Genomic DNA, 54,860 nt, shown 5'->3' on the forward strand with positions numbered 1-54,860 from the left:
TGCGGCGAGGATTATCTGAACCGTATCTCGGGGCCCCTGATGGACAGGTTCGACCTGCGGATCGAAGTTCCGCCTGTGGGCTTCACCGATCTTGATCTGCCCCCATCCGGCGACAGCTCGGCGACAGTTGCCGCACGGGTTGAAAACGCCCGCGCCATACAGGCAGAACGGTTTCGGGGAATGCCGGACCTGCGGCAGAATTCCGACGCCGAAGGCAAGGTTCTGGAACAGATCGCAACACCCGATGCCGAGGGAAAAGCGGTTTTGCTGAAGGCAGCCGATCGGTTCGGCCTCTCTGCCCGTGCCTTTCACCGCATTCTGAGGGTGGCGCGGACGATCGCCGACCTGGACGGTTCAACCGACGTCCGCAGGCCACATGTTGCAGAGGCGCTGAGCTTTCGCATCAGCGCCCGGGTCATGGCTTAGACCTTGGCTTCAATCGCCTGCCAGATCTTTTCGGCGATATTCACGCCGTCGAACCGTTCCAGCTCCTGAATACCGGTGGGCGAGGTCACGTTGATCTCGGTGAGATAGTCGCCAATAATGTCGATCCCGACAAAAATCTGACCTTTCTCCTTCAACAGCGGTCCGATGGCGGCGCAGATCTCCAGATCACGCTCTGACAACCCGATCTTTTCCGGGCGTCCGCCCACATGCATGTTTGACCGCGTTTCGCCCGCGGCCGGCACCCGGTTGATGGCGCCAACCGGTTCACCATCCACCAGGATCACCCGCTTGTCGCCATTGCTGACATCCGGCAGGAATTTCTGCACGATCAGAGGCTCGCGCGAGAACCCCGTGAACAGCTCGTGCAGAGAGGTCAGGTTGCGGTCATTGGCATCCAATCGGAACACGCCCGCACCGCCATTGCCATAAAGCGGCTTGAGGATGATATCGCCGTGCTTTTCCTTGAACGCCTTGATCGTTTTTATGTCACGGGCAATCGTTGTCGGCGGCGTCAGGTCAGGGAAATCCAAAACCAGCAGTTTTTCAGGATAGTTCCGCACCCAGAACGGGTCGTTGACCACCAGCGTTTGCCCTTTCAGGCGGTCCAGCAGATGGGTGGACGTGATGTAATGCATGTCAAAGGGCGGATCCTGACGCAGCCAGACCACGTCGAAATCGGCCAGGTCAACTTCACGTTCAGGGCTCAGGGCCGCCGGATCGCCGGCGACCCGCTGCACTGTCATGTCATGGCCGCGCGCCGTGATACGACCTTCCTGATAGGCCAGCTGATCCGGCCCATAGAAAAACAACGAATGACCGCGTGCCTGCGCCTCTTCCGCCAGACGGAATGAGCTGTCGGCGTTGATGTCCACGGCCCCGATCGGGTCCATTTGAAAGGCGATTTTCATGGCGTGTCCCTCAGTTTCACGCAAGATACATGGCCCAGCAGGCCTGAGGGTTCAATGGGGCTTAGGCGTGGCCGAAGGCGTTTTCGATGATTTGAACCGCGCCGGTGCTATCTACAAGTGCCGCGTCAAAGCGGACATTGGTCAATTGCCCACCCGGTTCGTTTTCCAGAAACTGCGCGGCCGAGGCACAGATTCGGTCAATTTGTCTTTGGCTGATCCGGGCGGCAGCCTTTTCGAAACTGGAGCTTTTCTTGACCTCGATGAACACAAGCCCGTCGCCGTCCCGCGCAATCAGATCGATTTCACCACCGGCACCCCGCCACCGGCGATGCGCAATTGCAAACCCCCGGCGCTCGTAGTCCGAGGCGACCCGAAGCTCGGCCGACTGCCCCGCCTGATAGGAAACCGAGCCCTGAATTGCACGCCGCCCCATGTCATCCCTTTCCCAGTTTCAGAGCTTTCTGGTATATCGGACGCCGCGGCAGATCATACATTTCTGACACAAGATCCGCTGCGTCCCTGACCGAGTGGGTTTCCAAAGCTCGCTTCAAAGCCTCTTCTACGTCGGATTCGTTAACACTTTGCGAATGGCCGCGGTCCACCAGCAGAACCACTTCGCCCTTCACCGGGTTTGCCTGAATTTCTGCTGCCAAATCGGCCAGTCTTCCACGGCGGATTTCTTCGAATTTTTTCGTCAGTTCACGACACAAAGTCGCCTGACGGTCTGCCCCCAGGCAATCCGCAAGATCCGCAAGGCTGGCCGAGACGCGTTTCGGGGATTCATAGAACACCAAGGTGCCTGGTATGTTTTTCAACGCCTCGATCCGGGTCCGGCGTGCGCCGGATGCGTTGGGCAAGAAACCTGCGAAAAAGAACGAATCCGTTGGCAGGCCAGCCAGGGTCAGCGCCGTTATGGCGGCGGATGCCCCGGGCGCACAGGTCACCATATGCCCGGCTTCGGCTGCCTGCTTGCCCAGATCATATCCCGGATCAGCGATCAGTGGCATACCCGCCTCGGATGCATAGGCGACCGATTGCCCCTGTGCCAGGGCATCCATAAGCCTGCCACGCGCCCCGGCGCCGCTGTGATCATGGTAGGCCTGGATATGCCGACCCTCCAGGGGGATACCATGGATTTCCATCAACCGCCGCAGGCTCCGGGTGTCCTCTGCCGCTATCACATCGGCCGAGGCCAGAACATCAAGCGCCCTGAGCGTAATATCGCGCGCGGTTCCGATCGGAGTGGCAACAAAATACAGGCCCGCAGCCAATCTGATCTTTTGGAAATTCAAAGCTGGACCCTCACAGCGTGACGTTTATTATCGCGGCGCAACAGAACAGAAGCATTCACAGCCGCCGGATCAGGGAGTTTTCATTTAGATGTTTACCGTTTGCAAGCCCGTAAGCAAGCTGGCGAAAGCCGCCATTGCCCTGACGACCGCAGCGTTTCTGGCTGCATGTGAGCCCGGCGGTATTGGAGGCGGGCCTTCGATCAATACGTCGAATCCTGTTCCGGTTGCTTTGCTGGTTCCCCGCTCGGGCGACGCCGCGCTGGCGCAGAGCCTTGAGAATGCGGCCCGTATGGCGATGTCCGATCTGCCCAACGTCAAAATCGATCTGCGTGTTTACGATACCGCAGGAAACCCGACCACGGCGACGGCGGTGGCGCAGCAAGCCGTTGCCGAAGGCGCCAAGATCATCGTCGGCCCTGTCTACGCCCAGGCGGCAAACGCTGCCGGACTGGCCGTGCTGAACAAGAACGTGAATGTTCTTTCGTTCTCGAACAACACCAGCATTGCGGGTGGCAACGTATTCGTACTTGGACCGACCTTTGAAAACACCGCCAATCGGCTGGTCAATTACGCGGGTCGGCAAGGCAAAACCAACACGGTCATCGTGCACAGCAATGATGCCGCGGGGCAAGTGGGGCAAGCCGCCATCGCCAGTGCGCTGGCAAACAGCCGGGTCAACAACGCGGGAACGGTCGGATACGACCGGTCGCAACAGGGTGTCATCAACTCGGTTCCCACCATCAAGGCCACCGTTGATTCGACAGGGGCGGACTCGATTTTCATGACGGCAACGACAGCGGGTGCCTTGCCACTTTTCTCGCAATTGCTGCCTGAGGCAGGCGTTTCTCCGACGACGACACAATTCATCGGTCTGACCCGTTGGGATATCCCCCCGCAAACCCTGGAGCTGCCGGGCGTGCAAGGGGGCTGGTTCGCCCTGCCCGACCCGTCCAAGGCCCAAGCCTATCGTCAACGGTACAACGCAACTTATGGCGAAGCGCCTCATCCGATCAGCGGTCTGGCCTATGACGGAATAGCGGCGATTGGTGCTTTGGTCAGCCAGGGCAAATCCGATGCGCTGACCGCTGCGGCCCTGACGCAAAATGCCGGTTTCCAGGGTGTTGGCGGCATCTTCCGTCTGCGCCCGAACGGCACCAATGAACGCGGCCTTGCCGTAGCGACGATTCAGAATAAACAGGTGGTTGTGATTGACCCTGCCCCGCAAAGCTTCTCTGGTGCCGGTTTCTGAGCGATCGGGCGAGACCATGGCGCCGGATGGCGCATTGATTTGCCCTGCCGAAAACATCTTTGACAGCGTCAGCGTCAATGATGCGCTGGCCGAGGTGTTCGAGACCTGCTCTGACAACAGCAAAATGCGCTCTGAAACAGTGCGCATTCTGCGCGACGCTCAGAAAGCGGGTCGCAAAGCCATTGCCGATGCCTTCAGCGAGCGTCCGTTCGACGCGCGCGCGCTGACCCGTTCCTATACCTACCTGACGGACCAGCTGGTCGGAACTGCGATGCTGGTCTCCGGCACGCGCCTGCATCCGCTTGCTACGCCGACACAAGGTGAAAAGATCGCCGTACTGGCCGTTGGCGGGTACGGTCGCGGTGAAATGGCGCCGTTTTCGGATGTCGATCTGCTGTTTCTGACCCCCTATAAAATCACCGCCTGGGCCGAGAGCGTCATCGAATCGATGCTTTATATCCTTTGGGATCTCAGGCTTAAGGTCGGGCATTCCTCGCGCACGATCAAAGACTGTCTTCGGCTGGGCGCCGAGGATTTCACGATCCGCACGGCAATGCTTGAACAGCGTTATCTGGCGGGCGACAAGGCGCTGGCCGACGAGCTTGAGCGACGCCTGAAAACCGATCTGTTCAAGGGAACCGAGCGGGAATTCATCGAAGCCAAACTGAACGAACGAGATGAGCGGCACCTGAAACAGGGTGAACGCTACAAGGTCGAACCCAATGTGAAAGAGGGCAAAGGGGGGTTGCGCGACCTCCAATCCCTCTACTGGATCGCAAAGTACATCTATGGCGTTCAGGACGTGGCCGAGCTTGTGCCTTTGGGTCTGTTCACCCCGGAAGAATTCAAGACCTTCGTTCAGGCCGAAGAATTTCTTTGGGCCGTTCGTTCGCATCTGCATCTGGTGACGGGGCGCGCCACCGAGCAGCTAACCTTTGACATGCAGGTCGAGGTTGCCGCGCGCATGGGCTATGAGGATCACGCCGGTCGCCGGGCGGTCGAGGTGTTCATGCAACGCTATTTCCGCGAGGCCACGCGTGTGGGCGAGTTGACGCGGATTTTTCTGACGAAGCTTGAAGCGCTGCACGTGAAAGGCGCACCATTGCTGGAGCGTATTTTCCGCAGACGCCGGCGGATCAAAGCGGGATACCGGGTTGTGCACGGTCGTCTGGACGTAACGGACCCTGATAAATTTCTTTCGGACAAGGTAAACCTTCTGCGCCTGTTCGAAGAAGGCTTGCGAACAGGAATGCTGATCCATCCGGATGCCATGCGTCTGGTGGCGGCAAATCTGCATTTGATCGACGACGAAATGCGCAATGACAAAGAGGCGCGGCGCATCTTTCTGGACCTGATGCTGAAACACGGCAACCCAGAGCGTGCCTTGCGGCGGATGAACGAACTGGGTGTACTGTCCGCCTTCCTGCCCGAGTTCGAGCCCATCGTGGCCATGATGCAGTTCAACATGTACCACAGCTATACGGTGGACGAGCATACCATCCAGTGTATCGTGAACCTGGCCCAGATCGAACGCGGAGAGTTGATTGAATCGCTGCCTCTTGCCTCTTCGATTCTGAAAGGTGGGGTCAATCGCAAGGTGCTGTATGTCGCCCTGTTGCTGCATGATATCGCGAAGGGGCGACCCGAGGATCACTCGATCCTTGGCGCACAGATCGCGCGCAAGGTGGCGCCACGACTGGGCCTGAACAAGGCAGATTCGGAAACGGTCGAATGGCTGGTGCGCTATCACCTGCTCATGTCCGACATGGCACAGAAACGTGACGTTTCAGACCCCCGCACAGTGCGTGATTTCGCCAAGGCGGTTCAAACGGTCAAACGGCTGGATCTGTTGACCGTTCTGACCGTTTGCGACATTCGCGGCGTGGGACCGAACACCTGGAACAACTGGAAAGCCACGCTGTTGCGTGCCCTTCACGCCGAAACCAAGCGCGCGCTGGAAACCGGGATGGAGGACCTCAACCGCGCCAATCGCGGCGCCGAGGCAAAAAAGGCCCTGCGCACCGAACTGGCGGCTTGGTCCAAGGCCGACCTCAAGTCCGAGACCGGGCGCCACTACGACCCGTATTGGCAGGGTCTCAATCTGGCCACTCATGTCGAGTTTGCGAACATGCTGCGTGCGCTGGAACAAAGCGGCGACCCCGGCGCAATGGAAATCCGCCTGCAACCGGACGAGGATCGCGACGCAACCCGAGCCTGTTTTGCGATGGGCGATCACCCCGGTATCTTTGCCCGCATTGCCGGCGCGCTGGCCCTGGTCGGCGCGAATGTCGTGGATGCGCGCAGCTATACAACCAAAGACGGCTATGTCACCGATGCATTCTGGATTCAGGACGCCGAAGGGCACCCGTTTGAAGCCTCGCGCCTGCCACGCCTCACGCAGATGATCCACAAGACACTACGCGGCGAAGTGGTTGCGAAGGAGGCGTTGAAATCACGCGACAAGATCAAGAAACGCGAGCGTGCCTTCAACGTTCCAACGCATATCACCTTCGACAATGACGGCTCTGAAATATACACGATCATCGAAGTGGACACCCGCGACCGTCCGGGTCTGTTGTTCGATCTGACCCGGACCCTCGCCGCAGCGAATGTTTACATCGCAAATGCCGTGATCGCGACCTATGGCGAACAGGTGGTCGATACGTTTTACGTCAAGGATATGTTCGGCTTGAAATATCATTCGGAAAGCAAGCAACGTGGGCTCGAGAACAAGCTGCGCAAGGCGATCACCGAAGGCGCCGAGCGTGCGGCCTCATGAAGCAAATTCGATTGTTTTCAGGCCTGTTCACGGTCGGCTTTTGGACGCTGGCCAGTCGAATACTGGGGTTTCTGCGGGAAATTCTGCTGACAGCCTTCATCGGTCCCGGGCCGGTGATGGATGCTTTCGTTGCGGCCTTTCGCCTGCCGAACATGTTCCGCCGCTTTTTCGCCGAAGGCGCGTTTAACGCAGCCTTTGTGCCCATGTTCTCGAAACGGCTGGAAGCGGACGAGAACCCCCAGGGGTTCGCGCAGGATGCGTTCAATCTGCTGGCCGTGGCCGTTCTGGCGCTGGTCGGGCTGGCCATGGTTTTCATGCCGGGCCTGGTGTGGTTGACAGCCGAAGGGTTCCATGGGGATGAACGTTTCGATTTGGCCGTCGACTATGGCTATGTCGTGTTCCCGTATATCCTTTTCATGTCCTTGGCAGCGTTGTTTTCGGGGGTATTGAACGCCACCGGCAGGTTCGCAGCGGCCGCAGCGGCACCTGTTTTGCTGAACATCTTTGCCTGCACCGCGCTGATCGCCGGGGCAATCTCCGGCGGTGAGGTGATACGATGGCTGATCTGGGTCATTCCCGTCGCCGGCGTCGCACAGCTGGTGCTGGTCTGGGTGGCGACCGAGCGTGCCGGTATCCGCATCCGCCCCGGCCTGCCCCACCTGACGCCCGAGATGCGCCGGATGGTCCGCATCGCGGTTCCGGCCGCCTTGGCCATGGGGGTTACGCAGGTCAATCTGGTGGTCGGACAACTGGTTGCGTCAAAGACCGAAAAGGCCGTGAGTTGGCTGTTTGCCGCAGATCGCCTGTACCAACTGCCTTTGGGCGTCGTCGGAATCGCCATTGGCATTGTCCTGCTGCCCGACCTGTCCCGCCGCCTGCGCGCCGACGACAAGGAAGGGGCCCGCAACGCGTTTTCCCGCGCCGGGGAATTTATGCTGCTGTTGACACTGCCCTCGACCGCGGCGTTCCTGATCATCCCGAACCCGCTGGTTTCGGTGCTGTTCGAACGGGGACAGTTCAGCCCCGAGGATACCGCTGCGACAGCGCTGGCGGTCGCGATCTATGGCATCGGTCTGCCTGCATTCATGCTGCAAAAACTGCTGCAACCACTTTTCTTCGCACGCGAGGATACGCGTTCCCCGTTCCGCTATGCGGTGGTCGCAATGGTCGTGAACGCGGCACTGGCGTTTGGCCTTTTCCCGCTGGTGGGTTGGATCGCCCCTGCAATTGCCGCGTCAACTGCCGGCTGGGCCATGGTTGTTCTTCTGGCGATCGGCGCACGTCGCATGGGCGAAGAAGCGCGTTTCGATGACCGTTTCAGGGCACGTGCAGGCAGGATCGTTCTGTCCTCGGTCGGCATGGGCGCGGTTTTGTTTGCGTTGACCCACTTCTTAGGTTGGACGTTGGACATTCCCGGCTGGCGCTATCTTGCGCTTTTGGGCCTGATCGTGGTCGCCGCCGTCTCGTATTTCTGTCTTGGTCATATCCTGGGAGCGTTCAAATTGTCAGAGTTCAAACGCGCCTTGCGGCGTTCCTGATCAATCGCGGCGGATGCGCCCGACGATCCGGGCCCAGGCCCCCGGCGCCACCAGAAATGATAGGCCAAAGCCGGTGGCAAACCCGCCCAGATCGGCGACCCATTCCGCGTTTCCGCCGAAGATCAGACCAAACAGGAACTGAATGCCCATCAGAACGGCGATCAGTTGGAACGCCCTTGCCTGATTTGCCCCCACAAGTGACAGTTTGCGCCACAACAACCACGTGAAGGCTCCGATCAGGCCATAAACAGGTGGAAACCCTCCGATCAGGGGATAGCGCGGGTCCAGCAAAACGGCATAACTCAACGCGCCGCCAATCCCCGAGACGACGAAGATCAGCAGCATGGGGACACCACCAAAAACCTCACCAACCATTTTTCCCATCGCCAGAACGAAGACACAGACAAAAATCGCCTGTGTGAAATTGGCGGATACAAAGGGATAAGTCACGAACCGGACCAGATGTTCGAACGGCCAACGCCCGTTTAGCACCATCCAATCGAAAATATCCGCCGAGAAGGCATAGTGCTGTATCGCGTCCAGACGCCAGCCCACGGCCGCCGGCCCTCCGATCAGGCCGCGCGATCCCAGCGTGAACGCCAGTTCGACGCCGATGATGAACAGAACCAGCGCCACCACAACGGGCGGCAACGGGTTAACGGCGGGAGTGTAATGCTCACTGCTCATTGGGCTGGCCTTTCGCGGCTGTTGACGTCCCTTTGCCTCATGGGTAAGCGACGGGGGCTGATTTTTCCAGACAGGAGTTCCCTTTGATGACCGAGACCCAGTTCACGCCGCGCGTGTTTTCCGGCATCCAGCCTTCTGGCGGGCTGACCCTGGGCAACTATCTGGGCGCGATGAAGCGCTTTGTGGATATGCAGGGTGCAGATTTTCAAACCATCTATTGCATGGTCGACCTGCATGCGATCACCACTTGGCAGGACCCCGCGGCACTGACCCACAATACGCGTGAGCTGTGCGCGGGCTTCATTGCAGCTGGCATCGATCCGGAACAATCCATCCTGTTCAACCAAAGCCAGGTGCCGGAACATGCGCAGCTTGGCTGGGTCTTCAACTGCGTCGCCCGCATGGGCTGGATGCAGCGGATGACCCAGTGGAAAGACAAGGCGGGCAAAAACCAGCAGAATGCCTCGTTGGGCCTGTTTGCCTACCCATCCTTGATGGCTGCGGACATCCTGATCTATCACGCAACCCATGTGCCGGTCGGGGAAGACCAGAAACAGCATCTTGAGCTGACCCGCGACATCGCCATCAAGTTCAACAATGATTTCGGCGTCGGTTTCTTCCCCATCACCGAGCCGGTGATCGAAGGTGCGGCCACACGGGTCATGAGCCTGAGGGACGGATCCAAGAAGATGTCGAAATCCGACCCTTCTGATATGAGCCGGATCAACCTGACGGATGACGCCGAAGCGATTGCCAAGAAAATCCGCAAAGCCAAGACCGACCCCGATGCGTTGCCGTCAGAAGCCGAAGGGCTGGAGGACCGCCCCGAGGCGCGTAACCTGGTCAATATCTACGCGGCCCTGAACGACCAAAGCGTCGAGCAGGTTCTGGCCGAGGTCGGCGGCAGGCAGTTCGGTGAATTCAAACCGATGCTGGCCGATCTGGCAGTGGCGAAACTGGCTCCGATCTCGACCGAAATGTCACGTCTGATGGGGGATCAGGCCGAGATTGACCGGATACTGGCCCGCGGTGCCGAGCGCGCGCGTGAAATCGCTGCTCCGATCCTGCAAAAGACCTACGAAATCGTTGGCATGGTCGGCGCTGCATCACGCTGATTGCGCTGGACCTTCGCCTGACGCCCTCCTAGGGTTTGCCTGAATCAAAGGAGGGCGTCATGGCAACCGGCACGAACATCCGGACCTATTTTCAAGGCCAATGGCATGAGGGGGACGCACCCATCATGCGCGCGGCGGATCATGGCGCTTGGCTGGGATCTTCGGTCTTTGACGGCGCGCGGTATTTTGACGGCGTGGCCCCGGATCTGGAGGCCCATTGCGCGCGGGTGAACCGGTCAGCCGAAGCCTTGATGCTGACGCCGACCATGACGACGGAACAGATGGTCGAGTTGGTACGCGAAGGGTTGCAGGCCTACAGCCCGGACACGGCCGTCTACATTCGCCCGATGTACTGGGGGATCGACGGTGACAGCACGGCAATAGTCCCGCTGGAAAACAGCACCGGTTTTGCCATCTGCCTGGAAGAAATCCCAATGGCCCCCGAAACCGCGTCGGCCACTCTGTCGACCACGCGCTTCCGCCGCCCGGTTCTGGAAAGCGCGGTCGTAAACGCCAAGGCGGGGTGCCTATACCCCAATAACGCCCGCATGCTGCAAGAGGCGCGTTCGAAAGGCTTTTCCAACGCTTTGGTGGCCGATGCGATGGGGCATGTGGCGGAAACGGCGACGGCTAACATCTTCATGGTGAAGGATGGCGAAGTCTTTACTCCGATCCCGAACGGAACCTTCCTGGCAGGCATTACCCGAGCACGGCATATCAAAAACCTGCGCGCGGATGGTGTGAAGGTCCACGAAACGGTTCTGAGCTTCGAGGATTTCCACGAGGCCGACGAGGTCTTCATGTCCGGCAACATGAGCAAGGTCACACCGGTAACAGCGCTGGAGGACACGCAGTTTCAGGTGGGCCCTGTTGCTCGCCGTGCCCGCGCGCTCTATTGGGATTGGGCTGCGGGTGAACGCTAGTTCAATGCCCCAGGCATGCCCGAGTTGCCAGCGCGCGATCAGTCGGGCATGATCCCGGAAACCTAAAGAGGATACCCATGCGTAAGTTCCTAGTCGTTCTGGATGACAGCCGCGAATGCCTGAACGCGATGCGGTTTGCCGCGATGCGGGCAGCCCATACCGGAGGTGGTGTGACTGTCCTTTCCGTCATCCCGCCTGACGAGTTCAATCACTGGATCGGTGTGGCCGAAACCATGCGTGAAGAAGCCCGCGAACGTATCCACGCGCATTTCGAAGTGTTTGCCAAATGGATGCGGGACAAGCAGAACGTGGAACCTGAACTGGCCATTCGCGAAGGCGATCCCGTGCCAGAGATCATCGAACATGTTCAGTCCGATCCCGAGATTGGTGTTCTTGTTCTTGGGGCGGGGACCGACAAGAAAGGTCCTGGTCCGTTGGTGACTCAACTGACAAAGAACTCGGGTAGCCTGCCGATTCCGATCACGATTGTTCCCGGTGATCTGAGCAAAGAGAAACTGGAAGAAATAACCTGAGGAGCGGCGATGGCGAAGACGATACAGTTCTGGTTCGAATTCGCCTCGACCTATTCCTACCTCAGCGCGATGCGAATCGAAGCGGCCGCGCAAGACAAAGGCGTGGCCATTGAATGGCACCCGTTCCTGTTGGGTCCGATTTTCGCGGAACAGGGATGGCGCACCTCACCTTTCAACCTGTATCCGGCCAAAGGCCGGTACATGTGGCGCGATATGGAACGTCTGTGCAAGGCGCGCGGGCTTCCTTTTGCAAAGCCTGATCCGTTTCCGCAGAATTCGCTCAGGGCAGCGCGTCTGGTTCTGGCCATCGAGGATCATCGGGAACGGGCGGCGTTTGTTCGGGCCGTCTTCAGCGCCGAATTCGGCGCCGGACAGAATATCTCGGAGGACAGCGTACTGGCCTCCTGCCTCGACAAAGCAGGGCTGCGCAGCAGCGTGATGAACCGCGCAGGGGACACGGACATAAAACAGGCCCTGTTTGAACAATCTGCCCACGCCAAGGCGCTTGGTCTGTTTGGTGCACCAAGTTTTCTGGCCGGGAAAGAGTTGTTCTGGGGTGATGATCGTCTGGATGACGCGCTCGAACACGCCGCCACAATTTAGAATCGTTCCAAATCTTGACTTCCCGTGCGCCCGCGCGCATATCAGAAGCATATCAGACGGAGCGCCCTCATGTTCATCCAGACCGAATCCACCCCTAATCCGGCCACGTTGAAATTCCTGCCCGGCCAAACGGTGCTGGAAGCTGGAACAGCGGATTTCCCAACTGCGGAAGCGGGCGAAAAATCGCCTCTGGCCAAACGCATTTTTGCGGTCAACGGTGTGACTGGCGTGTTTTTCGGCAATGATTTTGTCACCGTCACCAAATCGGACGACGTACAGTGGGATCACATCAAACCCGCCATTCTTGGCGCAGTGATGGAGCATTATCAATCCGGCCAACCTGTTATGGGCGCAGATTCCGCCGGGGCCTCGGGCCATGCCGAGCACTCTGGTGAGGACGCTGATATCGTCAACCAGATCAAGGATTTGCTGGACAGCCGCGTGCGCCCTGCCGTGGCTCAGGATGGGGGCGACATCACGTTCCACGGGTTTGATCGCGGCGTGGTCTATCTGCACATGCAGGGGGCGTGCGCGGGTTGCCCGTCTTCGACATTGACCCTGAAGATGGGTATCGAAAACCTTCTGCGCCATTACATTCCGGAAGTGACCGAGGTTCGCCCTGTTGCCGTCTAACCCGACGATTCTGGCGTTTGACACATCGGCCGCGCATTGCGCGGCCGCTTTGTTGCGCGAAGGCAAAATCGTGACGTCCCGTGCCGAAGCGATGTCACGCGGACAGGCCGAACGATTGTTTCCGCTGTTGGAAGACGTTCTGGCAGAAACCGGATGTGATTGGGCCGGTTTGGACGCGATCGGCGTTGGGATAGGGCCCGGTAACTTCACCGGCATCCGTATTTCGGTCTCGGCCGCGCGGGGTCTTGCACTTGGGCTTCAGATCCCTGCGGTCGGGGTTTCCGGCTTCGATGCCCTGCGTGAGCTGGCGGAAGACGGGCAGATACCGGCAATCCCTGCCCCGCGCGACCAGGTTTATGTGAAAACGCCCGGTGCCGACCCGTGTCTCTTGCCCCGGGCTAAAGCGGAACTTGGCGGGCCGTTGTTTTCCTGCTCTGACCCTGCCTTGCTGGCACAATGCATCGCCCGGCTGGCCGCGCAGCGCTGGGATCTTACCAGCTTGCCGCCGGCACCTTTGTACGTCAGGCCTGCCGACGCAGCTCCGTCCCGCGATACCCCCCCTGTGCTGCTGAACGAATGACACCGCACGAAATGGCATCGACCCATGCCGCTGCGTTTTCGCAATCGCGCGGCTGGACAGAAGGTGAATTCGCCGCTCTTCTCGAAAACCGCTTTACTCATGCCGTCGGAGATTCCCGGTGCTTTGCACTGTTTCAGGTGATTGCGGACGAAGCCGAGTTGCTGACAATTGCGACCCACCCTTCGTTTCAACGGCGGGGCCTGGCACTTCGACTCATGCAGGAATGGCAGGATCAGGCGATCGTTTTGCAGGCAACGCGTGCCTTTCTGGATGTTGCGGCCGACAACATTGCGGCCATCTCCCTGTACAATCGATGTGGATATCGGCAGTGCGGGCTGCGCAAGGCGTATTATGCACGCGAAACGGGCCAAAAAATTGATGCACTTGTAATGGAATGCCGCCTGCCCCTACGGCAATCGCCCGTTTTTTAGACCATTTGGTCAGAATTCAGTTGACCATGGTGGTTGCAAACCCCCTTAATACCCGCCATCACAACAGTTATGCTCGCTAAAAGTGGGTGAACGGGGCTAATCTGACCCTGTGCCAACAAAATAAAATTGGGAGACTGAAATGACCCTGATGAAATCCTTGATGGGTGCTGCCGCTGCGGTCGCAATGTCAGCCGGAGCGGTTCTGGCCGAGCCGGCGGTGATCTTTGACCTGGGCGGCAAGTTCGACAAGTCCTTCAACGAGGCCGCCTATAACGGCGCGCAGCGCTGGGCGAATGAAACCGGCGGCAAGTATCTGGAAATCGAAATTCAGGCAGAACCGCAGCGCGAACAGGCCCTGCGCCGTTTTGCGGAATCCGGTGCAAATCCGATCATCACCATGGGGTTCGGAATCGCTGACGCCCTGGCCGCTGTTGCAAGTGACTACCCCGACACCAAATTCGTCGCTGTTGACGTGACTTGGCTGGACGCTCCAAACATCCGCCAGATTGGCTTTGCCGAGCACGAAGGGTCCTACCTGGTCGGCATGATGGCCGCCATGGCGTCGGAATCCGGCACTGTGGGCTTTATCGGAGGCATGGACATCCCGTTGATTCGCCATTTCGGTTGCGGCTATGCCCAGGGCGCGAAGGCCGTGAACCCAGACATCAATGTTGTTGCCAACATGACAGGAACAACGCCTGCTGCCTGGAACGATCCGGTAAAAGGTTCGGAGCTTACAAAAGCACAGATCAGCCAGGGCGCTGATGTGATTTACGCTGCGGCCGGCGGAACCGGCGTAGGCGTTCTGCAAACTGCGGCTGACGAAGACATCCTGTCGATTGGTGTGGACAGCAACCAGAATCACCTTCACCCAGGCAAAGTGCTGACTTCGATGCTGAAGCGTGTGGACGTCGCTGTTTATGAAGCGATGAAAGCAGGCGAAAACGTCGAAACCGGCGTTTTCACCATGGGTCTGGCCGAAGATGGGGTCGGCGTTGCCATGGATGAAAACAACAAAGAGCTTGTTTCGGTTCGCATGAGCGACGCCGTCGACGAAGCCCGCAAGGCGATCATCAACGGCGACATCAATGTTGTAAGCTATTACGAGAACGACAGCTGCCCGGCACTGCAGTTCTGATTACGCGCGGGGCGGGAGAGTGCCTTCCGCCTCGCCACCCACTTCGCCATCCGAGCGGACAGCCGGATGGCTTTCTCGGCAGTTGAGGGCAAGACATGACCGTCCCAGCCATTGAGCTCAAAGGGATATCCAAGGCCTTTGGGCCAGTTCAGGCCAACAAAGACATCTCGATCAGCGTTGCACCCGGTACGATCCATGGGATCATCGGTGAAAACGGCGCAGGCAAATCCACGTTGATGAGCATTCTCTTCGGCTTTTACAAAGCCGACAAAGGTGAGATCTGGATCAATGGGACAAAGACCGACATCCCGGACAGCCAGGCGGCCATCGCCTCGGGCATCGGGATGGTGTTCCAGCATTTCAAGCTGGTGGAAAATTTCACCGTTCTGGAAAACATCGTGCTGGGTGCCGAGGATGGCGGGTTGCTGGCGCCATCACTGGCAAAAGCCCGCAAAGAGCTGAAAGAGCTCGAGGAAGAATACGAACTGTTCGTCGATCCCGACAAGCGCATCGACGAGATTGGCGTGGGGATGCAGCAGCGGGTCGAAATCCTGAAGGCGCTGTACCGCAAGGCCGAAATTCTGATTCTGGACGAACCGACCGGCGTGTTGACCCCCGCCGAAGCCGATCAGCTGTTCCGCATTCTCGACCGACTGCGGTCCGAGGGCAAAACAGTCATCGTGATCACCCACAAACTGCGCGAGATCATGGAAAATACCGACACGGTATCGGTTATGCGGCGCGGGCAAATGACGGCCACGGTCAAAACATCCGAGACCAGCCCCGAGGAGCTGGCCGAACTGATGGTCGGCCGCAAGGTTCTGCTGCAAGTCGACAAAGTGCCCGCGACGCCCGGCAAACCCATTCTCGAGATCGAAAATCTCAGCGTTTTTGATTCGGCAGGCGTTGAACGGGTCAAAAATATCGACCTGACCGTGCGCGCAGGTGAGATCGTCGGCATCGCCGGCGTGGCCGGCAATGGTCAATCCGAACTGCTGGAAGTTCTTGGTGGAATGCGTCCCGGACAGGGCACAATCAAGCTGAACGGCGAACCGCTGGCACTGAGTGGGGCCGGATCAGATGGTCAGGCCCGCCGCGCGCAACATATCGCCCACGTGCCCGAAGACCGGCAGCGCGAAGGCCTGATCATGGACTTCCACGCCTGGGAAAACGTGGCCTTCGGGTATCACCGCGACCCGGCCTATAAACGCGGTATCTTCATGGACAACGCGGCGTTGCGCGCCGATACCGAAGCCAAGATCGGGAAATTCGACGTCCGCCCGCCCAATCCCTGGTTGGCAGCGAAGAGCTTCTCGGGCGGGAACCAGCAGAAAATCGTTGTCGCCCGCGAGATTGAACGCAACCCTGACCTGCTGCTGGTCGGGCAACCCACGCGGGGCGTGGACATCGGCGCCATCGAGTTCATTCACAAACAGATTGTCGCGCTGCGTGATCAGGGCAAGGCAATCCTGCTGGTATCGGTCGAACTGGAAGAAATCTTCTCGCTCTCGGACCGGATCGCGGTGATGTTTGACGGACATATCATGGGAGAACGCCTGCCCCATGAGACAGATGAAAAAGAACTGGGCCTTCTGATGGCCGGTGTTGCGGGAGAGGCCGCGTAACATGGAAAAAATGCCTAAATGGGCCGATGTCGTTCTGATCCCGCTGATCAGTCTGATACTGGCCGCAATCCTTTCGGCGCTGGTCATCCTCGCCATCGGCGAAAACCCTGTCGAAGCCGTCAAACTGATGGTCACTGGTGCGCTGGGGTCGACCTATGGCTGGGGCTATACGCTCTATTACGCGACAAACTTCATGTTTACCGGTCTTGCGGTGGCCGTCGCCTTCCATGCCCGTATGTTCAACATCGGGGGCGAAGGTCAGGCAATGCTGGGCGGGCTGGGCGTGGCCATGGTCTGTCTTTATGTCGACTGGCCGCATTGGAGCATTGCCTTGCTTGCCGCCTGTGCAGCATCGATGCTGTTCGGAGCGCTTTGGGCGGCCATTCCGGCCTATCTTCAGGCTAAGCGCGGCAGCCATATCGTGATCACCACGATCATGTTCAACTTCATCGCAGCTGCTTTCCTGAATTACATGCTGGTCAATGTCATGCGCCCCCAAGGGTCGCAGGACCCGGCCACCGCGCGGTTCTCTGAAAGCGTGCATCTGCCCTCCTTCCAGGAAATGTTCTCGACCGCAGAGAACGTTGTTTTCCGCGGCGCCCCGGCGAACATCACCTTTTTCATCGCATTGCTTGCCTGCGTCGTAGTCTGGGCACTGATCTGGCGCACGCGCCTGGGTTATGAAATCCGGGCTTACGGCCATTCTGAGACCGGCGCTGTCTATGCCGGTATTTCACCTGTGCGCATCACGATTGTCGCGATGCTGATTTCCGGCGGGCTGGCGGGGCTGATGGCCATCAATAACGTCATGGGCGAAGCCGAGCGACTTGTTATGAACTCGACCGAAGGCGCGGGCTTCATTGGCATCGCCGTGGCCCTGATGGGGCGTTCACATCCGTTCGGTGTGTTTCTGGCCGCGCTCTTGTTCGGATTTCTGTATCAGGGTGGCGCCGAGCTTGCGCTCTGGGCTTCAATTCCGCGGGAACTGATCGTGGTCATTCAGGCATTGGTCATCCTGTTCACTGGCGCATTGGACAACATGGTGCGCATGCCGCTTGAAAAACTGTTCCTGGGTATGCGGAAGAGGGCTGAGTGATGGAATTTTTCGTAACCCTCATTCAGGTTCTGGATTCGACAATTCGCCTGTCCACCCCACTGCTGCTTGCCTGTCTGGCCGGTCTGTTTTCGGAACGGGCCGGGATCTTCGACATCGGTCTCGAAGGCAAGATGTTGATGTCGGCATTCTTTTCGGCTGCAATCGCAGCTGTCACAGGGTCGGTTTGGCTGGGCCTGCTGGCTGGTATCGCATCCTCTTTGTTGCTGTCGGGCCTGCACGGGCTGGCGTCGATCACTTTCCGGGGCAACCAATTGATATCGGGCGTGGCCATCAACTTTCTGGCCTCGGGCCTGACCGTCCTGGTCGCGCAAAGCTGGTTTCAGCAAGGTGGGCGGACACCATCCCTGTTTGGCGGGGGCCGGTTCGAACCGATCAACTTCCCATTCGCCGAGTCCATCAGCGGTGTGCCGATTATCGGTCCCATCTATTCCGAACTGCTCTCGGGCCACTCGATCCTGGTTTATGTCGCGTTCCTGATGGTTCCGACCACCTGGTGGATTTTGTATCGCACCCGGTTCGGTCTGCGCCTGCGGGCGGTGGGTGAGAACCCGGCCGCAGTGGACACCGCCGGTGTCTCGGTGGTTGGCCTGCGGTTCGCCGCGGTCGCCATCTGTGGTGTGCTGTGCGGCATTGCAGGCGCCTATCTGGCTACGGCCTTGCAGGCAGGGTTTGTCAAGGAAATGACCGCCGGTCGTGGCTTTATCGCCTTGGCCGCGCTGATCTTTGCCAAGTGGCGCCCGTGGCATGCCATGTGGGCCTGCTTGCTGTTCGGCCTGCTGCAAGCGATCGCGCTGCGGTTCCAAAATATCGACCTGGGTGGCGTCGTGATTCCCGTGCAGGTGATGGACGCCCTGCCCTATATCCTGACGGTGGTGATTCTTGCCGGGTTCGTCGGCAAAGCCATCCCACCTCGGGCGGGCGGAGAACCCTACGTCAAAGAGCGCTGATAAGGCCAGTTCCGAACTGAGTTTCGGTCCTGTTCGCTGCGGAGCGGCATGCAGAGTTGATTTTGCATGCCGCAACCGTTCTAAGAGGGTATGCACGTATACCTTCCCATAGCAGAAGTTTCTGTCAGCCCATTCCTGCTTTTGGGGATCGGCGGGGCTGTCGGCATTCTGTCCGGTATGTTCGGGGTCGGAGGCGGGTTTCTGATCACCCCGTTGCTGTTCATTATCGGCATACCCCCGGCGGTTGCTGTAGCGACATCAGCAAATCAGGTTGTTGCCTCGTCCATTTCGGGCTTGCTGGCCCATCTCAGACGCAAAACCGTGGACCTGAAAATGGGAAGCGTTCTGCTGGCCGGAGGGCTGTTTGGTGCGGCCCTTGGAATGGTGGTTTTCAATTTCCTGAAGCATCTCGGGCAGGTCGATCTGGCGGTACAGCTTTGCTATGTCGTGTTTTTGGGCGCCATCGGAACCCTGATGTTTATCGAAAGCCTTGCGGCCATCCGAAAGGCCAGCCAGTCAGGCAATGGCGCTGCCCCCAAACGACGTCAGCGAACCTGGGTTCACGCCCTGCCGTTCAAGAAGCGGTTCCCGGCATCTGGACTTTACATCTCGGTCATACCTCCGGCGCTGGTCGGTTTCGGCGTTGGTGTTTTGTCGGCGATCATGGGAGTCGGCGGTGGGTTCATCATGGTTCCCGCAATGATCTATGTCCTTGGCATCCCGACAAAGGTGGTTATCGGGACATCCCTGTTCCAGATCATTTTCGTTGCCGGGTTCACAACGATGATACATGCGTCGACCAACTACAGTGTCGATGTTGTCCTCGCCCTGTTCCTGTTGCTGGGCGGTGTTTTGGGTGCGCAATTGGGAACGCAGATTGGTGCACGTCTGAAAGCCGAACAGTTGCGTATCCTTTTGGCACTTCTTGTCATGGGCGTCGCCGGAAAAATCGGGTTCGACCTTTTTTTACCGCCAGAAGAGATCTTTTCTTTGGCGGAACCCGGGGGAGTTTGATGTTGTTTGACCCACGGCACACGACAATTACCACCCTTGAATTCTCAACCCATAACAGGCAAGCCACGGCCATACGCAAAGTAACGGTACCATGCACATTTACCTGCCCATCGCCGAAGTCTCAGTAAACGCTTTCCTCTTGTTGGGGTTGGGCGGCATGGTCGGCATCCTGTCCGGCATGTTCGGTGTCGGTGGCGGCTTTTTGATGACCCCGCTGCTGTTCTTCATCGGTATTCCGCCGGCGGTGGCTGTTGCTACCGAAGCCAATCAGATCGTCGCATCATCCTTTTCCGGAGTTCTGGCACATTTCCGACGAAAGACCGTGGACCTCAAAATGGGAACGGTATTGCTGATTGGCGGGCTTGTCGGGGCCGCTTTGGGCGTGGTTGTCTTCAACTATCTCAAAAGCCTGGGTCAGGTCGATCTGCTGGTGACACTCTGTTACGTTGTTTTTCTTGGCGTCATTGGCAGCCTGATGTTTGTCGAAAGCCTGAGAGCCCTGCGTAAAGCCAAGAAGGGCGGCGCGGCCCCTGCCAAGCGCCGGCAGCGGGGCTGGGTCCATGCCATGCCCTTCAAAATGCGTTTCCGCACCTCGGGCCTGTATATCTCGGTCATCCCGCCGGCTTTGGTCGGTCTGTGCGTTGGGGTTTTGTCCGCAATCATGGGCGTTGGCGGCGGCTTCATCATGGTTCCTGCCATGATCTATTTGCTGGGTATGCCGACCAAGGTCGTTGTCGGCACGTCGCTGTTCCAGATCATCTTTGTGACAGCCTTCACCACGATGCTGCACGCCACCACCAACTATACGGTTGATGTTGTTCTGGCGGTCTTGTTGCTGGTGGGCGGCGTCATTGGCGCCCAGATCGGAACCGTGATCGGAGCCCGGATGCCGGCGGAACAATTGCGCGTGCTGCTTGCCGCTCTGGTACTGGCCGTATGTGGCAAGCTGGCACTTGATCTGCTTATTGAACCTGCCGAGCTCTACTCGCTTGGCAGCGGTGGAGGGCACTGAGGATGCTGCGTTCGTTTATTGCCGCCCTGTGCTTGTTCTGCATGCCCGCTTTGGCGGCGGAAGAGCAGGTTGTCCTTGGTCTCAGCCAGGACCGGGTTGCCATCACCGCGACATTCGACGGATCGGAGCTTTTGATTTTTGGGGCTATCAAGCGGGAAACCCCAATCCCTTCAGGTCCTCCGGTCGAAGTCATCGTCGCGGTTGCGGGTCCGTCCGAGCCTGTCACCGTGCGACGCAAGGAGCGCAAGCTTGGAATCTGGGTGAACACCGACAGTGTTCTTGTCGATCTTGCACCCAGCTTTTACGCCGTCGCAACCAGCGGACCCTTTGACGACATCCTGTCCGACACCGAAGACCTGCGCTACCGAGTTTCGATCGAACGCGCGATCCGCTCGGTCGGTGCCGCGATGCACATCCGGGGCGCACAGGATTTTGCAGATGCCGTGATACGAATTCGAGAACACGAACACCTGTATTCGATCCGCGAAAATACCGTGGCAGTGGATGAACAGACCCTGTTCCGCACCTCGATCGATATGCCCGCCGACCTGACCGAAGGCGATTATACGGCCCGGATATTCCTGACCCGTGGCGGAGAGGTCGTCTCGCAATATGAAACGATCATTGATGTCCGGAAAGTCGGCCTGGAGCGTTTTTTGTACAATATGTCCCGCCAGCAACCCGTCTGGTACGGTCTGATGTCGCTGGTCATAGCGATTGCGGCAGGCTGGGGCGCCTCGACAGCCTTCCGGCTGTTGCGAGAAAAGTAACCGTCACCCTCGGCCGATATAGGGCATGGTCGTGGCCATGACGGTCATGAACTGCACGTTGGCCTCGGGCGGCAGGCTTGCCATATGCAGAACCGAACGCGCGGCGTCTTCGACGGCCATCGTCGGGTCCGGTGTCTCGCCAGCGGCCTGCGCCGCGTCCACAAGGCCCTGAACCATCTGCGTGCGCGCATTTCCGATATCGATCTGCCCGCAGGCGATTCCAAAGCGACGCCCATCCAGCGAAAGGCTGCGCGTCAGCCCTGTAATGGCGTGCTTTGTGGCCGAATAATGTACCGAATTCGGCCGCGGAACATGTGCCGCTATCGAGCCGTTGTTTATGATCCGGCCGCCCTGCGGGTTTTGGTGGCGCATGATCCTGAAGGCTTCGCGCGCGCAGAGGAACATGCCGTTCAGGTTCACGTTGACGCTTTGGTACCAATCGTCCAGAGCGATCTCGTCAATCGTACCGCCCGGCGCAAAGATCCCGGCATTGTTGAACAGAACATCCAGCCGCCCCGTGCGGTCGGTAAAAGATTGGAAAGCCCGTTCAACCGCATTCGGGTCGGTCACATCCCCAGGCAGGACAATGGCCCCCTGATGCTCGTTTGCCAGGGCTTCCAGCTTTTCCTTGCTGCGCGCCAACAGCCCGACCGTCCACCCTTGGGACAAAAACAGCAGGGCCGTTGCCCGGCCAATACCCGAACTGGCACCCGTTACGATGATGGATTTCATGTCTCTTCCGCCTCCAATGTCAGCGAAGTCGCCGGAATCGCCCTCAAGTCATCCACACGCAGGGGGTGCGTGGGCTTTGACAGGCGATTTCGCACCACCCAGATCAACCGCTCTTGCGCGCGCGTGATCGCGACATATGCCAAACGCTTCCACAATGGCTGCCCGGCCTCGGTCCGGCCCATGCGAGCGGCGGCATAGACATCCGGAGCGAACACCTGAACCGTATCCCATTGTGACCCCTGCGCCTTGTGGATCGTCACGGCCGCCCCGTGCAAAAATGTCGCCCCCATGCGGGCGGCATAGGGAATAAACGGCTCTTCCTCGTCCGGTTTTTCGATCTGAACAATAGACGCGGCGCTGACCTGCGGGTCTTCGGCCCCCATCACGTGAAGACGCGAGAACCCCGGCTTTCGCCCCGGCCCCAGATACACCACCTGCGCTCCTTTGATCAGCCCGCGCGCCTCAAGGTCCAACCGTTTCTTGCGATGTTTCAGGGGCAATTCGATCCCATCACAAATGAGCGGTTCACCTTCCAGCAATTCTGTGTCCGGTGCGCCGTGAACTTGCCTGAAGGCCTGTATCAAACGAATGCGCGTGGCGTTGCGCCAGACGAGAACCGGGCTTCGGGCCATCAGATCGACCTCAACCCGCTGGCCCCAGACAACGCGGTCATCCCGACGGGCTGTTTCTTCGATCAGTCGCTCGAAATCCTCGAAGCCCATTGCCGGGTCAGCCAGCGCATGCGCAAGATCCAGAATTGGGTTGTCTGCATCCTGGCGGTGCACGCGCTGAAGTGTCAGCTTCCTGGGCTCGGGCAAAGCCTCGAACACCATGCTGCCGGACTGATTTACCGGTGCCAGCTGAGCCGGATCGCCGAACAACAGAAGGGTCGGGAAAATCTCTTTGAGATCATCGAACTGACGATCGTCCAGCATCGACGCCTCATCGACGAACCCGATATCCAACGGTTCGTCACGGCGCTTCCACCCTGTGATGAAATCCGACCCTCGCAAACCGGCGGCGGCCAACGCCCCGGGGATCGATTTGTTGTTTTGATAAAAAGCAGCCGCACGATCCAAGGCTTCATCCGTCAAACCTTCGATATCGGGGCGTTCGTCATTGCCGGCCAGCCATTCCGCAATACGCTCGTATTCCGGATCATAAACCGGCGTGTACAATATGCGGTGAATCGTGGTCGCAGGCACGCCGCGCAATCGCAGAACGCTTGCAGCCTTGTTCGTTGGGGCCAGGATGGCAAGGCTGCGCTTGTCTTTCGATTTGCGGCTTTCATAATCGCCGGACACGATCTGAACACCCGTCTCTGCAAGTGCCTTGTACAGCTCGGCCAACAGCAGCGTTTTGCCCGATCCGGCCTTGCCGATCACGGCCATCACACCAGATTTTCCTGCGCCTGGCAGTTTCAGAAGGGCATCATCTTCGAGATCAACACCTGCTGCCCGCAGCATCTCGGCGATGCTGTCATACGCGGCGGCCTGATCATCTGAGAACGTTACATTCGGCAAGGACATGGCGCGACCCTACAGGGCCGCGCCGACCATCACCAGATGTGGATTGGCGTTTTCCGGCACTTAAGCGGACAGGGCGAACCGGTGCTGCCTCTTCGGCCCGAATGCGGCTTTGAACCACATCCGAGACAGGTCGCGCGGGATGCCCGCACGCTCGGCCACTCGGTTGCAGTCGTCCGCGGAATAGGGCCATAATCCGACTGAAATCTGATCGCGCCCGCTGCCCTGGGTTCCCAGAACCTCGGGCGATGACCCGATCAGGCGATAGATTCTGATCATCCTTGCATCGAATACGCCGGCAATATGCGTCAGGCCGAAACCTTCCATCATTTCACCGCCGCTCAACATGATGGCGCCGGCAGTATGTGGGCTGGCTGTTCGGGACAGGCAGAACCGGGTGACCTCCCAGATCAACGGGCTGCAAATCGGCTTGCCACCATTCAGATGACCAAAAACCTCATTGATCATCACCCGACCGGTCGTAGGCAATACACGCATCGACCCTCCGTGGTTGCCATCCGGCTCTTCCCAGATGACATAAAGCGGATTGAGATCATCGTATTCGTCCCGTTCTTCGCCCTTCTCGTTGACGTGGACATCCCACCCCAACCGGGTCTTGAACTGATCCGCACGATCTTTGAACATCCCCTCTGCCAGAGTCGGAAATCTGTGTAACTCATCGGCATATAGATAACGCAACATGACTTGTTCCCCTTGTCGTCCTGTGCAGGAACGAAGGGAGTACAGAGTCGTGGTTAATTTTGCGTGTGGAGGCCGTTCACCCCTTAAACGACTATTAATCCTCGGCTGAGCGCCGTGGCGATTGCGTGGGTTGTGTTATGTGCGCCCAGCTTTGAGCGCGCGCTTTCAATGTAAACGCGCAACGTATGCTCGGAAATCGTCAGGGAATGGGCCACTTGGGCGCGGCTGTAACCCAACGCCAAAAGTGTGATCGCGTCGATTTCCCTTGGCGACAAGCTGCGCGGGCAGTCCGGCTGCCTGTCTTTTTCAAACTCCAGTGCCTTGCGATTTATGTAATGCGCAACAAGAATCAAATCTCGCCCGTAAGTCGAGATAAAGTTCTTCCAGGTTTGATCATCACAACTGTGGTTGACCGTGAACAGGGCAAACTGACCATTTGGACCCCGAATTGGGATGGAATACCCCTGATTGCCAACGCCATGGCTTTGCGCATCCAGAAGGAAGGCCTTTGCCACCTTGCCGGACCAATCCAGCGACTTCCAGTCAACCGGATGAAACCGCTGGAAACACCCCAGGATCACAGGGTCGATACGGTGATAGTTTTTTTCCCTGTAGCGCTCATCCCAGGCGTCTGAATAGGTGGTGTAGCCGTATTGATCTCCGGCACCGTCAACCCAGTGATACGTAAGGTGCTCGACCTTCAACGCGTCCCGCAAACGCTCAGCTACGGCGCTGAGTTCTTCAAGCGTGTTGGTGTTTTCCAAATCCTGAAGGATTTGACCCAAATCGACCTTCGTTGCCATCCGCGGGCGCCCGTACCTCGTTCTTCAGGGACGCAATCTCGGCAGCCGCGATCAGTCTTGTGTCATCAAGCTGCTCTGCAAGCGCGCTCAAACCATTCGCAACGGCGAAAGCATTGAGGTCCGACAATACGTCCAATATCCACTCATTTTGCGCCATCAGGGTCTCTCTGAAACAGTTAACGAAGGGTTAACACAACCATAACATGTATGATCTTTTTCAGCCTATTCGCCGGTTTCTACTCCCCAAAAATAGCGATGGGCAAAAATGCAAACATTTGAAAGATATTCAGAGTCCTGAAAAACACAAAACACCCGCGAACCAGCAAAGTGATTCGCGGGTGTTTTTTTGTCTACAACCCTGGCGGGTTATCAACCTGCGTCCAGGACTTCCTCGAGGGTACGCAGACCAGTACGCGGCGCCTGAACAAGAACGGACATATTGCCCGGCTTGTGCTCGTTCCGCAGCATTTTCATGTGTGCTTCAGGCAGGTCGTTCCAGGTGAACACCTCGGACATGCAGGGGTCAAGGCGGCGCTCGACCATCAGCTTGTTCGCGGCTGCCGCCTGCTTCAGATGAGCAAAGTGCGAGCCCTGCAAACGCTTTTGGTGCATCCACATGTAGCGCACATCGAATGTACAGTTGAAACCCGATGTTCCGGCGCAAATCACGACCATACCGCCTTTTTTCACAACGAAGGTCGATACCGGGAAAGTGCTTTCACCCGGGTGTTCGAACACCATATCGACATTGTTACCTTTGCCGGTGATGTCCCAGATCGCCTTGCCGAACTTACGGGCCTCTTTGAACCATTCGGCATATTCCGGTGTGTTGACCGTGGGCAATTGTCCCCAGCAGTTAAAGTCGCGACGGTTCAGAACACCTTTGGCGCCCAGACCCATAACGAAATCACGCTTGCTTTCGTCTGAAATCACACCGATCGCATTTGCGCCTGCGGTATTGATCAATTGGATCGCATAGGATCCCAGACCGCCCGACGCGCCCCAGACCAGCACGTTCTGACCCGGTTTTAGGTCGTGCGGTTCGTGGCCAAACAGCATCCGGTACGCGGTTGCCAGCGTCAGGGTGTAGCACGCCGCTTCTTCCCATGTCAGATGCTTGGGGCGCGGCATAAGCTGCTGTGCCTGCACGCGGGTGAACTGGCTGAACGAGCCATCCGGTGTTTCATAGCCCCAGATCCGCTGGCTGGGCGAATACATCGGATCACCGCCGTTGCATTCCTCGTCATCGCCGTCGTCCTGGTTGCAGTGGATCACAACCTCATCGCCAACTTTCCAGCGCTTTACCTTGTCGCCAACGGCCCAAACGATGCCCGACGCATCCGAACCCGCGATGTGATAGGGTGCTTTGTGGCCGTCAAACGGGCTGATTGGCTGCCCCAGAGCGGCCCAGACGCCGTTGTAGTTGACCCCTGCGGCCATAACCAGAACCAGCACTTCGTTGCTGTCCAAGGTCGGAACATCCACAACTTCCTGCTGCATGGCGGTGTTCGGCTCACCATGACGTTCTTTGCGGATGGCCCAAGCATACATTTGCTTTGGGACATATCCCATGGGTGGGATTTCACCCATTTCATACAGATCTTTTTCAGGTGCCTCGTACGACGCGATACCACTTTCGGTGTCCAAAGCCATGCCGGCCTCCTCTTTTCAGTGCCTTTGCCGCGACGCAGAATCGCGCGCTTCACAGACTGGAATATTGGGCACCGAGTAATATTGCAACCGTTTTTGGCGTCATATTGTAATTTTATGACCCAGCGGTTGCAGAAAGTTATTTTGCAGACGCAGAAATGCGGCTTCCTGAGTCCGCCGAGACGGATGCGGCGTAATAGTCCAGAAGATCGCCGCGCTGACCTGATACGGACAGCATACCCCCCTGTCGGTTCAGAATCCGGCGCTCAACCAGTTGATCCAAAGCATTTGATATGGCCTGCGAATTGTCCTTGGCTTGCGGATCATCGCGCTCCATCATCTGTCGAATTTGTAACAGAACGTCTGCTTCGGACATCGGGCCGTTGTCGCGCACCAGCAAACAGGCCGCTGGTGCCGGCACCAGCGGTATAGCATGCTGGATACGCTGCATCAGCGCCCGGGCCAAATCGGTCATCATGTCGTCACTGCCCTCAGCCCGGAATTCCCTCAGAGAGATCGGCCTGCCGTACCGGACAGACGCCAGACCGAACCGCTTGTATCGGCCGATCAAACGACGCCAAATCTGTTTCAATATCCAGCGCGTGATGACGCCAATCCGTGCGCGAAACCGCCGCTCTGTTCCAAGTGCCGCGCGGGTCAGGATGGTGTCTTCCAACACACGGTCATAATTCAAGGCAACCGGGACAAACACCACATCGCGCCCCTGCGGCGACGTTCCATCCATAATGTATTTGAGCAGTCCAAGCTTGGGGCGCGCAATGGCCCCGGTCAGACTCAGCCCGCCTTCTGGAAACATGGCTTGAGTTACGCCGGCTTCGGTTGCGTGGCGCACATAGGTGGACAGAACCTGACGATAGAGTTCGCTGCCGGACTTGCGCCGGATAAAATACGCCCCCATCGCCCGGATCAATCGGCTGAGTGGCCAGACCCGGGCCCACTCTCCGACAGCATAAGACAGCGCAGAATGTCGGGCTGCAAGATACGTGACCAATACGTAATCCATGTTGCTCCGGTGGTTCATGACAAAGACAACCGTAGCTTCGGGGTCAATATTCCTGACGGAGTCTTCGTCCTGGTAGCTAAGCCGCACCTCGTAGAATGTGTTGCTCAGCAAGCGGGCCAGCCGGATCGCAAAGCTGAAATAGGCGAAGGCCGAAAAGGACGGAACGATCTCTCGGGCATAACGACGTGCCTGCTCCGAGGCGACGGCCTCGGGCATACCGGTTTCACGGGCATGTTGCTGAACCGCGTGGCCAACCTGCGGATCATAAATCAAGCGCTGGATCATGTCATGCCGACGCGCCAGCTTGAAGGGCTGGATCGGGCGTTGAAGGCGCTGGTTCAGGCGCGCCACCGCGCGTTCCAGTCTACGACGGAAAAACCAGCGGACGGACGGAAACAGGAAATGCGATGCGAAAGTGACCATGGCAAAGACCACGATCAGCACGAAAAGCCAAAGCGGAAGTTCCACGGTTTGCGTCATGGCGGCAGATTGCCACCAATCACCGCCGCCCACAATCTGAACAATTGCGACATGCCGCAACGCAGCGAATTGACATGTCCCGAAAATTGCGCTTTAGAACCTCAAGACGAAATTTTATTGCCCACTGAAACGCGAGGCCCCGCTATGACGCAGACGCAGAAAGATCGCCCCTGGCTCATCCGAACCTATGCCGGTCATTCCACGGCCAAAGCCTCGAACGCGCTTTATCGGGGGAATCTTGCGAAAGGCCAAACCGGTCTGTCCGTGGCCTTCGATCTGCCCACGCAAACAGGCTATGACAGCGACCACACCTTGGCCCGCGGTGAAGTCGGCAAGGTCGGTGTGCCGGTCTGTCATCTGGGCGACATGCGGGTTCTGTTCGACCAGATCCCGCTGGAGCAGATGAACACCTCGATGACGATCAACGCCACTGCGCCATGGCTTTTGGCCCTCTATATCGCCGTCGCAGAGGAGCAAGGCGCGGATGTATCCAAACTACAGGGCACGGTTCAAAACGACCTGATCAAGGAATACCTGAGCCGCGGCACTTATGTTTGCCCGCCCAAACCGTCGCTCAAGATGATCGCGGACGTGGCCGAGTATTGCTATACCAATGTTCCGAAATGGAACCCGATGAACGTGTGCTCGTATCACCTGCAAGAGGCGGGTGCGACGCCAGAGCAGGAGCTGGCGTATGCCCTGGCCACGGCCATCGCTGTGCTGGACGAATTGCGCCCACGAGTACCTGCCGAGGATTTCCCGGCGCTCTGCGGTCGGATTTCCTTTTTTGTGAATGCTGGCATCCGCTTTGTCACCGAAATGTGCAAAATGCGTGCCTTCGTGGATCTTTGGGATGAGATCCTGCAACAACGCTATGGCGTTGAAAATCCGAAATTCCGTCGATTCCGGTATGGCGTGCAGGTGAACTCTCTGGGCCTGACCGAGCAGCAGCCCGAAAACAACGTCTATCGCATCCTGATCGAGATGCTGGCCGTAACCCTGTCGAAGAATGCGCGCGCCCGTGCCGTGCAATTGCCCGCTTGGAACGAGGCGCTTGGCCTGCCGCGCCCGTGGGACCAGCAGTGGTCGATGCGGATGCAGCAGATCCTGGCCTACGAAACCGATCTGCTGGAATACGATGATCTGTTCGATGGCAACCCCGCTGTCGATGCCAAGGTGAAAGAGCTGAAAGAAGGCGCGCGGGCCGAACTCTCCAACCTGGATTCGATGGGCGGCGCGGTCGCTTCGATCGAATACATGAAGTCCCGACTGGTGGATTCCAACGCTGAACGCCTGAACCGGATCGAGCGCAACGAAACTGTTGTCGTTGGTGTGAACAAATGGATCGAAGGCGAGGCATCACCACTGCAAACCGAAGACGGTGGCATCATGGTTGTTGATCCTGCCGTGGAACAAGAACAAATCGACCGCCTGAACACGTGGCGCGCAGAACGGGACGAAGCGGCCGTAACAGCGGCCCTGGCCGCGCTGCGCGAAGCGGCACAGACCGGGGCAAACATCATGGAACCGTCCATTGCCGCCGCAAAGGCCGGCGCGACGACGGGCGAATGGGCCGAAGAGATGCGCAAAGTCTACGGAACCTATCGCGGCCCAACTGGTGTTTCGGGGTCTGTTTCGAACAAGACCGAAGGGCTGGACGACCTGCGTGCCGCCGTTGATGCCATCAGCGACAGGCTGGGCCGGCGCCTGAAGTTCCTTGTAGGCAAGCCCGGACTGGACGGCCATTCCAACGGTGCCGAACAGATCGCCTTCCGTGCCCGCGATTGCGGTATGGACATCAGCTATGAAGGCATTCGCCTGACACCCGAAGAAATCGTTGCTGCCGCCCGCGAAGATGACGCGCATGTCATTGGATTGTCGATCCTGTCCGGCAGCCACCTGCCACTGGTCAAAGACGTCATGGAACGTCTGCGGCAGGCGGGGTTGTCTCATATCCCAGTCGTGGTGGGTGGCATTATTCCGGACGAAGATGCCGAAAAACTGAAATCCATGGGTGTGGCCAAGGTCTACACCCCGAAAAACTTCGAACTCAATTCGATAATGGGCGATATTGTTACTCTGGCGGATCCTCGGAACCTCGCCGCAGAGTAAATTAGCTTAAAGGCACTTTTTCTCCTGTTTCCGTCTCTGAAAAATTCGGGATGGAATAAGCGGATAATTGGAATTACGGTGCGCGCTCATGTGCACCGTAATTATTATCTGATGGAGAAGAATGATGGGGATCAATCTTGAGAATATGTCACGCAAAGACCTTTTGGCTTTGCGCAATGACGTTGAAAAAGCTTTGATCAAGGCAGAAAAACGCGAACGTCAGGAGGCTTTGAAAGCTGCAGAAAAGGCTGCGGCAGAATTCGGCTTCTCTTTGTCTGAACTGTCCGGAGAAACGTCACGCAGCGTTAAACCAACAAAAACAATGGCTAAATACCGCAATCCGGAAAATCCCGATCAAACCTGGACCGGTCGCGGCCGCAAACCTCAATGGGTGCATGACGCGCTGACGGCAGGCGCGGATATTTCTGATCTGGAAATCTAATCTGAGCGATTTAGAAAATGACAATTCATATTGGCGCCGAAAAAGGCGAAATAGCTGAAACCGTACTTTTGCCCGGTGATCCCTACCGGGCGAAATGGGCGGCCGAGACGTTTTTGGACGATGTCAAACAGGTCAATAACGTTCGGGGAATGCTTGGCTTTACCGGAAACTGGAAGGGAAATCCCGTTACAATTCAGGGAAGCGGCATGGGAATGCCGTCTCTTTCCATTTATGTAAACGAGTTGATCCGCGATTACGATGCGAAAACCCTGATCCGCATTGGATCCTGCGGGGGGATGCAGGACAGCGTCAAAATTCGTGACGTTATTCTGGCCATGACATCAACCACGCTGAGCACGCCGTCGCGCGGCATCCTGAAAGAGCTCAACTTTGCGCCCTGCGCCGATTGGGGGTTGCTGCAAGCTGCCGCCACCGCGGCTGCCGCCAAGGGAACGCCGACCCATGTTGGTGGAATTTACTCGTCAGATGTCTTTTATGACGAGCGTCCAGATCTCAACGAACAGATGGTGCGTCACGGCATTCTGGGGGTCGAGATGGAAGCGGCCGAACTCTATATTCTGGCGGCGCGCCACAAATGCCGCGCTCTGGCCGTTCTCACTGTTTCCGACCACCTGTTGACCGGAGAGGCTCTGCCATCGTCAGAACGTGAAAGCAGCTTTGGTGAAATGGTGGGAATCGCGCTTCAGGCTGCGTTCCCCAACAGCTGATGGTGGGCAGGCACGAGGAAACGGGTGCCTGCTGTTGCTATCGCCCGTGCGAGCGATCATATCCATTGCTCGCAGGGCTGTCCCACCCCTTCAAATCATCACTGGTAGGAGCGAACACCTCGACCAGCAAGGGGTGGCAGGCAGCCGTGTCCGAGGAATGTTCCGAGGAACAATCCCCGCCCGGGCAGGCGCTGAGGTTGCCCAGCAAATCAATCTCGGCAAAGAATTCCAGAAAATCCCCGGGCCGCACGGGTGAGGCTTTCATGAAGTACTGACCTGTGTCGCGGGTGAAACCGGTACACATGAAGACGTTCAGGACGTCGTGCACCGCTGGTTCGGCTTCGGTCAGCGGAATATTGAGGTGATCCGCAAGCGCGCGGGTCAGGTTGGAATGGCAGCAATGGTGGTATTGCGTACCGGACAAAAGGTTGCCCGTATACGGATCGCACCGCGTGCCGATGACGTCATGAACCGACCCCCCATAGGAATCGATTCCGTACCACCCCAGCGTATCCGCAATAATCGTGGCCATCGGGCGCAGATGAGGGAAACTGGACCACATCCGCTCTCCGGTGGTCAGATGCGTGCCATGCAGCGCCCGGGTTTTTCCGGAATAGAAGCGTTCCGACAGGTCGTTTCGGTTCCAGAGGTTCAGGTCGCCAACCTGCGGCCCCTCGACGGAAGTGATGCGAAAGAAATGGCCAGCGGGCACTTCGAAACAACGCGCATCACGTGGCGGCACCAGCACTTCGCCCGTTTTGCTTGCGCGTTCGCGAAGGGACCTCATCCAAGGTACATCCGGTCGCGGCAATGCCTCGTTCGGGTAACAGATGACAGGGGCAACCGCGCGACGGGCTTCGGCATCTTCAGGCGGGTGAAGAGTGTTTTCTGATACGGTCATGCCGGGCAGAGTGGCGCATTATTCAGCCCTCGGAAAGCCCTATCTTTTAGGGGTCACGCGCCCTCAAACACCGCAAAGGTTGGTCCAGTGCAGTGATTTCGGCACCGCAAAAGCTGCACCGCCAGATACCGTGGCTCTTGTCCTGCCGCCACCTGCAATCACGTGTCAGCCCGGAATGGCGCGAGCGCCAGAGGAAATAGGCAAACACGCCGGCCGCCAGAAGAAGCAGAAGAACAGGCATCCCTCTGCTTTGCCGATAAATCGCCAGTTTGCAAGCCTTGCCGCCCGTATCAGGCCGCGTTTGCGTATTCGAACAGCTCGGGCTCTTTGTCGGCTTTAACCGGCTCCGGCGTGTAGTAGGCCCATGCCTGCTCCAGCAGTTTCAGCGCCTCTTTAGCGTCGATTTTTTGTTTGGATGTGTTTGTATTCATCGGAGTGATCCTGACTCGAACTCATCACTCCTCCCTCACCAAAAAATAGGGCAATGCAGCCGGGGCTACACCACCTTATTTTGCAAGATCGACATGCGCTTACCGCAATGCGGCGCAAGTGCTTAAACCGCGCGTTCGACCATCATCTTCTTGATCTCGGCAATCGCCTTGGCCGGGTTCAAACCTTTGGGGCAGGTCTTGGCGCAGTTCATGATGGTGTGGCAGCGATAGAGCTTGAACGGATCTTCCAGCTCATCCAGACGTTCACCCGTCGCCTCATCCCGGCTGTCGATGATCCAGCGATAGGCATGCAGCAAGGCCGCGGGGCCAAGATAGCGATCACCATTCCACCAATAGCTCGGGCACGAGGTCGAGCAACTGGCGCACATCACGCATTCATAGAGACCGTCCAGCTTTTTCCGGTCTTCGATCGACTGCTTCCATTCCTTTGCAGGGCGGTTGGTCTTGGTTTCCAGCCATGGCATGATGGATGCATGCTGGGCATAGAAATGGGTCAGATCAGGGATCAGGTCTTTGACCACAGGCATATGCGGCAGCGGGTAAATCTTAACATCGCCCTTGATCTCATCCATGCCATAGATACAGGCCAGCGTGTTGATCCCATCGATATTCATCGCGCAGGATCCACAGATGCCTTCGCGGCAAGACCGGCGGAACGTCAACGTCGGATCGATCTCGTTTTTGATCTTGATCAGCGCGTCCAGTACCATCGGACCGCATGTATCCATATCAACGAAATAGGTGTCGACACGCGGGTTCTGCCCGTCGTCGGGGTTCCAACGATAGATCTGGAACTTGCGCACGTTCGTGGCGCCGTCCGGCTTTGGCCAGGTCTTGCCGGTGGTAATCCGGGAATTCTTGGGCAGGGTCAGTTGAACCATGTCAATTCTCCATTCAGCACAAGGCCGCCTTTCAGCCTGTCCGGGCGCATTCAGACGCCCCTCGGTTATAATGCCCCCAATGGGCGATGTTCACGTCGAAATCCGGCGATAGCCAATTCGCAAGGGTTTGCGGATCGTCCCGGTCGATATCAAAGCGCAGAAAGCGCGGGTTGTCGTCAAAGAAAGCTTGGACCTCGGAATGGTGCACGTCATACATATGCGCCCAGCCCCGTTTTACCTCGTCGGTCGTCTGTCCATTGGCCTTGCAGCATCGCTCTAGGTACCTACCGCCGGAATGGTTGGCACGTGATGCGATCCAGTCATCGCGATTGCGCGTGTTCAGCAAGTAATAGGCGTCCGGGTAAGCCGCGTGCAGCTCTCGAAAGAACCGCGCGCCGTCCAGCATAAAGCGTGAATTGACAAAGGCGATATCGGTGAAGGCCCGGACGGCACCAAACCCATCCAGCGGTCTGCGCCCCATGGCAATATTGGTTACCATGCGATGTGCAAGGTTTAGACCCTGTTCATTTTTCCAATGCACCGAAGGAATCCCGCTGTTCTGAAACAGTTTGTGAAACGAGGTCGTCGCACATCGGTTCAAGCCGATCAGGATGATCTTGGGATCGCTTTGCCCGGATTGGAGTTTCTCGACCGTCATTGCAAGCACCAGCAAGGCATACGCCGCGATGCGCCTGGGGTTTCAGCGTGACTTACGCTTTGTTGAACGCCCTTCCGGCATGTGACGGAATCAAAAGCGGCTTGTTTGACTTCCAGGGTCGATATGGTGCTTGCGCCAATCACTCGTTCAACTCCGCTCGAACACCTTGAACGCGGCAAAGCTGTTCTTTGAGGCATGCGCAGCATGCCCTTTGACGGCAAACGGGTTCTCTTCTTCACAATAGAGCTGCCAGCCGGGCATGAATTCTTCAACCCAAAGGGAATACGGGCGATGACGCACATGCTGGTTGGAAGGATTCCGGTCAAAATCAGACGAATAGATAACGACAAAACGATTTGCCAGCCCGAACAAGCGCCGCATGTAGTTTTCGAAAACGCTGTCTTCGGTCAGATGATAAATGACATCCAACGAAAGAGAAACGTCATGCGGCTCAACCTCGGAATCGGCGTTTTTGAACACCCAATTGGGACGGGATCGAAAAACTTCGTTGCAGCGCCGAACGCAGAGGTCCGAGACATCTAGACCGGTATATTTCGGGATATCAAACAATTGCGCCTGATTTCCGTCGCCCGATCCCAGCTCTACAACCGAGTCCACGCCTTCCATCTCGACCATCGTGTTGATGAAGTTCGCTTTGTAGACAGCAAGACGCCCGTAAGACCCCGCCCCCGAGGTCTTGCCGCGCTCATATCGGCGTTGCCAATAATCGGTCGAAGAAAACTCAGCCATCTTGCCCCTGTTCCTGACCAGCCCTTAGAACGTCCGCGCTTTGGGCGCGATTTTCTGCAAGCTGATACCGCCTTGGTCCTCGGTCGTCAGCGGATCAACGATGACCGGACGATAGCTGAGCTCAACCTTGTTGCCCTCGACCCGGCTGACCGTGTGAACACGCCAGTTTTCGTCATCACGCTTGCTGAAGTCCTCATGCGCGTGGGCCCCTCGGGATTCCTTGCGGGCCTCGGCGCCGACGATGGTGGCAAGCGCGTTTGGCATCAGGTTGGTCAGTTCAAGGGTTTCCATCAGATCGCTGTTCCAGACCAATGAACGGTCTGTGACCTTCAGGTCGTCCATCTTTGCGGCAATCGCTGTCATCTTCTCGACGCCTTCGGCCATGGTCTTGGCGGTTCGGAACACGGCCGCATCCGCCTGCATGGTCTTTTGCATCTCAAGCCGCAGATCGGCGGTTGGGATTGAACCGCTGGCGTTACGCACCGCATCAAAACGGTCAAACGCTTGGTCGACCGACGCCTGGTTCAGAACCGGGTTGGCGGATTCCGCGTCGACAACCTTGCCAGCCCGGATCGCTGCCGCCCGGCCAAAGACCACAAGGTCAATCAGCGAGTTCGATCCCAGTCGGTTCGCCCCGTGGACCGAGGCACAGCCGGCTTCGCCAACGGCCATCAAACCGGGAACGACCGCCGTCGGATCGTCGGCTGTTGGGTTCAGAACCTCACCCCAATAGTTCGTGGGAATACCGCCCATGTTGTAATGCACGGTGGGCAGAACCGGTATCGGTTCCTTGGTGACATCCACACCCGCAAAAATCTTGGCGCTTTCCGAGATACCGGGCAGGCGCTCCGCCAGAGCCTCGGCAGGCAAATGGCTGAGGTTCAGGTGAATGTGATCCCCTTCGGCCCCTACGCCACGTCCCTCGCGGATTTCCATGGTCATCGAACGCGAAACGTAATCGCGTGGTGCGAGGTCCTTGTACTGGGGCGCATAGCGCTCCATGAACCGTTCACCTTCCGAGTTTGTCAGATACCCGCCCTCGCCACGTGCGCCTTCGGTGATCAGGCAGCCCGATCCGTAGATGCCGGTGGGGTGGAACTGAACGAATTCCATATCCTGCAGTGCCAAGCCCGCGCGCGCCACCATGCCGCCGCCATCGCCGGTGCAGGTATGTGCCGAGGTTGCGCTGAAATAGGCGCGGCCATAGCCGCCGGTCGCCAGAACCACCATCTTGGCATTGAAGACATGCATCGTGCCATCGTCCAGCTTCCAGCAGACAACACCCTGACACTGGCGGTCATCGGACATGATCAGGTCGATGGCAAAATATTCGATATAGAACTCAGCATTGTTCTTGAGCGACTGGCCATACAGAGTATGCAGGATCGCGTGGCCGGTCCGGTCGGCGGCTGCACAGGTGCGCTGTACCGCAGGACCTTCTCCGAATTCAGTAGTGTGTCCACCGAAGGGGCGCTGATAAATCTTGCCTTCTTCCGTCCGGCTGAACGGAACGCCATAGTGCTCCAGCTCGTAGACCGCCTTTGGCGCCTCGCGGGCAAGGTACTCCATCGCGTCGGTGTCGCCCAACCAGTCCGAGCCCTTGACGGTATCGTACATGTGCCATTGCCAATGATCGGGACCCATATTCGACAGCGACGCGGCGATACCGCCCTGAGCCGCCACAGTATGCGAACGGGTTGGGAAAACCTTGGTCACGCAGGCCGTGCGCAGGCCTTGTTCCGCCATACCCAATGTCGCCCGCAGACCGGCCCCACCGGCGCCGACAACGACCACGTCATATTCATGCGTTTCGTATTCGTATGCAGCCATTTCTTTCAGCTCCGGGAATTAAAGGGCAATGCGCGCGATGGCGAAGATGCCGGCCGCAGCCGCACCGTAGGACAGGCAGGTCACCAGAATGATCAGGACCTTTTCAAGCGTGCCGTGAACATAGTCCTCAAGCATCACCTGCGCACCGTCTGCGAAGTGTTTGAAGCCAACCGCCAGCGTCAGTGCTGCCACGATGGCCGGGAAGGGCCGCGAATAATACTCGAGCACCACGTCAAACGGCTGACCCAGAACCGGGCCGAAGGTGAAAACAAACAAAGGCACAAGGATCAGCAGAGCCACCGAGCTGACTTTCATCGCCCAGAAATGGGCGGTGCCGGATTTCGCCGAGCCAAGGCCAGCGGCGCGTTTGCGGTCGGTCAGATAACGCATGTCAGGCCTCCAATCACGCGACGAGGACAAGGGTCAGAAGGGTCAGCACGACCGATCCGATGACAACGGCCCAGCCCAGCTTTGTCGCTGTGGGAAGGTCCAGACCAACCGCATTGTCCCAGATCAGGTGCCGCACACCGGCCAGCGTGTGATACCAAAGACCCCAAACAGACAGAGCCATCACCAGATCACCAAGCACCGAAGTAATCACTCCGTTCGCAACGGCGAAGGCTTCGGGCGAAGTTGCTGCGGCCAGAAACCACCAGACAATCAGCAGCGCCGCCAGCAGAAGCGCGTTTCCGGTGATGCGTGTCAGGATGGATGTGACCGACGTCAGCTGTGGACGATAGATCGACAGGTGCGGCGAAAGTGGGCGGTTGCCCCGATTTACATCGGCCATGGCGGCTCCTTTTCGGTTGGCTACCGAACGTTTTACTGGTTTTTGCGACACTGTCACGTGCTGCGGGTGCAAAAACCACTAAATTCAGCGCAATTTGGCGGATTATTCAGGTATGTGATCACACAAAATATTGTCGTGATCACATTTTACATTCCCCTTCATCAATGTTAGCGATTTCAAGACCAAAGGCATGTGATCACGAATCTCCTGACTGTCATTTAAGGCCCGCCGTTTGCTGTGTCACTTCGCGCAGCAGTTTCTTGCGAATTCGTTCAGGGTAGTCCGCGAAGCCCGAGGCCGAAACGACAAAAGCGCCCTCGCCCACGATGACATTCTCAAAGAAATAGGCCGTCAGGTCCGGTTCACTTTCTTCGATGGCCAGCGCATTGACGACAATGCCGCGGTTGCGCAGTGCGTCATGAACCTGCGTTGGTTCGACCCCTTCATTGGATACGCCGTCCCCCGACAGATCGATCAGTCTCCGTTTGCAATCGGAAACGGAATCAAATGCGTCCAGCGTCGTATGCAGCGCCTCGCCAATCGCGGTCGAGAAGTTCCGCCAGATGCGTGGATCTTCGGCAACCTGATCGGCAAAACGATCCAGCGCCGCGAAACTGTCGACACGGGTCCAGGGGATCGTAACCTGCTGGCGCGATGACCCGGTCCATTGCACCAGCATCAACTGCGCCTGACCCCGAACCAATGCCTCGGACACGATCGGGTCGCGCAGACCAGCGGCCAGCCCGTCCATCTGGATGCGAAACTCGCTGGTGTCGACTGAGCCGGAAACATCAACCGCCAGGGCCAGCGCCAGATCGCAGGCCTGAACCGCCGGCGCCAGACAAACGCTGGTCAATATCGCGCGCAGAATATGCATGGTACAAGCCTAGCACGGCTTGCACGCGAATGGCTCACATTACCGTCAGCACGCCTATTGCGGCATGAGCGCCCAATAATCGAGATCCAGAAGAACATCCGGCAAATACCGGCCCTCGTCACTCTTCAACACGAACGGATCACCACCCTTTGTCGCCACCAGGCGCAGGCGGATCGCACCCACGCCGGGAACACCGGTTTCCGCCTTATCCAGGACTTCGGACCAGGCCTTGATCGTGTCGCCCGCGAAACACGGGTTGGCATGCGCGCCGCCATTCAGGCCGACAATCATCTGCGCGTTCGCAAGCCCATTGAACGACAAGGTCCGGGCCATCGAGATCACGTGCCCGCCATAGATCAACCTGCCTTCCGGGCGGAATGTCAGGTCGAAATGCACCTTGGCGGTGTTCTGCCACAATCGCGTGGCCAGCATATGTTCGGCCTCTTCCACGGTGACGCCGTCCACGTGGTCGATTTTCTCACCGATTTCATAATCGCCCCAACGATGCGCTTCACCGGCCAAAGCGAAGTCGTAATTCGAGAAATCGAGACCTTCGGGCACGATCAGATCTTTGGGCGTCAGGGCCTTTTTCAATTCGGGAACAACCGTTTCGGGCGCTGGCGCATTCACGTCTGCCTTGCGCACCATGACCCAACGGACGTATTCGATGACCACTTCGTCCAATTGGTTCAATCCACGGGTGCGGACCCAAACGACACCTGTTTTCCCGTTGGAATTCTGTTTGACGCCAATCACCTCGGACACAGATCGCAGGGTATCACCGGCGTAGACGGGTTTCAGCCAGCGGCCTTCGCCATAGCCAAGATTGGCAACCGCATTCAGCGAAACATCCGGAACCGTTTTACCGAACACCAGATGAAACGCCGCCAGATCATCAAGCGGACTTTCCGGCAAACCGCAATCCCGGGCAAATTCGTCCGAGGAATACAGCGCGTGACGCGCGGGATAAAGCGCGTGATACAGACCGCGTTCACCCTCGGTCACTGTGCGCGGCACGGCGTGTTGCAACACCTGCCCTACGGAATAATCCTCGAAAAATCGGCCCGGATTTGTTTTTACCATTACTGCTGTCCCAGTTTCATATCGGGGGAATAGTCGGCTTCGACCTCTTTGGTCACAGCCTGTGCACACCGCATTACATTGTTGGCTGTGTCAAAGGCATAGGACGGGTCGCCGTACAGCTCCCATCCCTTCGCCAGCGCATCTGACACCTTGTGACAGAAGGCTGACGTGTCTTCTTCGGTCAACAAACGATAGAGTTTCGCCATGGGGTCAGGTCCTCATGAGCCAAACGGAGACGGACCGACCAGGCCGTGGATATATCCGATAACCCCCAGCAGCACGATCGACGCCACAAAGAACATCGCATCCTTGCCATAGGTTCCCGATTCACCGGGCGTCCAGTCGGGTTCGGCCTTGTTGATCACAACAACTTCGACCACGGCCCATGCCAGAAGACCGCCGAACAGGGTGATCGAGGCCAGATCTCCGTTCACCAGCAAATGTGCAAAGGCCCACAGCGTGAATCCACCCAGCATCGGATGACGAAACTTGTTCAGCACCCGGCCTTTGGTGCCCGCGGGGCTCATCATGAAGATCGCGATCAGAACCAACAGATTATTGACGTGAATCAGAAAGGTCGGCGGTGCCCAGACATAAATGAAGTCGGTCATGCGATAGCCGAACACCATCAACAGGACCGACGCGACCAGCGCCAGGGCTACTGCCCCCTTGCCCCCGTCGCCCATCGCGGCGCGGCGTTCAGGCGCCACACGTTTGAACAGATGCGCGGCCCACCACAGTGCCACGCCCAAGATCAGAAGAACAAAGCCCATGCTGGCTTACCCCGCTTGCAAAGCTGAAATCGCCTCTGCTTTTGCCAGAATTTCACGGGCCGTTGCAACGTGCAGGTTTTCAACAATCTTGCCATCCACGACGGCGACACCCTGCCCTTGCGCTTCGGTCTCTTCGAATGCCGAAATTTGGCGGCGGGCCAGATCGATCTCGTCATCCGATGGTGCGAAGGCTGTGTTGGCCACATCGACCTGGGCCGGATGGATCAGTGTTTTGCCATCAAAGCCCATGTCGCGGCCCTGCGCACACTCGGCGGCCAGACCCTCGGCATCCTTGAAAGCGTTGTACACGCCATCAATGATGATCAGCCCTTCGGCCTTGGCGGCCAACAGGCACAGACCCAGCGAAGTCATCATCGGCAAGCGATCGGGACGAAAGCGGGTTTGCAGCTCTTTGGCCAGATCGTTTGTGCCCATCACGAACCCGGCCATCAGCGGATGCGCGGCGATCTCGGCAGCGTTCAGCATTCCGCGCGGCGTTTCCATCATGGCCCAGATCGGCAATTCTCCGGTGATCGCCGCCAGAGCATCCACGTCAGCCGCCGAATTCACTTTGGGCAACAGGACAATATCGGCATCCATGTCGCGCACCGCCTCGGCATCGGCACGCCCCCATTCGGTGTCCAGCCCATTGATCCGGACGATCTTGACCCGCGTACCATACCCCCCAGCGGCCAGCGCCCCTTTCAGCGTTTCGCGAGCGTTTTCTTTTTCGTCCGCTGCAACTGCATCTTCCAGGTCGAAGATGATCGCATCCACAGGCAAAGAGCGGGCCTTGTCCAGAGCCCGGTCCTTCGAACCAGGAATGTAGAGAACCGAACGATAGGGGCGCAGACGAGGATCCATGGACCACTCCCATTGAAATAAAGTTGCGCGGAATGGGCCATTTTTTGCAGGAAAGTTCAAGCACAAAATTGCCGCACCGCAGCAAACACGACGCAACGTGCGTTCCCTTAACCGGATTTCGTCCCTTGCCACCCACCCTGATCGGCAGCTGGAATCAAAAAAGGGTACGGGATGCAAAAGACGGTGTTCAAGATGACGATGGGGCTTGGGATCATGGTCCTGGCCGCGCAACATGTGCACGCTCAGGGTCAAAACTGTGCGCCCAGAGAAGCTGTGCTGGAGCGGTTGCACGAGGACTATGGTGAAACGCGCAGGGGTTTGGGACTGGCCCGGAAAGGCGCTGTCATGGAGCTTTTTGCCTCGAACGAAAACGGCAGCTGGACGATCACGGTGACTTTGCCCAACGGGATCACCTGCCTTGTGGCGTCGGGTCAGGCTTTTGAAGAGGTGGCCGAGGCGCTGCCCCCCAATGCCTGATCAGGTAAGCGCGTCCCAGATCAGTTTGCTGCCGGTGAGTGTCAGCAGCACATAGGCGAGCCCGAAGAACAGGCGTTCGGACAACATGAAATGTGCCCGGACGCCCAGCCATGCCCCCAGGATCGCAAAGGGTGTCAGCAGCAAATCCGCCCACAACGTCTGCCATGTGAACATGCCCAGATACGCATAGGGTATGAATTTCGCGATATTGATCACCCAAAAAACCAGTACCGTACTGGCTTGAAATTCGGTTTTCGTCAGGCGTTGCGACAATAGATAGACCGCTGCCGGGGGGCCACCGGCATGGCTGACGAAACTTGTGAAACCCGCGACCAGCCCGGCAAACAAACCAGAAGTCGGCGGCAGTCGCCTGGCAAACCCGCGCACCCACCCTTTCGACTGCGCGACGTGCCAGATTACGAACCCGACCGAGATGCCACCGATCAGCAGACGCAACAGATCATCATCCGTTGCACGGTAAAGCCATGCCCCTATCGCCACACCGGGCACCGCGCCAAGGATCAGCAGACGGGAATCCGGCCAGCTCCACCGCCTCCAATAGGGACCCAACGTGGCCACGTCGATCACCATCAAAATCGGCAGCATCAGGGCCAAAGCCTGCCCGGGCGTCAGGATCAAGGCCAGAATCGATGACGAGGCAAAGGCCACGCCGGAACCGAAACCGCCCTTCGAGATACCGGCAAAGATCACGGCAGGGATCGCCACGGCAAAAAACATCAAGTTCAATTCGAACATGTGACAGTCCCGGTTTTGGCTTGTCTCAAAGGCCGTTTAGCGCAATCAAAGCAGGGCCTGCAAACAGTATGCGGTTGTATGCCACGTCGCAGAACTCTTGCCTATTGACGTTTTAACGACTAGCACAACCGCGATTTCAATACCGACCGGATATGGAGAAATTCCAAATGGCCAGACCCAAGATTGCGCTGATCGGCGCGGGGAACATCGGCGGCACGCTCGCACATCTCGCAGCTGTCAAAGAACTGGGTGACGTTGTCCTGTTTGACATCGCAGACGGGCTGCCTCAGGGCAAGGCGCTCGACATCGCAGAATCCGGCCCTTCGGAAGGGTTCGACGCCTCGATGAAAGGCACCAGCGACTATGCAGATATTGCCGGCGCGGATGTGTGCATCGTGACCGCAGGCGTAGCCCGCAAACCGGGCATGAGCCGCGATGATCTGCTGGGCATCAACCTGAAAGTCATGAAGTCGGTCGGTGAAGGCATCGCAGCCCACGCACCCGACGCATTCGTGATCTGCATCACCAACCCGCTGGACGCGATGGTCTGGGCCTTGCGCGAATTCTCGGGTCTGCCGCACAACAAAGTCTGCGGCATGGCTGGCGTGCTGGACTCGGCGCGCTTTGCACACTTCCTGTCGGAAGAGTTTAACGTCTCGATGCGCGACGTCACCGCGTTTGTTCTGGGCGGCCACGGCGACACCATGGTGCCGTCGGTCCGTTACTCGACCGTTGCCGGCATTCCGCTGCCTGATCTGGTCGAGATGGGCTGGACCACGCAAGAGAAACTGGACGCCATCGTGCAGCGCACCCGTGACGGCGGCGCAGAAATCGTTGGCCTGCTGAAAACCGGGTCGGCCTATTACGCGCCTGCAACGTCGGCGATCGAAATGGCCGAAGCCTATCTGAAAGACCAGAAACGTGTTCTGCCCTGTGCGGCCTATTGCAACGGCGAACTGGGCGTAGACGGGCTCTATGTCGGCGTCCCGACCGTCATAGGCGCCGGCGGCGTCGAGCGTATCGTTGACATCAAGCTGAACGAAAACGAGCAGGCAGGGTTCGACAACTCGGTGAACGCCGTGAAGGGCCTGATCGACGCGTGCAAGGGCATCGACAGCTCGTTGGCGTAAAACAGCCCTGAACTTCGAATAACAGACCGGCCCGTTTCAGGGCCGGTTTTCGTTTGGCCTACGCATGTCCCGGTCGCAAATGTTGGCGCAAACGCCGCAAATCCCTTTTTTCGAATATGATTTTCTTACGCTGCGCAGTTTTTTCGAATCGTTTTGCCGCATCAGAAAGTTTGTGATCACACCCTAAAATACTGTGATCACAAATAGCGAAAATCTTCGCTAAAAACCCATCGAGCATCAAAAAACCCTTTAAACTTGCCCGTTAGACACCCCTATAACGGGGTAATCGTAGTCAGACGGGACAGTTTCGATGAATATTCACGAATATCAGGCCAAAGCTCTTTTGCGCAGCTATGGCGCTCCGGTCTCCGACGGTCGCGCGGTTCTGCGCGCCGAGGAAGCCAAAACCGCAGCCGGTGAACTGGATGGGCCGCTTTGGGTCGTCAAGGCTCAGATCCACGCAGGTGGACGTGGCAAGGGCAGCTTCAAAGAGACCGACGCGGGCGAAAAAGGCGGTGTCCGTCTGACCAAATCGGTGGAAGAAGCCGCCGAGGAAGCCAAGAAGATGCTGGGCCGCACGCTGGTCACCCATCAGACCGGCCCCGCAGGCAAGCAGGTCAACCGCATTTATATCGAGGCCGGATCCGGCATCGAGCGTGAGCTGTACCTGGCCCTGTTGGTGGATCGCCAGACCAGCCGCATTTCCTTCGTCTGTTCGACCGAGGGCGGCATGGACATCGAAGAAGTAGCCGCCGCGACGCCCGAGAAAATCCTGTCCTTCTCGGTCGATCCGGCCACCGGTTACATGCCCTATCACGGCCGCCGCATCGCCTTTTCGCTGGGTCTGGAAGGCGCGCAAGTCAAGCAATGCGTCAAACTGATGGGTCAGCTCTATCAAGCCTTCGTCGAGAAGGACATGGAGATGCTGGAGATCAACCCGCTGATCGTTTCCGACAGCGGCGACCTCAAGGTGCTGGACGCCAAGGTCGGGTTTGACGGCAACGCGGTCTACCGCCACCCGGATATTGCCGAACTGCGCGACACGACCGAGGAAGACCCCAAGGAACTGGAAGCCAGCAAATACGACCTGAACTACATCGCACTGGATGGTGAGATCGGCTGCATGGTCAACGGTGCCGGTCTGGCGATGGCGACGATGGACATCATCAAGCTGTACGGGGCTGAGCCTGCCAACTTCCTCGACGTGGGTGGCGGCGCCACCAAAGAGAAGGTGACCGAAGCGTTCAAGATCATCACATCGGACCCGCAGGTCAAAGGCATTCTGGTCAACATCTTCGGCGGCATCATGCGCTGTGATGTGATTGCTGAGGGCGTTGTCGCCGCGGTGAAAGAAGTTGGCCTGAAGGTGCCGCTGGTTGTGCGTCTGGAAGGCACGAATGTCGAGAAGGGCAAAGAGATCATCAACACCTCTGGCCTGGACGTAATCGCGGCAGACAACCTGAAAGACGGTGCCGAGAAGATCGTGAAAGCGGTCAAGGGATAAGCTTGTTCAAGTGGGGCTGGCCTCGGGCCCGCCCCATCGCGGCTAAAACCAAGCTGAAAAGCATTGCCGCGCAAGGCCGAAAGAAGCAATCGATCTGATGACCATCCCCATCTTCCTCATAGGTCTTGAACGCGCCACAGGGCGGGCGCGTTTGATGGAGCAGGAGCTGCAAAAGGCAGGCCTGTCGGCGACGCGCGTCAATGCTGTTGACTGCGATGCCGCCACCCGTGAGGATTTCCTGCGCGAGTGCAAGGCCGAGGGGCCGTGGGGCTATTTCCATACCAAGGACATGGCCTGCACTCTCAGCCACGCCAAAGCGTGGGAGGCATTGATCGCCTCGGGCGCGGAACAAGCGTTGGTCCTTGAGGATGACGTGTTCCTGACCCCAGAATTGGCCGATTGGCTGAACGACCCGTCCTGGTGGCCAGAGGATGCCGACATCGTGCGGTTCGAACGCTGGCGCAGCACTAAGCTTTACGTGGCACTTGGACGCAAGCGTTTGTCCCATTTGGGGCGGGAACTGCGCCTGATGCGTTCGCGCCATCCCGGAGGTGCAGCTTATGCGCTGACACGCGAAGCGGCCCGGCACTTCCTGGCGCAGAAACCCTTTGACATTACGCTGGATGGTTTGTTGTTCAACCCTTCCGCCTCGCCGGCGGCGCGTCAGATCAACATCTATCAGGTGATCCCGGCCATGGTCGAACAGGGCAACGAAGCGCCCGGCGAATACAATATGGGGGCACCGCGCGCGCGGCCAACAGGCTGGCCTCTGATCCGGCAAAAAGTAAGGCGTGGCATCGCTGAAATCAGCAGCGGCCTGCGCACGACGGCCAACCTGGCCCTGGGGCGTGCCACGCTCGAGAAAATTACCTATGCGCCGCAGGTTCTGCCGGCGACTGAACCCAATCAATCCAACACCGCCTAGAGAAAGGGACAAAATGGCAGTCCTCATTGACGAAAACACCAAAGTGATCTGTCAGGGCTTTACCGGCTCGCAGGGTACATTCCACAGCGAACAGGCCATTGCCTATGGCACCAAGATGGTCGGCGGCGTCACCCCCGGCAAAGGCGGGATGGAGCATCTGGGTCTGCCCGTGTTCAACTCGGTCCACGAGGCCAAGCATGTGACCGAAGCCAACGCATCGGTGATCTACGTACCGCCCCCATTCGCGGCTGACTCGATCCTCGAAGCGATTGATGCCGAGATGGAAGTGATCGTCTGCATCACCGAAGGCATCCCGGTTCTGGACATGATGAAGGTGAAGCGCGCGCTGGAAGGCTCAAGCTCGCGTCTGATCGGTCCGAACTGCCCCGGTGTCATCACGCCCGACGCCTGCAAGATCGGCATCATGCCCGGTCACATCCACAAGCGCGGTTCGGTCGGCGTTGTGTCGCGCTCGGGCACCCTGACCTATGAGGCCGTCAAGCAGACCACCGATGTGGGTCTGGGCCAGTCCACTTGTGTGGGAATCGGCGGTGACCCGATCAAAGGCACCGAGCATATCGACGTGCTGGAATGGTTCCTGGCGGATGACGAAACCGAGTCGATCATCATGATCGGTGAGATCGGTGGCTCGGCCGAGGAAGAAGCCGCACAGTTCCTGGCGGATGAGGCCAAGAAGGGCCGCAAAAAGCCGACCGCCGGTTTCATTGCAGGCCGCACAGCCCCTCCGGGCCGCCGCATGGGCCACGCAGGCGCGATTGTCGCCGGGGGCAAGGGCGGTGCCGAAGACAAGATCGAAGCCATGCGCTCGGCCGGTATCGTCGTGGCCGAAAGCCCGGCGCAGCTGGGTGAGGCTGTGCTGGAAGCGATTGGGTAAGCCCGCACAATCCGTGCGCAGGCCGGGCTTCAGCCCGGCTTGCATTTACAACTAGCAGAACCTGTCAGAGGATCTTACATCGGCATGAACTTGAAACGGTTGTCAGCTATACTGTTCGCAATGCCGATGGTGCTCGTTGCGCCGTCTACCGCTAGTGCAATCGATTTTTGGAAGACAATCGGCTTGTGTTCCGCCGGGTTTCAAGCGGAGTCCTTGGAGGCCAACTTGCAAGAATTTGGCTGGGAGGCACAAAAACCGGACGAGGAGCGCGCACTCGACCATTCTGCCATGTTCAATCTGCAATATGGTTTGGCTTGGGGAAAAAATAGTGACTACGACATCGTCCGAGAGTTGTCGTCCCGCAAGTTTCTTGCCAAGCCCGCCAACCCGTATGATTGGGACTTTTACTTTAGCGATCCTAAAGGCGATGCGGTACTGACCGTTCGGTTGCTTGACACAGAGCAGTTGTGCTTTTTGACGTCAAGCCGCCCCCCACTCAATGTTGTGAAAGCCCGCCAAGCTGAAAAAGTACGGGATTTTCAGATCGGCAGATTTAGAAAAGATGATACGCAGATAACTCTTTATAATGCCCGTGCAATTGCGAACATGGCGTACGAACGGTTTGAAAATTCAACTGTCGATCTCCGTTACGTTTTTGTGGCTTCTGTGTCCAATTCAGGAAACGCGCTACGATGACTAGCAAACTAAACCCCTTTTCTAAGCTTCACTTTGCCCGTCGCTCCGCAAAAACGGATGCACATGAGGTCACCCCATGACCTTCTCTGACGCCATTCGCACCTGTTTCTCCAAGTTCTTCACCTTCTCGGGTCGTGCCTCGCGGCCCGAATACTGGTTCTTTTTCCTGTTCATCGTGATCTGGAGCATCATCGCCGGGGTCATTGACCTACAGTTCTTCACTCAGGTCGCGGTGACCGAAACCGAGACGTCCAAATCCGTCACGGCCACTATAACAGGCCCGGTACAGAGTATCGTCGGCCTGATCGTCTTCCTCCCGCATCTGGCCGTGGCCTTTCGGCGGATGCACGATACCGGGCGCAGTGGGCTGTACGCTCTGCTGCCGATCCTGCTGATCCTTGGGGCTTTTGCGGTCCTGATCTTTGGCATCGGACTGGCCAGCCAATTCCACGGCGGAACGCTCGACATTTTGTTTACCCGCGCAACATTGCTGATCGTCATCCCGACACTTATCGTTCTGGTGGTGTCGCCCCTTCTGGTGCTGTGGTGGCTGACCCGCCCCAGCCAGCCAGGCACCAATCAATACGGTCCCAACCCACATGAGGTAGCCCAATGACCGAACACTCGCCCAATACTGCCTTTCACGCCTCCAGCTTCATGCAGGGGCACAACGCCGAGTACCTGGAACAGCTTTACGCGCAGTACACCAAGAACCCCGGTGCGGTAGACGCTGCCTGGGTCGAGTTCTTCAAGGCCATGGGTGACGCCGCGCCTGATGTGCAGCGTGAGGCCGAAGGGCCTTCGTGGGCGCGCACGGACTGGCCGCCCATGCCAGGGGATGATCTGACCGGTGCGTTGACCGGCGAGTGGGCCGAGATTGACGCCAAGGCCGCAGGCAAGAAGATCAAGGACAAGGCCGCCGACAAAGGTGTCGAAGTCAGCGATGACCAGATCAAGCGCGCGGTGCTGGACAGTCTGCGGGCGCTGATGCTGATCCGCGCCTACCGGATCCGGGGCCATCTGGCCGCCGACCTTGACCCCCTTGGCATGCGCGCGGCCAGCACGCATCCTGAGCTGGACCCGAAGACCTACGGCTTCACCGATGCCGACATGGACCGCCCGATCTTTATCGACAACGTTCTGGGACTTCAGGTCGCCTCGATGCGACAGATCGTCGAGATCGTGAAGCGGACCTATTGCGGTACTTTTGCGCTGCAATACATGCATATCTCGAACCCGGAAGAGGCCGCATGGCTGAAAGAGCGGATCGAGGGCTATGGCAAGGAAATCCAGTTCACCAAGGAAGGCCGCAAAGCCATCCTGAACAAAATGGTCGAGGCCGAGGGCTTTGAAAAGTTCCTGCACGTCAAGTACATGGGCACCAAGCGCTTTGGCCTGGATGGCGGTGAGGCGCTTATTCCGGCGATGGAGCAGATCATCAAGCGTGGTGGCGCGCTCGGCCTCAGCGATATCGTGATCGGGATGCCGCACCGGGGCCGATTGAACATTCTGGCCAATGTGATGGGCAAGCCCTATCGCGCCATTTTCAACGAATTCCAGGGCGGCAGTTTCAAACCCGAAGACGTGGATGGTTCGGGCGACGTGAAATACCACCTCGGTGCTTCAAGCGATCGCGAGTTCGACGGCAACAGCGTGCACCTGTCGCTGACGGCGAACCCGTCGCATCTTGAGGCGGTGAATCCTGTGGTTCTGGGCAAGGTCCGCGCCAAGCAGGATCAGTTGGGCGACGCGGACCGCACCAAGGTCATGGCCATTCTGCTGCACGGGGATGCGGCCTTTGCCGGTCAGGGCGTCGTGGCCGAAGGCTTTGGCCTGAGCGGTCTGCGCGGGCATCGCACCGGCGGGACAATGCACATCGTGGTGAACAACCAGATCGGCTTTACCACGGCGCCGCATTTCTCACGCTCCAGCCCTTATCCGACGGATATCGCGCTGATGGTCGAGGCGCCGATCTTCCACGTGAACGGGGATGACCCCGAGGCGGTTGTTCATGCAGCCAAGGTGGCGACCGAGTTCCGCCAGAAGTTCCACAAGGACGTGGTCATCGACATCTTCTGCTATCGCCGGTTCGGTCACAACGAGGGCGACGAGCCCATGTTCACCAACCCGATCATGTACAAGAAGATCAAGACGCATAAGACCACTCTGTCGCTCTATACCGAACGTCTGGTCAAAGACGGCCTGATCCCCGAGGGCGAGATCGAGGATATGAAGGCCGCCTTCCAGGCTCATCTGAATGATGAGTTCGAGGCCGGCAAAGACTATAAACCCAACAAGGCCGACTGGCTGGATGGGCGCTGGTCGCATCTGGACAGGAACAAAGAGGACTATGTGCGCGGCGAAACCGCCATCGCCCCGGCGACTCTGGCCGAGATCGGCAACGCGCTGACCCACGCCCCTGCGGATATTGCGGTACACAAAACCGTTGCGCGTCTGCTGGACCACAAGAAACAGATGTTCGACAGTGGCAAGGGCTTTGACTGGGCCACGGGTGAAGCGCTGGCCTTTGGCTCGTTGCTGACCGAGGGCTTTCCGGTTCGACTGTCCGGTCAGGACGCGACGCGCGGGACGTTCAGTCAACGGCACTCGGGCTTTGTCCATCAGGAAACGGAAGAACGGTATTATCCGCTGAACAACATTCGCGCAGGTCAGTCGCATTACGAAGTGATCGACTCGATGCTGTCCGAATATGCGGTGCTCGGGTTTGAATACGGATACTCACTGGCCGAACCAAATGCGCTGGTTCTGTGGGAAGCCCAGTTTGGCGACTTTGCCAACGGTGCGCAGATCATGTTCGACCAATTCATCAGTTCGGGTGAATCGAAATGGCTGCGGATGTCCGGCCTTGTCTGTCTGCTGCCGCATGGGTTCGAGGGGCAAGGCCCCGAGCATTCGTCGGCAAGGCTGGAGCGGTTCCTGCAAATGTGCGGTCAGGACAACTGGATCGTGGCGAACTGCACAACGCCTGCGAACTATTTCCACATCCTGCGCCGCCAACTGCACCGGACTTTCCGCAAGCCGCTGATCCTGGTGACACCGAAATCACTGCTGCGTCACAAACTGGCAGTCAGCACGGCGGATGACTTCACCACAGGCTCCAGCTTCCACCGTGTGCTGTGGGATGACGCGCAGAAGGGCAACTCAGACACCAAACTGGTGGCTGATGACAAGATCAAGCGCGTCGTCATGTGTTCCGGCAAGGTCTATTTCGACCTGCTGGAGGAACGCGATGCGCGTGGCATCGACGACATCTACCTGATGCGGATCGAACAGTTCTATCCGTTCCCGGCGCATTCTCTGATCAACGAGCTTGAACGGTTCAAGAATGCCGAAATGGTCTGGTGTCAGGAAGAGCCAAAGAACCAAGGTGCGTGGACCTTTATCGAACCCAATATCGAATGGGTTCTTTCCCGGATCGGCGCGAAACATACCCGTCCGGTTTATGTCGGTCGCGCAACCTCGGCCTCGCCCGCAACGGGCCTGGCCAGCCAACACAAAGCCCAACAAGAAGCGCTGGTTAACGAAGCGCTGAGCCTCGAAGGAAAATAAGCGATGACGATTGAAGTTCGTGTTCCCACGCTTGGCGAGTCGGTCACCGAAGCCACAGTTGCAACATGGTTCAAAAAGCCCGGTGATGCGGTCGCCGTGGATGAGATGCTGTGTGAGCTGGAGACTGACAAGGTGACGGTCGAAGTGCCCTCGCCCTCTGCCGGCGTGATGGGTGAGATTGTGGCCGCCGAAGGCGACACGGTTGGTGTCGATGCTCTGCTGGCGACGATTGCTGCCGGTGAAGGTGCAGCCGCGCCTGCCCCGGCAACAGCCGCAGCAGCCCCCGAGACTGCACCCTCTGCATCGGGCGGGTCGGTTGACGTGATGGTGCCCACGCTTGGCGAATCCGTGACAGAGGCGACTGTTTCGACCTGGTTCAAGCAAGTCGGCGACAGCGTCGCGCAAGACGAGATGCTGTGTGAGCTGGAAACCGACAAAGTCTCGGTTGAGGTGCCCGCTCCGGCTGCGGGTGTTCTGGCGGAAATCGTCGCACCGGAAGGTGCAACCGTTGATGCAACCGCAAAGCTGGCAGTCATCTCAGGCGCGGCAGCAGGCGCAGCCCCTGCACCGGCTGCTGCTGCGGCGGCTCCTGCTGCGGCAAGCACCGGCAAGGATGTTGCAAATGCGCCGTCTGCCGAAAAGGCGATGGCCGAGGCCGGGTTGTCAGCCGATCAGGTCACCGGCACCGGTCGCGATGGTCGCATCATGAAGGAAGATGTCGCCAAGGCAGTTGCAACCGCTTCGGCCCCCGCACCCGCAGCGGCTGCGCCGGCGCCCGTTGCTCAGGTTCCGCGCGCACCGGTTGCTGCCGAAGATGAGGCCCGCGAAGAGCGTGTACGGATGACCCGTCTGCGTCAGACCATCGCCAAGCGCCTGAAGGATGCGCAGAACACAGCCGCGATCCTGACCACCTATAACGAAGTGGACATGACCGAGGTGATGGCCCTGCGCAATCAGTACAAAGACCAGTTCGAGAAGAAGCACGGTGTGCGCCTGGGCTTCATGTCCTTTTTCACCAAGGCCTGCTGCCATGCCCTGAAAGAAGTGCCCGAGGTCAATGCCGAAATCGATGGCACCGACATCGTCTACAAGAACTTCGTGCATATGGGCGTGGCCGCCGGTACGCCGCAGGGTCTGGTGGTTCCGGTCATTCGCGACGCGGACAGCATGTCCTTTGCAGCCATCGAAAAAGCCATCGCCGAAAAGGGCAAGCGCGCCCGCGATGGCAAACTTTCGATGGCCGAGATGCAGGGCGGTACCTTCACAATCTCGAACGGTGGTGTTTACGGCTCGCTGATGTCCTCGCCGATCCTGAACCCCCCGCAGTCGGGCATTCTGGGCATGCACAAGATCCAGGATCGTCCGATGGTCATCAATGGAGAGATCAAGATCCGCCCGATGATGTATCTGGCCCTGTCCTATGACCACCGCATTGTTGACGGCAAAGGTGCCGTGACCTTCCTGGTTCGTGTGAAAGAGGCGCTGGAAGATCCGCGCCGCCTGCTGATGGATCTGTAACCATGGCGACACATGTACTCTGGCAGGCCGATGTGGCCGATTTCGACGCCTGGCTGAAAGTGTTCCGCGAGGACAAGCCGATGCGCAAGGCCGCGGGTATCCGCGACCTGCATGTCTGGCGCGACCCCGATCAGAAGGACCATGCGATCGCGATGTTCGAGGTGATCAACCTGGACAAGGCCAAAGCATTCTTCGGATCCGAGGAATTGGCAATGCACCATGAACGCGGCGGTATCGCGCATATCTCGATCAAGCTGCTGGAACCCGTTTGACAATAGATATTCCCGACCCGCCAGATCGGGTCGGGGAAGCGCCGGAACGTCCGGTCGATTTAGGAGAATATAATGGCAAATTATGACGTCATCGTAATCGGCGCCGGCCCCGGCGGGTATGTTTGTGCGATCCGTTGTGCACAGCTGGGTCTGAAAACTGCTGTGGTCGAAGGGCGCGAAACATTGGGCGGCACCTGTCTGAACGTGGGCTGCATCCCGTCAAAAGCTTTGCTGCATGCCAGCCATCAGCTTCATGAAGCCGAACACAACTTTGCCAAGATGGGCCTAAAGGGCAAAAGCCCTTCGGTCGATTGGAAACAGATGCAGGCCTATAAGGACGAGGTGATCGAGGGCAACACCAAGGGCATCGAGTTCCTGTTCAAGAAGAACAAGATCGACTGGCTGAAAGGCTGGGGATCGATCCCTGCGGCCGGCAAGGTTCAGGTTGGCGATGAAATCCATGAAACCAAGAATATCATCATTGCGTCAGGCTCCGAACCGTCCTCGCTGCCCGGTGTCGAAGTGGATGAGAAGGTCGTTGTGACCTCAACCGGTGCGCTGTCTCTGGGTAAGATTCCGAAGAAAATGGTGGTGATCGGCGCGGGTGTGATCGGGCTGGAACTGGGTTCGGTGTACAGCCGCCTGGGCGCTGAGGTAACGGTGATCGAATTCCTCAAGGAAATCACTCCGGGCATGGACCCTGAGGTGCAAAAAACCTTCCAGCGTATCCTCAAGAAACAGGGGCTAAATTTCATCATGGGTGCAGCGGTGCAGAAAACCGAAGCAACCAAGACCAAGGCCAAGGTGACATACAAGCTGCTCAAGGACGACAGCGAGCATGTGATTGACGCCGATACCGTGCTGGTGGCCACCGGTCGCAAACCTTATTCCGATGGTTTGGGGCTGGACGCTCTGGGCGTCGAGATGACCTCGCGCGGCCAGATCAAGGTGGGCAAGGACTGGCAGACCAACGTACCGGGCATCTACGCCATAGGCGACGTGATCGAAGGCCCGATGCTGGCGCACAAGGCCGAAGATGAAGGCATGGCCGCCGCGGAACAGGTTGCGGGCAAGCATGGGCATGTGAACTATGGTGTCATTCCGGGGGTGATCTATACATGGCCCGAGGTCGCAAATGTCGGTGAAACCGAGGCGACGCTCAAAGAACAAGGCCGTGCCTACAAGGTCGGCAAGTTCATGTTCATGGGCAACGGCCGCGCCAAAGCCAACTTTGCCTCTGACGGGTTCGTCAAGGTTCTGGCCGACAAGGAAACCGACCGTATCCTGGGCTGCCACATCATCGGCCCCGGCGCAGGCGACCTGATCCATGAGGTCTGCGTGGCGATGGAATTCGGCGCATCCGCCGAAGATCTGGCCCTGACCTGCCACGCGCACCCGACCTATTCCGAAGCCGTGCGCGAGGCCGCACTGGCTTGCGGCGACGGCCCGATCCACAGCTGACAACCTTGACCCCGGCAGCGATCAGCCTGTCGGGGTCAACCACGCATCCAGATAGGTCTCCAACCTGTCGGTGAATGTCGTCGCTGAATGCAACGCGCAGAATCTTAATGACATGGCCTGTATGGCAAAGGCCTGCACACCTTCGGCCAATAGCTCGGGTGGCACGTCCTTGCGCACCTCTGCATCTTCGAGCCACAGCATCACGATGCGGAAATACCGCTCAAAACAATAGGCCACCGGTCCTATTTCGGCGACAG

The 54,860-nt window shown here is 58.2% G+C and carries 56 protein-coding genes and 1 pseudogene; 32 read left to right on the forward strand and 25 right to left on the reverse strand.

All coding sequences use genetic code 11. The features are described 5' to 3' along the window. On the forward strand, positions 1-426 hold a 426-nt coding region (locus tag AC2FNN_RS09160), incomplete at its 5' end, for a magnesium chelatase subunit ChlI family protein (RefSeq protein WP_496758065.1). On the opposite strand, the gene gshB is transcribed toward AC2FNN_RS09160, so the two are convergent. From gshB to rsmI, 3 genes are all read right to left on the reverse strand, one after another. Further along, complete coding sequence (gshB, locus tag AC2FNN_RS09165; RefSeq protein WP_496758067.1) at positions 423-1,355, reverse strand: glutathione synthase; 933 nt, start codon at positions 1,353-1,355, stop codon at positions 423-425. The two genes, AC2FNN_RS09160 and gshB, sit on opposite strands and share 4 nt — an antisense overlap. A gap of 61 nt (positions 1,356-1,416) precedes the next feature. After that, on the reverse strand, positions 1,417-1,788 hold the full coding sequence (locus AC2FNN_RS09170; RefSeq protein WP_496758068.1) for a YraN family protein: 372 nt from the start codon (positions 1,786-1,788) through the stop codon (positions 1,417-1,419). A 1-nt stretch (position 1,789) separates the two neighbouring features. Continuing rightward, positions 1,790-2,647, reverse strand: coding sequence for a 16S rRNA (cytidine(1402)-2'-O)-methyltransferase (gene rsmI / locus AC2FNN_RS09175; protein ID WP_496758069.1), 858 nt, complete (start codon positions 2,645-2,647; stop codon positions 1,790-1,792). 88 nt (positions 2,648-2,735) lie between these two features. Here rsmI and AC2FNN_RS09180 point away from each other — a divergent pair, with 88 nt between their 5' ends. Genes AC2FNN_RS09180 through murJ form a run of 3 tightly spaced genes read left to right on the forward strand, consistent with a single transcriptional unit; the run spans position 2,736 to position 8,213 of the window. Next, entirely contained in the window at positions 2,736-3,896 is a 1,161-nt protein-coding gene (locus tag AC2FNN_RS09180) for a penicillin-binding protein activator (protein ID WP_496758070.1), read from the forward strand. Beyond that, positions 3,856-6,675 carry a [protein-PII] uridylyltransferase gene (locus AC2FNN_RS09185; RefSeq protein ID WP_496758072.1) on the forward strand — a complete coding sequence of 940 codons (2,820 nt, stop codon included), beginning with the start codon at positions 3,856-3,858 and terminating at the stop codon, positions 6,673-6,675. Before AC2FNN_RS09180 ends, AC2FNN_RS09185 begins: the two co-directional genes overlap by 41 nt. Further along, positions 6,672-8,213 carry a murein biosynthesis integral membrane protein MurJ gene (murJ, locus tag AC2FNN_RS09190; RefSeq protein ID WP_496758073.1) on the forward strand — a complete coding sequence of 514 codons (1,542 nt, stop codon included), beginning with the start codon at positions 6,672-6,674 and terminating at the stop codon, positions 8,211-8,213. The genes AC2FNN_RS09185 and murJ overlap by 4 nt, the downstream gene beginning before the upstream one ends. Here the strand turns inward: murJ and AC2FNN_RS09195 are convergent, their stop codons facing one another. Beyond that, positions 8,214-8,900, reverse strand: a complete 687-nt coding sequence (locus AC2FNN_RS09195) for a rhomboid family intramembrane serine protease (RefSeq protein WP_496758075.1) — start codon at positions 8,898-8,900, stop codon at positions 8,214-8,216. Between the two features lie 86 nt (positions 8,901-8,986). On the opposite strand from AC2FNN_RS09195, the gene trpS reads away from it, so the two are divergent. From trpS to AC2FNN_RS09265, 14 genes are all read left to right on the forward strand, one after another. After that, complete coding sequence (gene trpS, locus AC2FNN_RS09200) at positions 8,987-10,015, forward strand: tryptophan--tRNA ligase (RefSeq protein WP_496758077.1); 1,029 nt, start codon at positions 8,987-8,989, stop codon at positions 10,013-10,015. Positions 10,016-10,074: 59 nt separating this feature from the next. Beyond that, the gene (locus AC2FNN_RS09205; protein ID WP_496758079.1) at positions 10,075-10,938 is read left to right on the forward strand and encodes a branched-chain amino acid aminotransferase; all 864 of its coding nucleotides are present in this window, start codon (positions 10,075-10,077) and stop codon (positions 10,936-10,938) included. 77 nt (positions 10,939-11,015) lie between these two features. Beyond that, positions 11,016-11,471 carry a universal stress protein gene (locus AC2FNN_RS09210; RefSeq protein WP_496758080.1) on the forward strand — a complete coding sequence of 152 codons (456 nt, stop codon included), beginning with the start codon at positions 11,016-11,018 and terminating at the stop codon, positions 11,469-11,471. A gap of 9 nt (positions 11,472-11,480) precedes the next feature. Beyond that, a complete protein-coding gene (locus AC2FNN_RS09215; RefSeq protein WP_496758082.1) occupies positions 11,481-12,074 on the forward strand; it encodes a 2-hydroxychromene-2-carboxylate isomerase in 594 nt (197 codons plus the stop codon). A 69-nt stretch (positions 12,075-12,143) separates the two neighbouring features. After that, a complete protein-coding gene (locus AC2FNN_RS09220; RefSeq protein WP_152456863.1) occupies positions 12,144-12,707 on the forward strand; it encodes a NifU family protein in 564 nt (187 codons plus the stop codon). Next, positions 12,697-13,287, forward strand: a complete 591-nt coding sequence (tsaB, locus tag AC2FNN_RS09225) for a tRNA (adenosine(37)-N6)-threonylcarbamoyltransferase complex dimerization subunit type 1 TsaB (protein ID WP_496758084.1) — start codon at positions 12,697-12,699, stop codon at positions 13,285-13,287. The genes AC2FNN_RS09220 and tsaB overlap by 11 nt, the downstream gene beginning before the upstream one ends. Continuing rightward, positions 13,284-13,718: a GNAT family N-acetyltransferase gene (locus tag AC2FNN_RS09230; protein WP_496758086.1), complete on the forward strand. Its 435-nt coding sequence runs from the start codon at positions 13,284-13,286 to the stop codon at positions 13,716-13,718. The genes tsaB and AC2FNN_RS09230 overlap by 4 nt, the downstream gene beginning before the upstream one ends. A gap of 139 nt (positions 13,719-13,857) precedes the next feature. Continuing rightward, entirely contained in the window at positions 13,858-14,856 is a 999-nt protein-coding gene (locus AC2FNN_RS09235) for a BMP family lipoprotein (protein ID WP_496758087.1), read from the forward strand. A 95-nt stretch (positions 14,857-14,951) separates the two neighbouring features. Further along, positions 14,952-16,481, forward strand: a complete 1,530-nt coding sequence (locus tag AC2FNN_RS09240) for an ABC transporter ATP-binding protein (protein WP_496758089.1) — start codon at positions 14,952-14,954, stop codon at positions 16,479-16,481. A gap of 1 nt (position 16,482) precedes the next feature. After that, positions 16,483-17,577: an ABC transporter permease gene (locus AC2FNN_RS09245; RefSeq protein ID WP_171634892.1), complete on the forward strand. Its 1,095-nt coding sequence runs from the start codon at positions 16,483-16,485 to the stop codon at positions 17,575-17,577. Further along, on the forward strand, positions 17,577-18,545 hold the full coding sequence (locus tag AC2FNN_RS09250) for an ABC transporter permease (RefSeq protein WP_496758090.1): 969 nt from the start codon (positions 17,577-17,579) through the stop codon (positions 18,543-18,545). The genes AC2FNN_RS09245 and AC2FNN_RS09250 overlap by 1 nt, the downstream gene beginning before the upstream one ends. A 90-nt stretch (positions 18,546-18,635) precedes the next feature. Then, positions 18,636-19,559, forward strand: a complete 924-nt coding sequence (locus AC2FNN_RS09255; protein WP_496758092.1) for a sulfite exporter TauE/SafE family protein — start codon at positions 18,636-18,638, stop codon at positions 19,557-19,559. 91 nt (positions 19,560-19,650) lie between these two features. Further along, positions 19,651-20,571 (forward strand): sulfite exporter TauE/SafE family protein, encoded by a 921-nt coding sequence (locus AC2FNN_RS09260; RefSeq protein WP_224854498.1) that lies wholly within the window; start codon positions 19,651-19,653, stop codon positions 20,569-20,571. Positions 20,572-20,573: 2 nt separating this feature from the next. Beyond that, positions 20,574-21,341, forward strand: a complete 768-nt coding sequence (locus AC2FNN_RS09265; RefSeq protein WP_496758094.1) for a TIGR02186 family protein — start codon at positions 20,574-20,576, stop codon at positions 21,339-21,341. A 3-nt stretch (positions 21,342-21,344) separates the two neighbouring features. On the opposite strand, the gene AC2FNN_RS09270 is transcribed toward AC2FNN_RS09265, so the two are convergent. From AC2FNN_RS09270 to AC2FNN_RS09295, 6 genes are all read right to left on the reverse strand, one after another. Next, complete coding sequence (locus AC2FNN_RS09270) at positions 21,345-22,073, reverse strand: SDR family oxidoreductase (protein WP_496758096.1); 729 nt, start codon at positions 22,071-22,073, stop codon at positions 21,345-21,347. Beyond that, entirely contained in the window at positions 22,070-23,602 is a 1,533-nt protein-coding gene (locus AC2FNN_RS09275; RefSeq protein WP_496758098.1) for an ATP-dependent DNA helicase, read from the reverse strand. The genes AC2FNN_RS09270 and AC2FNN_RS09275 overlap by 4 nt, the downstream gene beginning before the upstream one ends. Before the next feature lie 60 nt (positions 23,603-23,662). Further along, positions 23,663-24,301: an acyl-homoserine-lactone synthase gene (locus tag AC2FNN_RS09280; RefSeq protein WP_496758100.1), complete on the reverse strand. Its 639-nt coding sequence runs from the start codon at positions 24,299-24,301 to the stop codon at positions 23,663-23,665. Positions 24,302-24,384: 83 nt separating this feature from the next. Beyond that, positions 24,385-25,104: a helix-turn-helix transcriptional regulator gene (locus AC2FNN_RS09285; RefSeq protein ID WP_170346381.1), complete on the reverse strand. Its 720-nt coding sequence runs from the start codon at positions 25,102-25,104 to the stop codon at positions 24,385-24,387. A 369-nt stretch (positions 25,105-25,473) separates the two neighbouring features. After that, entirely contained in the window at positions 25,474-26,757 is a 1,284-nt protein-coding gene (ccrA, locus tag AC2FNN_RS09290) for a crotonyl-CoA carboxylase/reductase (protein WP_170346380.1), read from the reverse strand. 136 nt (positions 26,758-26,893) lie between these two features. Further along, positions 26,894-28,258 (reverse strand): 1-acyl-sn-glycerol-3-phosphate acyltransferase, encoded by a 1,365-nt coding sequence (locus tag AC2FNN_RS09295; RefSeq protein ID WP_496758102.1) that lies wholly within the window; start codon positions 28,256-28,258, stop codon positions 26,894-26,896. A 144-nt stretch (positions 28,259-28,402) separates the two neighbouring features. Here AC2FNN_RS09295 and AC2FNN_RS09300 point away from each other — a divergent pair, with 144 nt between their 5' ends. The 3 genes from AC2FNN_RS09300 to deoD all read left to right on the forward strand — a co-directional run bounded on the left by AC2FNN_RS09300 (position 28,403) and on the right by deoD (position 31,540). Continuing rightward, on the forward strand, positions 28,403-30,370 hold the full coding sequence (locus AC2FNN_RS09300) for a methylmalonyl-CoA mutase family protein (RefSeq protein WP_496758104.1): 1,968 nt from the start codon (positions 28,403-28,405) through the stop codon (positions 30,368-30,370). 124 nt (positions 30,371-30,494) lie between these two features. Continuing rightward, the gene (locus AC2FNN_RS09305; RefSeq protein ID WP_496758105.1) at positions 30,495-30,812 is read left to right on the forward strand and encodes an H-NS histone family protein; all 318 of its coding nucleotides are present in this window, start codon (positions 30,495-30,497) and stop codon (positions 30,810-30,812) included. Between the two features lie 17 nt (positions 30,813-30,829). Further along, a complete protein-coding gene (gene deoD, locus AC2FNN_RS09310; RefSeq protein ID WP_496758107.1) occupies positions 30,830-31,540 on the forward strand; it encodes a purine-nucleoside phosphorylase in 711 nt (236 codons plus the stop codon). A gap of 37 nt (positions 31,541-31,577) precedes the next feature. Here the strand turns inward: deoD and AC2FNN_RS09315 are convergent, their stop codons facing one another. The 13 genes from AC2FNN_RS09315 to AC2FNN_RS09375 all read right to left on the reverse strand — a co-directional run bounded on the left by AC2FNN_RS09315 (position 31,578) and on the right by AC2FNN_RS09375 (position 41,399). Next, complete coding sequence (locus AC2FNN_RS09315; protein ID WP_496758108.1) at positions 31,578-32,441, reverse strand: urea carboxylase-associated family protein; 864 nt, start codon at positions 32,439-32,441, stop codon at positions 31,578-31,580. Between the two features lie 290 nt (positions 32,442-32,731). Next, positions 32,732-32,872 (reverse strand): hypothetical protein, encoded by a 141-nt coding sequence (locus AC2FNN_RS09320; RefSeq protein ID WP_496758109.1) that lies wholly within the window; start codon positions 32,870-32,872, stop codon positions 32,732-32,734. A 122-nt stretch (positions 32,873-32,994) separates the two neighbouring features. Further along, positions 32,995-33,774 (reverse strand): succinate dehydrogenase iron-sulfur subunit, encoded by a 780-nt coding sequence (locus AC2FNN_RS09325; protein WP_152456842.1) that lies wholly within the window; start codon positions 33,772-33,774, stop codon positions 32,995-32,997. Between the two features lie 31 nt (positions 33,775-33,805). Then, positions 33,806-34,432, reverse strand: coding sequence for a sulfotransferase (locus AC2FNN_RS09330; protein WP_496758111.1), 627 nt, complete (start codon positions 34,430-34,432; stop codon positions 33,806-33,808). 147 nt (positions 34,433-34,579) lie between these two features. Beyond that, positions 34,580-35,182 carry a class I SAM-dependent methyltransferase gene (locus tag AC2FNN_RS09335; protein ID WP_496758113.1) on the reverse strand — a complete coding sequence of 201 codons (603 nt, stop codon included), beginning with the start codon at positions 35,180-35,182 and terminating at the stop codon, positions 34,580-34,582. A 24-nt stretch (positions 35,183-35,206) separates the two neighbouring features. Next, positions 35,207-37,012: a succinate dehydrogenase flavoprotein subunit gene (gene sdhA / locus AC2FNN_RS09340; RefSeq protein ID WP_496758114.1), complete on the reverse strand. Its 1,806-nt coding sequence runs from the start codon at positions 37,010-37,012 to the stop codon at positions 35,207-35,209. 18 nt (positions 37,013-37,030) lie between these two features. Then, complete coding sequence (gene sdhD / locus AC2FNN_RS09345) at positions 37,031-37,402, reverse strand: succinate dehydrogenase, hydrophobic membrane anchor protein (protein WP_117870336.1); 372 nt, start codon at positions 37,400-37,402, stop codon at positions 37,031-37,033. Between the two features lie 13 nt (positions 37,403-37,415). After that, positions 37,416-37,802 carry a succinate dehydrogenase, cytochrome b556 subunit gene (gene sdhC, locus AC2FNN_RS09350; protein ID WP_496758116.1) on the reverse strand — a complete coding sequence of 129 codons (387 nt, stop codon included), beginning with the start codon at positions 37,800-37,802 and terminating at the stop codon, positions 37,416-37,418. Positions 37,803-38,016: 214 nt separating this feature from the next. After that, positions 38,017-38,679 carry a DUF1194 domain-containing protein gene (locus AC2FNN_RS09355; RefSeq protein WP_496758118.1) on the reverse strand — a complete coding sequence of 221 codons (663 nt, stop codon included), beginning with the start codon at positions 38,677-38,679 and terminating at the stop codon, positions 38,017-38,019. Between the two features lie 54 nt (positions 38,680-38,733). Then, on the reverse strand, positions 38,734-39,762 hold the full coding sequence (locus AC2FNN_RS09360) for a MaoC family dehydratase (protein WP_496758119.1): 1,029 nt from the start codon (positions 39,760-39,762) through the stop codon (positions 38,734-38,736). Further along, positions 39,762-39,968 carry a DUF1737 domain-containing protein gene (locus AC2FNN_RS09365; RefSeq protein ID WP_496758121.1) on the reverse strand — a complete coding sequence of 69 codons (207 nt, stop codon included), beginning with the start codon at positions 39,966-39,968 and terminating at the stop codon, positions 39,762-39,764. The genes AC2FNN_RS09360 and AC2FNN_RS09365 overlap by 1 nt, the downstream gene beginning before the upstream one ends. Before the next feature lie 12 nt (positions 39,969-39,980). Then, positions 39,981-40,535, reverse strand: a complete 555-nt coding sequence (locus AC2FNN_RS09370; protein ID WP_496758123.1) for an NnrU family protein — start codon at positions 40,533-40,535, stop codon at positions 39,981-39,983. Between the two features lie 6 nt (positions 40,536-40,541). Next, complete coding sequence (locus tag AC2FNN_RS09375) at positions 40,542-41,399, reverse strand: HpcH/HpaI aldolase/citrate lyase family protein (RefSeq protein WP_496758125.1); 858 nt, start codon at positions 41,397-41,399, stop codon at positions 40,542-40,544. A gap of 171 nt (positions 41,400-41,570) precedes the next feature. Between AC2FNN_RS09375 and AC2FNN_RS09380 the strand changes: the two genes are divergently transcribed. Beyond that, positions 41,571-41,876: a hypothetical protein gene (locus tag AC2FNN_RS09380; RefSeq protein ID WP_496758127.1), complete on the forward strand. Its 306-nt coding sequence runs from the start codon at positions 41,571-41,573 to the stop codon at positions 41,874-41,876. Here AC2FNN_RS09380 and AC2FNN_RS09385 read toward each other — a convergent pair whose 3' ends face one another. After that, the gene (locus AC2FNN_RS09385) at positions 41,877-42,632 is read right to left on the reverse strand and encodes a sulfite exporter TauE/SafE family protein (RefSeq protein WP_496758129.1); all 756 of its coding nucleotides are present in this window, start codon (positions 42,630-42,632) and stop codon (positions 41,877-41,879) included. A 167-nt stretch (positions 42,633-42,799) separates the two neighbouring features. Here AC2FNN_RS09385 and mdh point away from each other — a divergent pair, with 167 nt between their 5' ends. The 10 genes from mdh (at position 42,800) to lpdA (ending at position 54,603) form a co-directional block, all read left to right on the forward strand. After that, the gene (gene mdh / locus AC2FNN_RS09390) at positions 42,800-43,762 is read left to right on the forward strand and encodes a malate dehydrogenase (RefSeq protein ID WP_496758130.1); all 963 of its coding nucleotides are present in this window, start codon (positions 42,800-42,802) and stop codon (positions 43,760-43,762) included. Between the two features lie 310 nt (positions 43,763-44,072). Beyond that, positions 44,073-45,266 (forward strand): ADP-forming succinate--CoA ligase subunit beta, encoded by a 1,194-nt coding sequence (sucC, locus tag AC2FNN_RS09395; RefSeq protein WP_496758132.1) that lies wholly within the window; start codon positions 44,073-44,075, stop codon positions 45,264-45,266. A 97-nt stretch (positions 45,267-45,363) separates the two neighbouring features. Continuing rightward, positions 45,364-46,191, forward strand: a complete 828-nt coding sequence (locus AC2FNN_RS09400; RefSeq protein WP_496758133.1) for a glycosyltransferase family 25 protein — start codon at positions 45,364-45,366, stop codon at positions 46,189-46,191. A gap of 13 nt (positions 46,192-46,204) precedes the next feature. Beyond that, positions 46,205-47,086, forward strand: a complete 882-nt coding sequence (gene sucD / locus AC2FNN_RS09405; RefSeq protein ID WP_117870362.1) for a succinate--CoA ligase subunit alpha — start codon at positions 46,205-46,207, stop codon at positions 47,084-47,086. A gap of 84 nt (positions 47,087-47,170) precedes the next feature. Continuing rightward, entirely contained in the window at positions 47,171-47,782 is a 612-nt protein-coding gene (locus tag AC2FNN_RS09410; protein WP_496758135.1) for a hypothetical protein, read from the forward strand. A 76-nt stretch (positions 47,783-47,858) separates the two neighbouring features. Beyond that, a complete protein-coding gene (locus AC2FNN_RS09415; protein WP_496758137.1) occupies positions 47,859-48,398 on the forward strand; it encodes a DUF805 domain-containing protein in 540 nt (179 codons plus the stop codon). Further along, a complete protein-coding gene (locus tag AC2FNN_RS09420; RefSeq protein ID WP_496758138.1) occupies positions 48,395-51,352 on the forward strand; it encodes a 2-oxoglutarate dehydrogenase E1 component in 2,958 nt (985 codons plus the stop codon). Before AC2FNN_RS09415 ends, AC2FNN_RS09420 begins: the two co-directional genes overlap by 4 nt. A 3-nt stretch (positions 51,353-51,355) precedes the next feature. Continuing rightward, positions 51,356-52,870: a 2-oxoglutarate dehydrogenase complex dihydrolipoyllysine-residue succinyltransferase gene (gene odhB, locus AC2FNN_RS09425; RefSeq protein ID WP_496758140.1), complete on the forward strand. Its 1,515-nt coding sequence runs from the start codon at positions 51,356-51,358 to the stop codon at positions 52,868-52,870. A 2-nt stretch (positions 52,871-52,872) separates the two neighbouring features. After that, complete coding sequence (locus AC2FNN_RS09430) at positions 52,873-53,142, forward strand: hypothetical protein (RefSeq protein ID WP_152456823.1); 270 nt, start codon at positions 52,873-52,875, stop codon at positions 53,140-53,142. Between the two features lie 72 nt (positions 53,143-53,214). Continuing rightward, on the forward strand, positions 53,215-54,603 hold the full coding sequence (gene lpdA, locus AC2FNN_RS09435) for a dihydrolipoyl dehydrogenase (protein ID WP_496758142.1): 1,389 nt from the start codon (positions 53,215-53,217) through the stop codon (positions 54,601-54,603). 21 nt (positions 54,604-54,624) lie between these two features. Here the strand turns inward: lpdA and AC2FNN_RS09440 are convergent. Next, a pseudogene (locus AC2FNN_RS09440) lies at positions 54,625-54,860 on the reverse strand (TetR/AcrR family transcriptional regulator); the annotation flags it as partial.

The sequence above is a fragment of the Ruegeria sp. BHSA118 genome (assembly GCF_059613405.1).

Coding starts and splice junctions, on each gene's coding strand:
- AC2FNN_RS09280 (WP_496758100.1), bottom strand. CDS start 24,301: ATGTTGCGTTATCTATATGCCGATGAGTTACACAGATTTCCGACTCTG.
- AC2FNN_RS09365 (WP_496758121.1), bottom strand. CDS start 39,968: ATGGCGAAACTCTATCGTTTGTTGACCGAAGAAGACACGTCAGCCTTC.
- AC2FNN_RS09245 (WP_171634892.1), top strand. CDS start 16,483: ATGGAAAAAATGCCTAAATGGGCCGATGTCGTTCTGATCCCGCTGATC.
- AC2FNN_RS09285 (WP_170346381.1), bottom strand. CDS start 25,104: ATGGCAACGAAGGTCGATTTGGGTCAAATCCTTCAGGATTTGGAAAAC.
- AC2FNN_RS09420 (WP_496758138.1), top strand. CDS start 48,395: ATGACCGAACACTCGCCCAATACTGCCTTTCACGCCTCCAGCTTCATG.
- AC2FNN_RS09195 (WP_496758075.1), bottom strand. CDS start 8,900: ATGAGCAGTGAGCATTACACTCCCGCCGTTAACCCGTTGCCGCCCGTT.
- sucC (WP_496758132.1), top strand. CDS start 44,073: ATGAATATTCACGAATATCAGGCCAAAGCTCTTTTGCGCAGCTATGGC.
- sucD (WP_117870362.1), top strand. CDS start 46,205: ATGGCAGTCCTCATTGACGAAAACACCAAAGTGATCTGTCAGGGCTTT.
- AC2FNN_RS09375 (WP_496758125.1), bottom strand. CDS start 41,399: ATGGATCCTCGTCTGCGCCCCTATCGTTCGGTTCTCTACATTCCTGGT.
- AC2FNN_RS09315 (WP_496758108.1), bottom strand. CDS start 32,441: ATGACCGTATCAGAAAACACTCTTCACCCGCCTGAAGATGCCGAAGCC.
- AC2FNN_RS09335 (WP_496758113.1), bottom strand. CDS start 35,182: ATGGCTGAGTTTTCTTCGACCGATTATTGGCAACGCCGATATGAGCGC.
- ccrA (WP_170346380.1), bottom strand. CDS start 26,757: ATGGCTTTGGACACCGAAAGTGGTATCGCGTCGTACGAGGCACCTGAA.
- AC2FNN_RS09400 (WP_496758133.1), top strand. CDS start 45,364: ATGACCATCCCCATCTTCCTCATAGGTCTTGAACGCGCCACAGGGCGG.
- AC2FNN_RS09205 (WP_496758079.1), top strand. CDS start 10,075: ATGGCAACCGGCACGAACATCCGGACCTATTTTCAAGGCCAATGGCAT.
- mdh (WP_496758130.1), top strand. CDS start 42,800: ATGGCCAGACCCAAGATTGCGCTGATCGGCGCGGGGAACATCGGCGGC.
- AC2FNN_RS09210 (WP_496758080.1), top strand. CDS start 11,016: ATGCGTAAGTTCCTAGTCGTTCTGGATGACAGCCGCGAATGCCTGAAC.
- AC2FNN_RS09275 (WP_496758098.1), bottom strand. CDS start 23,602: ATGTCCTTGCCGAATGTAACGTTCTCAGATGATCAGGCCGCCGCGTAT.
- AC2FNN_RS09215 (WP_496758082.1), top strand. CDS start 11,481: ATGGCGAAGACGATACAGTTCTGGTTCGAATTCGCCTCGACCTATTCC.
- AC2FNN_RS09295 (WP_496758102.1), bottom strand. CDS start 28,258: ATGACGCAAACCGTGGAACTTCCGCTTTGGCTTTTCGTGCTGATCGTG.
- gshB (WP_496758067.1), bottom strand. CDS start 1,355: ATGAAAATCGCCTTTCAAATGGACCCGATCGGGGCCGTGGACATCAAC.
- AC2FNN_RS09360 (WP_496758119.1), bottom strand. CDS start 39,762: ATGGTAAAAACAAATCCGGGCCGATTTTTCGAGGATTATTCCGTAGGG.
- AC2FNN_RS09220 (WP_152456863.1), top strand. CDS start 12,144: ATGTTCATCCAGACCGAATCCACCCCTAATCCGGCCACGTTGAAATTC.
- AC2FNN_RS09320 (WP_496758109.1), bottom strand. CDS start 32,872: ATGAATACAAACACATCCAAACAAAAAATCGACGCTAAAGAGGCGCTG.
- AC2FNN_RS09415 (WP_496758137.1), top strand. CDS start 47,859: ATGACCTTCTCTGACGCCATTCGCACCTGTTTCTCCAAGTTCTTCACC.
- AC2FNN_RS09325 (WP_152456842.1), bottom strand. CDS start 33,774: ATGGTTCAACTGACCCTGCCCAAGAATTCCCGGATTACCACCGGCAAG.
- AC2FNN_RS09370 (WP_496758123.1), bottom strand. CDS start 40,535: ATGGGCTTTGTTCTTCTGATCTTGGGCGTGGCACTGTGGTGGGCCGCG.
- AC2FNN_RS09230 (WP_496758086.1), top strand. CDS start 13,284: ATGACACCGCACGAAATGGCATCGACCCATGCCGCTGCGTTTTCGCAA.
- AC2FNN_RS09355 (WP_496758118.1), bottom strand. CDS start 38,679: ATGCATATTCTGCGCGCGATATTGACCAGCGTTTGTCTGGCGCCGGCG.
- AC2FNN_RS09305 (WP_496758105.1), top strand. CDS start 30,495: ATGGGGATCAATCTTGAGAATATGTCACGCAAAGACCTTTTGGCTTTG.
- AC2FNN_RS09265 (WP_496758094.1), top strand. CDS start 20,574: ATGCTGCGTTCGTTTATTGCCGCCCTGTGCTTGTTCTGCATGCCCGCT.
- AC2FNN_RS09240 (WP_496758089.1), top strand. CDS start 14,952: ATGACCGTCCCAGCCATTGAGCTCAAAGGGATATCCAAGGCCTTTGGG.
- murJ (WP_496758073.1), top strand. CDS start 6,672: ATGAAGCAAATTCGATTGTTTTCAGGCCTGTTCACGGTCGGCTTTTGG.
- sdhA (WP_496758114.1), bottom strand. CDS start 37,012: ATGGCTGCATACGAATACGAAACGCATGAATATGACGTGGTCGTTGTC.
- deoD (WP_496758107.1), top strand. CDS start 30,830: ATGACAATTCATATTGGCGCCGAAAAAGGCGAAATAGCTGAAACCGTA.
- AC2FNN_RS09330 (WP_496758111.1), bottom strand. CDS start 34,432: ATGACGGTCGAGAAACTCCAATCCGGGCAAAGCGATCCCAAGATCATC.
- AC2FNN_RS09300 (WP_496758104.1), top strand. CDS start 28,403: ATGACGCAGACGCAGAAAGATCGCCCCTGGCTCATCCGAACCTATGCC.
- AC2FNN_RS09430 (WP_152456823.1), top strand. CDS start 52,873: ATGGCGACACATGTACTCTGGCAGGCCGATGTGGCCGATTTCGACGCC.
- AC2FNN_RS09385 (WP_496758129.1), bottom strand. CDS start 42,632: ATGTTCGAATTGAACTTGATGTTTTTTGCCGTGGCGATCCCTGCCGTG.
- trpS (WP_496758077.1), top strand. CDS start 8,987: ATGACCGAGACCCAGTTCACGCCGCGCGTGTTTTCCGGCATCCAGCCT.
- lpdA (WP_496758142.1), top strand. CDS start 53,215: ATGGCAAATTATGACGTCATCGTAATCGGCGCCGGCCCCGGCGGGTAT.
- AC2FNN_RS09260 (WP_224854498.1), top strand. CDS start 19,651: ATGCACATTTACCTGCCCATCGCCGAAGTCTCAGTAAACGCTTTCCTC.
- AC2FNN_RS09250 (WP_496758090.1), top strand. CDS start 17,577: ATGGAATTTTTCGTAACCCTCATTCAGGTTCTGGATTCGACAATTCGC.
- AC2FNN_RS09380 (WP_496758127.1), top strand. CDS start 41,571: ATGCAAAAGACGGTGTTCAAGATGACGATGGGGCTTGGGATCATGGTC.
- sdhD (WP_117870336.1), bottom strand. CDS start 37,402: ATGCGTTATCTGACCGACCGCAAACGCGCCGCTGGCCTTGGCTCGGCG.
- AC2FNN_RS09270 (WP_496758096.1), bottom strand. CDS start 22,073: ATGAAATCCATCATCGTAACGGGTGCCAGTTCGGGTATTGGCCGGGCA.
- AC2FNN_RS09180 (WP_496758070.1), top strand. CDS start 2,736: ATGTTTACCGTTTGCAAGCCCGTAAGCAAGCTGGCGAAAGCCGCCATT.
- AC2FNN_RS09410 (WP_496758135.1), top strand. CDS start 47,171: ATGAACTTGAAACGGTTGTCAGCTATACTGTTCGCAATGCCGATGGTG.
- AC2FNN_RS09255 (WP_496758092.1), top strand. CDS start 18,636: ATGCACGTATACCTTCCCATAGCAGAAGTTTCTGTCAGCCCATTCCTG.
- odhB (WP_496758140.1), top strand. CDS start 51,356: ATGACGATTGAAGTTCGTGTTCCCACGCTTGGCGAGTCGGTCACCGAA.
- AC2FNN_RS09170 (WP_496758068.1), bottom strand. CDS start 1,788: ATGGGGCGGCGTGCAATTCAGGGCTCGGTTTCCTATCAGGCGGGGCAG.
- sdhC (WP_496758116.1), bottom strand. CDS start 37,802: ATGGCCGATGTAAATCGGGGCAACCGCCCACTTTCGCCGCACCTGTCG.
- AC2FNN_RS09235 (WP_496758087.1), top strand. CDS start 13,858: ATGACCCTGATGAAATCCTTGATGGGTGCTGCCGCTGCGGTCGCAATG.